Origin of the sequence: Curtobacterium sp. MCBA15_005 (assembly GCF_001864855.1) — a bacterium.
Taxonomy (GTDB): domain Bacteria; phylum Actinomycetota; class Actinomycetes; order Actinomycetales; family Microbacteriaceae; genus Curtobacterium; species Curtobacterium flaccumfaciens.
Genome location: NZ_MJGL01000034.1, coordinates 114882 through 160897, shown reverse-complemented (window position 1 = coordinate 160897; position 46016 = coordinate 114882). Strand labels below are relative to the sequence as shown.

At 72.7% G+C, this 46016-nt stretch carries 42 protein-coding genes and 1 pseudogene (1 of these 43 only partly in view); 17 read left to right on the top strand and 26 right to left on the bottom strand.

Going from position 1 to position 46016, the window contains the following annotated elements; all coding sequences use genetic code 11:
* Positions 1 to 51: 51 nt before the first annotated feature.
* The 3 genes from BIU89_RS12865 to BIU89_RS12855 all read right to left on the bottom strand — a co-directional run bounded on the left by BIU89_RS12865 (position 52) and on the right by BIU89_RS12855 (position 2045).
* Entirely contained in the window at positions 52 to 1026 is a 975-nt protein-coding gene (locus BIU89_RS12865; RefSeq protein ID WP_071247110.1) for a zinc-binding dehydrogenase, read from the bottom strand.
* Positions 1027 to 1053: 27 nt separating this feature from the next.
* The gene (locus BIU89_RS12860; protein ID WP_027466009.1) at positions 1054 to 1476 is read right to left on the bottom strand and encodes an organic hydroperoxide resistance protein; all 423 of its coding nucleotides are present in this window, start codon (positions 1474 to 1476) and stop codon (positions 1054 to 1056) included.
* Positions 1477 to 1577: 101 nt separating this feature from the next.
* Positions 1578 to 2045 carry a MarR family winged helix-turn-helix transcriptional regulator gene (locus tag BIU89_RS12855; RefSeq protein WP_175475028.1) on the bottom strand — a complete coding sequence of 156 codons (468 nt, stop codon included), beginning with the start codon at positions 2043 to 2045 and terminating at the stop codon, positions 1578 to 1580.
* Between the two features lie 104 nt (positions 2046 to 2149).
* Between BIU89_RS12855 and mvk the strand changes: the two genes are divergently transcribed.
* From mvk to BIU89_RS12830, 5 genes are read left to right on the top strand one after another with little or no spacing between them, the layout of a single operon-like run.
* The gene (gene mvk / locus BIU89_RS12850; protein WP_083404363.1) at positions 2150 to 3133 is read left to right on the top strand and encodes a mevalonate kinase; all 984 of its coding nucleotides are present in this window, start codon (positions 2150 to 2152) and stop codon (positions 3131 to 3133) included.
* Positions 3127 to 4128, top strand: a complete 1002-nt coding sequence (mvaD, locus tag BIU89_RS12845; protein ID WP_071247062.1) for a diphosphomevalonate decarboxylase — start codon at positions 3127 to 3129, stop codon at positions 4126 to 4128. The genes mvk and mvaD overlap by 7 nt, the downstream gene beginning before the upstream one ends.
* Positions 4125 to 5207 carry a phosphomevalonate kinase gene (locus BIU89_RS12840; RefSeq protein ID WP_071247060.1) on the top strand — a complete coding sequence of 361 codons (1083 nt, stop codon included), beginning with the start codon at positions 4125 to 4127 and terminating at the stop codon, positions 5205 to 5207. Before mvaD ends, BIU89_RS12840 begins: the two co-directional genes overlap by 4 nt.
* On the top strand, positions 5200 to 6264 hold the full coding sequence (locus BIU89_RS12835) for a hydroxymethylglutaryl-CoA reductase (RefSeq protein WP_071247058.1): 1065 nt from the start codon (positions 5200 to 5202) through the stop codon (positions 6262 to 6264). The genes BIU89_RS12840 and BIU89_RS12835 overlap by 8 nt, the downstream gene beginning before the upstream one ends.
* On the top strand, positions 6261 to 7412 hold the full coding sequence (locus BIU89_RS12830) for a hydroxymethylglutaryl-CoA synthase (RefSeq protein WP_071247056.1): 1152 nt from the start codon (positions 6261 to 6263) through the stop codon (positions 7410 to 7412). Before BIU89_RS12835 ends, BIU89_RS12830 begins: the two co-directional genes overlap by 4 nt.
* Positions 7413 to 7477: 65 nt before the next feature.
* On the opposite strand, the gene BIU89_RS12825 is transcribed toward BIU89_RS12830, so the two are convergent.
* Together BIU89_RS12825 and BIU89_RS12820 are read right to left on the bottom strand one after the other, a co-directional pair.
* The gene (locus BIU89_RS12825) at positions 7478 to 8461 is read right to left on the bottom strand and encodes an SRPBCC family protein (RefSeq protein WP_071247055.1); all 984 of its coding nucleotides are present in this window, start codon (positions 8459 to 8461) and stop codon (positions 7478 to 7480) included.
* A complete protein-coding gene (locus BIU89_RS12820; protein WP_071247053.1) occupies positions 8461 to 8844 on the bottom strand; it encodes an ArsR/SmtB family transcription factor in 384 nt (127 codons plus the stop codon). Before BIU89_RS12820 ends, BIU89_RS12825 begins: the two co-directional genes overlap by 1 nt.
* Positions 8845 to 8923: 79 nt before the next feature.
* Here BIU89_RS12820 and BIU89_RS12815 point away from each other — a divergent pair, with 79 nt between their 5' ends.
* The 4 genes from BIU89_RS12815 to BIU89_RS12800 are packed head-to-tail and all read left to right on the top strand — an operon-like array spanning position 8924 to position 11919.
* Positions 8924 to 9391, top strand: a complete 468-nt coding sequence (locus tag BIU89_RS12815; protein ID WP_027466017.1) for a hypothetical protein — start codon at positions 8924 to 8926, stop codon at positions 9389 to 9391.
* Complete coding sequence (locus BIU89_RS12810; protein WP_071247051.1) at positions 9391 to 10296, top strand: hypothetical protein; 906 nt, start codon at positions 9391 to 9393, stop codon at positions 10294 to 10296. The genes BIU89_RS12815 and BIU89_RS12810 overlap by 1 nt, the downstream gene beginning before the upstream one ends.
* 4 nt (positions 10297 to 10300) lie before the next feature.
* Positions 10301 to 11515 (top strand): alpha/beta hydrolase family protein, encoded by a 1215-nt coding sequence (locus BIU89_RS12805; protein WP_071247049.1) that lies wholly within the window; start codon positions 10301 to 10303, stop codon positions 11513 to 11515.
* Between the two features lie 8 nt (positions 11516 to 11523).
* Complete coding sequence (locus BIU89_RS12800; RefSeq protein WP_071247046.1) at positions 11524 to 11919, top strand: DUF7882 family protein; 396 nt, start codon at positions 11524 to 11526, stop codon at positions 11917 to 11919.
* A gap of 425 nt (positions 11920 to 12344) precedes the next feature.
* Here BIU89_RS12800 and BIU89_RS12795 read toward each other — a convergent pair whose 3' ends face one another.
* Positions 12345 to 14135 (bottom strand): sulfite reductase subunit alpha, encoded by a 1791-nt coding sequence (locus BIU89_RS12795; RefSeq protein ID WP_071247044.1) that lies wholly within the window; start codon positions 14133 to 14135, stop codon positions 12345 to 12347.
* Positions 14132 to 19702 carry a glutamate synthase-related protein gene (locus BIU89_RS12790; RefSeq protein WP_071247040.1) on the bottom strand — a complete coding sequence of 1857 codons (5571 nt, stop codon included), beginning with the start codon at positions 19700 to 19702 and terminating at the stop codon, positions 14132 to 14134. Before BIU89_RS12790 ends, BIU89_RS12795 begins: the two co-directional genes overlap by 4 nt.
* 518 nt (positions 19703 to 20220) lie before the next feature.
* On the opposite strand from BIU89_RS12790, the gene BIU89_RS12785 reads away from it, so the two are divergent.
* A complete protein-coding gene (locus BIU89_RS12785; RefSeq protein WP_071247038.1) occupies positions 20221 to 21045 on the top strand; it encodes a helix-turn-helix transcriptional regulator in 825 nt (274 codons plus the stop codon).
* 61 nt (positions 21046 to 21106) lie between these two features.
* On the opposite strand, the gene BIU89_RS12780 is transcribed toward BIU89_RS12785, so the two are convergent.
* The 7 genes and pseudogenes from BIU89_RS12780 to BIU89_RS12755 all read right to left on the bottom strand — a co-directional run bounded on the left by BIU89_RS12780 (position 21107) and on the right by BIU89_RS12755 (position 26131).
* The gene (locus BIU89_RS12780) at positions 21107 to 21613 is read right to left on the bottom strand and encodes a hypothetical protein (RefSeq protein ID WP_231495687.1); all 507 of its coding nucleotides are present in this window, start codon (positions 21611 to 21613) and stop codon (positions 21107 to 21109) included.
* A gap of 229 nt (positions 21614 to 21842) precedes the next feature.
* Positions 21843 to 22112: a hypothetical protein gene (locus BIU89_RS12775; RefSeq protein ID WP_139179109.1), complete on the bottom strand. Its 270-nt coding sequence runs from the start codon at positions 22110 to 22112 to the stop codon at positions 21843 to 21845.
* 154 nt (positions 22113 to 22266) lie between these two features.
* Positions 22267 to 22506: a fructosamine kinase family protein gene (locus BIU89_RS18950; protein ID WP_071247033.1), complete on the bottom strand. Its 240-nt coding sequence runs from the start codon at positions 22504 to 22506 to the stop codon at positions 22267 to 22269.
* Positions 22507 to 22609: 103 nt separating this feature from the next.
* A pseudogene (locus BIU89_RS18945) lies at positions 22610 to 23119 on the bottom strand (fructosamine kinase family protein); the annotation flags it as partial.
* Positions 23120 to 23260: 141 nt separating this feature from the next.
* The gene (locus BIU89_RS12765) at positions 23261 to 23995 is read right to left on the bottom strand and encodes a response regulator transcription factor (protein WP_071247031.1); all 735 of its coding nucleotides are present in this window, start codon (positions 23993 to 23995) and stop codon (positions 23261 to 23263) included.
* Positions 23983 to 25197 (bottom strand): sensor histidine kinase, encoded by a 1215-nt coding sequence (locus BIU89_RS12760; RefSeq protein WP_071247029.1) that lies wholly within the window; start codon positions 25195 to 25197, stop codon positions 23983 to 23985. Before BIU89_RS12760 ends, BIU89_RS12765 begins: the two co-directional genes overlap by 13 nt.
* 85 nt (positions 25198 to 25282) lie before the next feature.
* A complete protein-coding gene (locus tag BIU89_RS12755) occupies positions 25283 to 26131 on the bottom strand; it encodes a LysR family transcriptional regulator (RefSeq protein ID WP_071247027.1) in 849 nt (282 codons plus the stop codon).
* A gap of 71 nt (positions 26132 to 26202) precedes the next feature.
* Between BIU89_RS12755 and BIU89_RS12750 the strand changes: the two genes are divergently transcribed.
* From BIU89_RS12750 to BIU89_RS12740, 3 genes are all read left to right on the top strand, one after another.
* Positions 26203 to 27108, top strand: a complete 906-nt coding sequence (locus BIU89_RS12750; protein ID WP_083404362.1) for a DMT family transporter — start codon at positions 26203 to 26205, stop codon at positions 27106 to 27108.
* A 123-nt stretch (positions 27109 to 27231) separates the two neighbouring features.
* The gene (locus tag BIU89_RS12745; protein ID WP_071247022.1) at positions 27232 to 28818 is read left to right on the top strand and encodes a long-chain-fatty-acid--CoA ligase; all 1587 of its coding nucleotides are present in this window, start codon (positions 27232 to 27234) and stop codon (positions 28816 to 28818) included.
* Positions 28819 to 28860: 42 nt separating this feature from the next.
* The gene (locus BIU89_RS12740; protein WP_071247020.1) at positions 28861 to 29730 is read left to right on the top strand and encodes a UbiA family prenyltransferase; all 870 of its coding nucleotides are present in this window, start codon (positions 28861 to 28863) and stop codon (positions 29728 to 29730) included.
* Positions 29731 to 29797: 67 nt separating this feature from the next.
* Here the strand turns inward: BIU89_RS12740 and BIU89_RS12735 are convergent, their stop codons facing one another.
* The 5 genes from BIU89_RS12735 to BIU89_RS12715 all read right to left on the bottom strand — a co-directional run bounded on the left by BIU89_RS12735 (position 29798) and on the right by BIU89_RS12715 (position 35196).
* Positions 29798 to 30991 carry an FAD-dependent oxidoreductase gene (locus BIU89_RS12735; protein ID WP_254791626.1) on the bottom strand — a complete coding sequence of 398 codons (1194 nt, stop codon included), beginning with the start codon at positions 30989 to 30991 and terminating at the stop codon, positions 29798 to 29800.
* 85 nt (positions 30992 to 31076) lie between these two features.
* Positions 31077 to 32318 (bottom strand): acyltransferase family protein, encoded by a 1242-nt coding sequence (locus BIU89_RS12730; RefSeq protein WP_071247018.1) that lies wholly within the window; start codon positions 32316 to 32318, stop codon positions 31077 to 31079.
* A 424-nt stretch (positions 32319 to 32742) separates the two neighbouring features.
* Positions 32743 to 34041 carry an NAD(P)/FAD-dependent oxidoreductase gene (locus tag BIU89_RS12725; RefSeq protein WP_071247016.1) on the bottom strand — a complete coding sequence of 433 codons (1299 nt, stop codon included), beginning with the start codon at positions 34039 to 34041 and terminating at the stop codon, positions 32743 to 32745.
* Between the two features lie 102 nt (positions 34042 to 34143).
* Positions 34144 to 34692: a dihydrofolate reductase family protein gene (locus tag BIU89_RS12720; RefSeq protein WP_071247014.1), complete on the bottom strand. Its 549-nt coding sequence runs from the start codon at positions 34690 to 34692 to the stop codon at positions 34144 to 34146.
* Positions 34693 to 34713: 21 nt separating this feature from the next.
* On the bottom strand, positions 34714 to 35196 hold the full coding sequence (locus tag BIU89_RS12715; RefSeq protein WP_071247012.1) for a hypothetical protein: 483 nt from the start codon (positions 35194 to 35196) through the stop codon (positions 34714 to 34716).
* Between the two features lie 82 nt (positions 35197 to 35278).
* Between BIU89_RS12715 and BIU89_RS12710 the strand changes: the two genes are divergently transcribed.
* The gene (locus BIU89_RS12710; RefSeq protein ID WP_139179106.1) at positions 35279 to 36052 is read left to right on the top strand and encodes an alpha/beta fold hydrolase; all 774 of its coding nucleotides are present in this window, start codon (positions 35279 to 35281) and stop codon (positions 36050 to 36052) included.
* Between the two features lie 71 nt (positions 36053 to 36123).
* On the top strand, positions 36124 to 36819 hold the full coding sequence (locus BIU89_RS12705) for an esterase/lipase family protein (protein WP_083404361.1): 696 nt from the start codon (positions 36124 to 36126) through the stop codon (positions 36817 to 36819).
* Positions 36820 to 36897: 78 nt separating this feature from the next.
* Here BIU89_RS12705 and BIU89_RS12700 read toward each other — a convergent pair whose 3' ends face one another.
* Entirely contained in the window at positions 36898 to 37911 is a 1014-nt protein-coding gene (locus BIU89_RS12700) for a LacI family DNA-binding transcriptional regulator (protein ID WP_071247008.1), read from the bottom strand.
* 77 nt (positions 37912 to 37988) lie between these two features.
* Positions 37989 to 40184 carry an acyltransferase family protein gene (locus tag BIU89_RS12695; protein WP_071247006.1) on the bottom strand — a complete coding sequence of 732 codons (2196 nt, stop codon included), beginning with the start codon at positions 40182 to 40184 and terminating at the stop codon, positions 37989 to 37991.
* 103 nt (positions 40185 to 40287) lie between these two features.
* Between BIU89_RS12695 and BIU89_RS18600 the strand changes: the two genes are divergently transcribed.
* Entirely contained in the window at positions 40288 to 40440 is a 153-nt protein-coding gene (locus BIU89_RS18600; RefSeq protein WP_175475027.1) for a hypothetical protein, read from the top strand.
* Here BIU89_RS18600 and BIU89_RS12685 read toward each other — a convergent pair.
* The 3 genes from BIU89_RS12685 to BIU89_RS12675 are packed head-to-tail and all read right to left on the bottom strand — an operon-like array spanning position 40427 to position 43164.
* Complete coding sequence (locus tag BIU89_RS12685) at positions 40427 to 41452, bottom strand: Gfo/Idh/MocA family protein (protein ID WP_071246999.1); 1026 nt, start codon at positions 41450 to 41452, stop codon at positions 40427 to 40429. The two genes, BIU89_RS18600 and BIU89_RS12685, sit on opposite strands and share 14 nt — an antisense overlap.
* On the bottom strand, positions 41449 to 42471 hold the full coding sequence (locus tag BIU89_RS12680) for a Gfo/Idh/MocA family protein (RefSeq protein WP_071246997.1): 1023 nt from the start codon (positions 42469 to 42471) through the stop codon (positions 41449 to 41451). The genes BIU89_RS12685 and BIU89_RS12680 overlap by 4 nt, the downstream gene beginning before the upstream one ends.
* A gap of 39 nt (positions 42472 to 42510) precedes the next feature.
* Entirely contained in the window at positions 42511 to 43164 is a 654-nt protein-coding gene (locus BIU89_RS12675; RefSeq protein WP_071246995.1) for a CatA-like O-acetyltransferase, read from the bottom strand.
* A 41-nt stretch (positions 43165 to 43205) separates the two neighbouring features.
* Here BIU89_RS12675 and BIU89_RS12670 point away from each other — a divergent pair, with 41 nt between their 5' ends.
* Positions 43206 to 43763, top strand: coding sequence for a YbaK/EbsC family protein (locus tag BIU89_RS12670; protein WP_071246993.1), 558 nt, complete (start codon positions 43206 to 43208; stop codon positions 43761 to 43763).
* Here the strand turns inward: BIU89_RS12670 and BIU89_RS12665 are convergent.
* Both BIU89_RS12665 and hrpA read right to left on the bottom strand, forming a co-directional pair.
* Positions 43744 to 44112: a VOC family protein gene (locus tag BIU89_RS12665; protein ID WP_071246991.1), complete on the bottom strand. Its 369-nt coding sequence runs from the start codon at positions 44110 to 44112 to the stop codon at positions 43744 to 43746. The two genes, BIU89_RS12670 and BIU89_RS12665, sit on opposite strands and share 20 nt — an antisense overlap.
* A 19-nt stretch (positions 44113 to 44131) precedes the next feature.
* A protein-coding gene (gene hrpA, locus BIU89_RS12660; protein ID WP_071246989.1) for an ATP-dependent RNA helicase HrpA crosses the window boundary here: on the bottom strand, positions 44132 to 46016 show its end. 1967 nt of this gene lie beyond the right edge of the window; only the last 1885 of its 3852 coding nucleotides appear in the window; its start codon lies off the right edge, out of view — the gene reads right to left on this strand; its stop codon occupies positions 44132 to 44134.

Sequence of the window (46016 nt, the reverse complement as noted above, 5' to 3'; positions counted from 1 at the left end):
GGAGGCCCGGTGCCAGCTGGCACCGGGCCTCCCGTCCGTCCTGTGGGCGCGCTACGGGCGCAGGAGCACCTTGCCGACGCGGCCGGCGGTGTCGCTGGCGCGCACGGCGTCGCGGACCTGCTCGAAGGCGAAGGTCTCGGCGACGGGGAGCGTCAGCGAGCCGTCGAGCACGCGGGTGATGAGCTCACCGAAGAGCTGCCCCTTCGTCTCGCCCGGCATCGTCTTGCTGACGACGGAGCCCCAGAAGCCCTTCACGGTGAGCTGGCCGAAGATGACCTTGCCCGACGGGATCTCGAGCGTCGGCGACGCCATCGCGCCGAAGACGACGAGGGTGGCGTTCTCGCCCAGCACGGAGGCGATGTCGCCGGCGGCCTTGCCACCGACCGACTCGACGCCGGCGATGATCGGGGCGCCACCGGTGATCGCGGCGACCTGGTCCTGCCAGTCGTCGGCGTCGGTGGCGACGATGCGCTCGATGCCCTGCTCGCGGAGCTCGTCGACACCGGCGGCGCGACGGACGAGTCCGATCACGTTGATGCCGCGGGCGGCACCGAGCTGGGCGACCATGCGACCGACCGCACCGTTGGCGGCGTTCTGGATGATCCAGTCGCCCTCGTGCAGGTCGAGCGAGTGCAGCAGGCTGATGGCGCTGAACGGCATCGAGACGAGCTGGGCGGCGGCCTCGTCGGTCATCGCGTCCGGCACCGGGACGAGCCCGGCGGCGTTGGCAGTGTAGTACTCGGCCCAGACGCCGAAGGCACCGCCGGCGACGCGCTGGCCGACCTGCAGGTTCGTGACGCCCTCGCCGAGGGCTTCGACGACGCCGAGTGCCTCGGTGCCCGAGGCGGCGGGCAGCTCCGGCTTGAAGCCGTAGGTGCCGCGGACGGTCCACAGGTCGTGGTTGTGGATGGGGGAGAGGACCGTGCGGACGAGGACCTCGCCGGCGCCGGGCGTCGGGACAGGGCGCTCCTGCACCTCGAGGACGTCGGCGGGCTCGGCGAACGTCTCGTGGACGACGGCGCGCATGGTGGTGGGGGTGGTGGTGCTCATGGGTCAGTCCTCCGAGACGACGATGGTGACGTCGATGTTGCCGCGGGTCGCGTTCGAGTACGGGCAGACCTGGTGGGCTGCGTCGGCGAGGGCCTGGGCCTGGTCGTGCTCCAGGCCGGGGATGACGACCTCGAGCATGACGGCGAGCTGGTAGCCACCGTTGCCGTTCGGGCCGATCGACACGCGACCGCCGACGGACGAGTCGGTGATCTTCACCTTCTGGCTGCGGGCGACGCCCTGCAGTGCGGAGTGGAAGCAGGCGGCGTAACCGGCGGCGAAGAGCTGCTCGGGGTTGGCGCCGTTGCCGGAGCCACCCATCTCCTTGGGGATGGCGAGGTCGAACTCGACCGTGCCGTCGCTCGTGGCGACGTGGCCGTTGCGGCCTTCGCCGGTGGCCAGGGCCTCGGCGGTGTAGAGGGCTTCCATGGTGTTCCTTCCTTGTGGGGCGGATCGTGAAGTTCGGGGGTGTGCGGCGTGCTCTCGCGCTCAGCGACAGTTCACGGGCGCACGGGGGCGTGCGGTGTCGCTCAGCGCGAAACGGCGCCAGCGGCAGCGGCACCGGCGGGGTCGGCCGCCGCGTGCATCGTCTCGGTCAGCCGGTGCAGCGTCGCGATGAGCTCGGCGGCGGCGCGTTCGTCGGCCAGGCCCATGCCTGCGGCGATCCGCGCGGGGATGCCGCTCAGCTCGGACCGCAGTTCGCGGCCGCGGTCACCGACGGTCACCGTGACGACGCGCTCGTCGGTGCTGCGGCGCTCGCGGCGGACCAGGTCGCTCTGCTCCATGCGGCGGAGCAGTGGCGAGAGGGTGCCGGAGTCGAGCTGCAGGTGTTCGCCGAGGCCCGAGACGGTCTGGTCGCCCTCGACCCACAGGGTCACGAGCACCAGGTACTGCGGGTACGTCAGGCCCCAGGGTTCGAGCATCGTGCGGTACGCCTGCGTGGTGGCGCGGGACGCCGCGTAGAGGGAGAAGCACACCATCTCGTCGGTCACGGGCATGAGTCCACACTGTCACGCAACCCAGTTGTGCACAACTCGATGCAGCGGATGCCCAGCTGACGAACACGCCGACGGCCCGGACGGTTAGGCTGACGTGACCCACGATGACCAGCAGCGACCTCGACAACACCACGACCCCCGGCAACGGATCGGCGTCGTCCCACGGCAAGACGATCCTGATCGGTGAGCACGCCGTGGTCTACGGCGCACCCGCTCTCGTCCTGCCGGTGCTCGACGCGCGGGTCGTGGCGACGGTCACGCCGGTCGCCGCCGACGCCGAGCAGCCCGGTCACAGCCTGCAGTCGACCGTGCACACCGGCCCCCTCGACCTCGCACCCGCGGCCGTGATGCCGACCGTCACCGCCGTCACCGCGACCCTGCGCCACTTCGGGGTCACCGACCGCCACTTCCACGTCCGGGTCGACAGCGAGGTCCCGACCGCCCGCGGCATGGGCTCGAGCGCCGCGGTCGCCGCCGCCGTGACCGCCGCCGTCGCCGATGCCCTGGGCGAGACCCTCGACGTCGAGACCCACCACGAGCTCATCCAGGAGTGCGAGCGCGTCGCCCACGGCCGACCGTCTGGCCTCGACGCCCGGGGCGTCGTCGCGTCCGCGCCGGTCTGGTTCGAGGGCGGCCGGATCGAACCCGTCACGCTCGGCGCCCGGTTCACCTTCGTCGTCGCGGACACCGGCGTCCCCGGGCACACCCGCGAGGCCGTCTCGGCCGTCCGCGCCCGCCACGACCAGGACCCGGTCGGTGTCGGCGCCGTGATCGACCGGATCGGCGCGCTCGCCCGGCGGGCACGGGGGACACTCGAGGACGGCGATGCCCAGGGTCTGGGTGCCACCATGGACGCCGCGCACGACCTGCTCAGCACACTCGACGTGTCGAGTGAGGACCTGGACCGGCTCGTCGACGCCGCACGCGCTGCGGACGCCCTCGGCGCGAAGCTCACCGGCGGCGGGCGGGGCGGGTGCGTCCTCGCGCTCGCCACGGACGACGACCACGCGGACCGCATCGCGGCCGCACTCCGCGGCGCAGGGGCCGCAGCCACCTGGACCACCACGATCGGAGCCCGCGCTTGCTGACAGCCACCGCCGTCGCGCACCCCAACATCGCCCTCGTCAAGTACTGGGGGAAGGCGGACGCGCAGCTCGCGCTGCCCGCCACGGGCAGCGTCTCGATGGGGCTCGACGTGTTCCCGACGACGACCACCGTCACGGTGGACGGCGGACGGGAGGCGCGTGACGCGTTCACGCTGAACGGTCACGTCGTCGACGACGGTGCGCTGGTGCGCGTGCAGCAGTTCCTCGACCTGGTGCGCGAACTCGCGGGGTCGTCCGAGCGGGCGTCGGTGGTGTCCGAGAACACGGTCCCGACCGGTGCCGGGCTGGCGTCGAGCGCGTCCGGCTTCGCCGCCCTGGCGACCGCGGCCGCCGCGGCCTACGGCCTCGACCTGTCGCCGCGCGACCTGTCGCGTCTGGCCCGTCGCGGTTCCGGCTCGGCCACGCGTTCGATCCCCGGCGGCGTCGCCGTCTGGCACGCGGGCGACGACCAGGGCTCCTTCGCCGAGCCGATCCCGGCCCCGCCGATGGCGATGGTCGTGGTCACGATCGACGCCGGACCGAAGCCGATCGGGTCGCGCGAGGCCATGCGCCGCACCATCGCGACGTCGCCCTTCTACCCGGCCTGGGTGACCTCGACGACCGAGACCGTCGGCGACATGCTCACGGCCTGCGCGGCCGGCGACTTCACCCGCATCGGCGAGATCACCGAGAGCAACGCGCTCCGCATGCACGCGACGATCGAGGGCGCGTTCCCGCCGATCCGCTACCTCAACGCCCGCAGCGTCGCCGTGTTCGACGCCGTCGCCGAGCTGCGCGCCGGCGGCACCGAGGCCTACGCCACGGCCGACGCGGGCCCGAACGTCGTCGTGCTCACGAAGCCGCAGGACCGGGCGGCGGTCGCCGGGGCGCTCGCGTCGCTGGGGGACGTCATCGAGTCCGGCACCGGACCTGCCGCGCGGGTGCTCCGCTCCGAAGAGATCGGGAGCAATCCCGACCAGAAGGAGTCCGCGCAGTGATCGAGTTCCGTGCACACGGCAAGCTGTTCGTCGCCGGCGAGTACGCCGTCGTCGAGCCGGGCCAGCCGTCCGTCCTGATCGCCCTCGACCGCGCCATCACGGCGAAGGTGCGCGAGGGCCACGGCGCGGGCAGCGTGCACTCCGAGGAGTACGGACACCTGCCGCTCACGTGGACCCGTGCCGAGGACGGCCTGGCGCTCGACCGAGAGCACCACCCGTACGACTACGTGATGGCCACGATCGACCTGGTCGAGAAGCTCCGCGCCGAGCACGGCATCGCCCCGCGGTTCCACGACCTGCGCATCGAGAGCCAACTGGACGACGCCAGCGGCCGGAAGTTCGGGCTCGGGTCCTCGGCCGCGGTCACCGTCGCCACGGTCGGCGCCCTCGACCGCTTCTACGGCATCGGCCTGACGCAGCGTCAGCGCTTCCAGGTCGCCCTGCTCGCCACCATCCGGGTGAACCCCCGGGCCTCCGGTGGCGACCTCGCCGCGAGCACGTTCGGCGGCTGGCTGCGCTACAGCGCGCCCGACCGCGAGCGCCTCGCCGCGATGCTCGGCGACCACGCCGTGTCCGCGATCCTGACGGACGCCGACGCCTGGGACGGCTTCGACGTCCAGCGGCTGCCCGCTCCCGAGAACCTGCAGCTGCTCGTCGGCTGGACCGGCTCGCCCGCGTCCACCACGAAGCTCGTCGACGTGGTGCGTCGGCACCGCAACGGCGGGTACCAGGCGTTCCTCGACGAGAGCCGCAGCGCCGTCGACGACCTGACCACGGGCCTCCAGACCGGCGACGCCGAGCGCACGCTCGGTGCCCTCCGACGCGCCCGCGGGCTGTTGCAGCGCCTCGGTGCGTCCGTCGGGTCGCAGATCGAGACCGAGCGTCTCGCGACCCTGTGCGACGTCGTCGAGGCCGCGGGCGGGGCGGCGAAGCCGTCCGGGGCCGGCGGCGGCGACTGCGGCATCGCGCTCGTCCCGGCGGACACCGACCCCGCCGGCATCCACCGCGCCTGGGAGGCGCACGACATCAGACACCTCAGCGTCGCGGTGCGAGCACCAGAAGGAGCCCTCGATGAGTGACCTGCTCACACCGATCCCCACCAAGTGGGTCGGCCCGATCCGCGTCAGCGGCAACGCCGTGCAGGGGGAGCACGAGGTCCCCCTCGCCACCTACGAGTCGCCGCTCTGGCCGTCCGTCGGCCGCGGCGCCCGCATCTCGCGCATGGTCGAGGACGGCATCGTCGTGACCGTCGTCGACGAGCGCATGACCCGTTCCGTCGTGGTCCGTGCCGACAGCGCCGCCGCAGCCCACGTCGCCGCGGGCCAGATCCTCGCTCGCCAGGACGAGCTCGCCGCGATCGTGTCCGGACAGAGCCGGTTCGCCAAGCTCATCGAGGTCCACCCGGAGATCGTCGGGGACCTGCTGTTCCTGCGCTTCGCGTTCACCACCGGTGACGCCTCCGGCCACAACATGGTCACGCAGGCGGCGGACAAGCTGCTGCCGGCGATCCTGGACTGGCAGCCGGGCCTGCGGTACGTCTCGGTGTCGGGCAACTTCTGCACCGACAAGAAGGCCACCGCGGTGAACGGCATCCGTGGCCGCGGCCGCAACACCATCGCCGAGATCGTGATCCCGGGCGAGGTCGTCGAGAAGCGCCTGCGGTCGAGCACCGCGCGCATCGTCGAGCTCAACATCGCGAAGAACCTGATCGGGTCGACGATCGCCGGGGCCATCCGCTCGGCGAACGCGCACTACGCGAACATGCTGCTCGGCTTCTACCTGGCCACCGGGCAGGACGCCGCCAACATCGTCGAGGGTTCGCAGGGCATCACGAGCGCCGAGGACCGCGACGGCGACCTGTACTTCGCGACCTCGCTGCCGCACCTGATCGTCGGCACGGTCGGCAACGGCAAGGGCGGGGACCTGCCCGTCGTCGAGGACGCCCTGGTGCGCCTCGGCTGCCGCGAGGACCGCGAGCCGGGCGGGAACGCCCGCCGCCTCGCCGCGCTGTGCGCCGCGACCGTCCTGTGCGGGGAGCTCTCGCTCCTCGCCGCACAGACCAACCCGGGTGAGCTGATGGCCGCCCACGTCGCCATGGAACGCCGCGGCGCGAAGCCCGCAGGGGGTGCGGCATGACCGGCGTCGGCATCCACGACATCGCGATCGCGACCGGGCACCACGTGCTCGAGCTCGACGACCTGGCCGAGCGGCTCGGCGTCGACCCGGCGAAGTACCACGTCGGCATCGGGCAGGACGCCTTCAGCGTGCCCGCGCCCGACGAGGACATCGTCACGATGGGCGCCGCGGCGGCGAAGGAGCTCATCGACCGGCACGGCGTCGAGGGCATCCGCACGGTGCTGTTCGCCACCGAGTCCGGCGTCGACCAGTCGAAGGCCGCCGGCGTGTACGTGCACGGCCTGCTCGGGCTGCCGAAGGCCGTCCGCGTGGTCGAGCTGAAGCAGGCCTGCTACGGCGGGATGGCCGCGGTGCAGCTCGCACTCGGCATCGTCGCGCGCGCCACGCACGAGCGGGTGCTCGTCATCGCCGCCGACGTCGCCCGGTACGACGTCGACACCCCGGCCGAGCCGACCCAGGGTGCCGGTGCCGCCGCGATCCTGGTGTCCGCCGACCCCGACCTGATCGAGATCGAGCCGGCGGCGGGCGTCTACACGGCGGACGTCGACGACTTCTGGCGGCCGAACGACCGCTCCACCGCACTGGTCGACGGGCGGCTCTCGGTGAGCGCGTACGTCAACGCCTTCGTCGGCGCCTGGGACGACCTGGCGGAACAGGGCGGCCCGGCGTACGACGACATCGCCCGGTTCGTGCACCACCAGCCCTTCACCAAGATGGCGATCAAGGCGCACCGCAAGCTCACGCAGCACGTCGGCGCACCGTTCGACGAGGCCGACCTGGCGATCGGGTTCACCTACAACCGGCAGACCGGCAACACGTACACGGCGTCGCTCTGGATCGGGCTCGCAGCGCTGCTCGACCTGGACGACGACCTGGCGGGGGAGCGGCTCGGCCTGTTCAGCTACGGCTCGGGCAGCGTCGGTGAGCTCATCACCGGCATCGTCCGGCCCGACTACCGCGAGCACCGTCGTGCGGGTCGTGTGCGGTCGCTGCTCGAGGCACGGGTCCCGCTGACGGTCGACGCGTACCGCGCGCTGCACGCCGCGGGTGCCGCCACCAGCGAGGACGTCGAGCGTCCGCGCGTCACGACCGCGCCGTTCCGCTTCGCGGGCGTGCGCGGTGGCGCGCGGCACTACGAGGCTTCCTAGACCGGACACCGGACGGACGGGAGGCCCGTGGCGGCGCCGCCACGGGCCTCCCGTCCGTCTGCTGGTCACGCTGCGGACAGGACCTCGCGCTCCAGCCGCCGGTAGCTGGCCTCCATGCCCTCCGTCATGCCGGTCGCGAGGATCATGTCCCGCTGTTCCCGGTCCGGGTAGGTGACGAGCAGCGTCATGAGCGTGACGCCGTCGTCCTCGTCGAACTGCAGGTCGTTCGTGTTCGGTGGGAAGGGTGCCCCGGTCATGCGTTCGGTCGACACCATCCGGCGTTCGGGTTCGACGACGAGGTTCTCGCCCTCGAACCCGAAGGGCTCGCCCTCGGTTTCACCGGTCGGCGCCCAGGCCTGCCGGAACGCGCCGCCCGGGGTCAGGTCGTTCTCGTACACCGTCATCTCCCACCCGTCGGGGCCGAGCAGCCACCGGCGCACCAGGTCGGGCTCGGTGTGCGCCCGCCAGAGCAGGTGCCGCGGCGCCGCGAACGCCCGGGTGATCCGGACGTGGGTGTCGTCGAGGACCTCGGTCTCGGTGCCCGCACCGAGGGCCCACTCGCGCAGGTCGGCGAGCACCCGGTCGAGCTGGCCGAACGCCTGCTGGTAGCCCTCGAGCATGCCCATCTGGAGCATCGCGTCGAGGTCGGCGGCCGAGGCGAACGAGGACACCACGGTGACCCGCGAGCCGTCGTCGGCCGGGCCGAACGACAACACGGTCTCGCCCGCGGGGAGTGACTCGTCGACGGTGCCCTGGGGGTCGGTGAACAGGTCACGGAAGACGATGCGGCGGGGCTCCTCGACCTCGGTGACCTGCCAGACGGCGTGGAACCGCTCGCCCTGCGGGGACGTCATCCGGTAGTCGGCACGGCCGCCGGGGCGCAGGTCGAACGTCGTGAACGTCGCGGGGAACCCGGGCGGTCCCCAGAACCGCTCGAGCTGACGTGGGTCGGCGAAGGCGGCCCAGAGGCGTTCGACGGGGACGGGGAACTCGGCGACGAGGGTCATCGAGAGGGTGTCGGGATCGGTGTGGACGGACGTGGTGGGCATCATCGCTCCTGGTGTCGTCGGGTGTCGTCTGGTGCTGGGTGTCCGGACGCGTCGCCGTCGAGTAGGTCGCCCAGGCGGTCCATCCGGCTGTGCCAGAGGCGGCCGTAGGCGTCGAGGAGATCACGGACCCGGTCGAGCTGCTCCGGCTCGGCGCGCACGATGCGGGTGCGGCCGCGGGCTTCCTTGCTCACGAGTCCGGCTCCTTCGAGGACGGCGACGTGCTTCTGGACGGCGGCGAACGACATCGAGTAGGCGTCCGCGAGCTCGCTCACGGACGACGACCCGACGAGCGTGCGCCGGACGATGTCACGACGGGTCGCGTCGGCCAGTGCGTGGAACACCCGGTCGACCTCGGCGTCGGACAGTTCGATTCGTACAACCATTTGGTTGTAGGTTACGTCCGGGCGGTCTCGTCCACAAGGGGGACCTGCCGGTAGTCTTGCCGCGGAGATCGGAGGGGCGATGGCGGAGCAGCTGGGTGCGTCCGGTGCCGTCCGTGCCCTCGTCGCCACCCTGCCCCGTGCGCCGCAGCTGTCCGACGTGGTGACCGGCGTCGGTCGGATGGTCGGCAAGCCCACGCGCGTCGTCGACGTCGACGGCCCGAGCTGGGGTCCGCTCACCGCGCTCGTGTCGCAGTTCGAGCACGAGAACCTGGTGCTCGTCCCGGCCGACGCGCCACCGCTCTACCGCATGCACTGCGTGCTGCACGAGCTCGGGCACCTGGTGCACGGCGACGTCGGCACCCCCACCCCGTCGTCCGTGGCCGAGTTCGCCGCCGGGGGCCACGTCTGCCGTCGTGCCCTCGACGCCGACTCCGGGCTCGTGAGCATCTCCGACGACGACGAGCACTTCGCCGAACGGTTCGCCTACGAGCTCGCGACGGTCCTGCTCGCCGGGGCCACGGGCGCGGACGAGCGGGCCTACGGCTGATGGCCGTCCTGCACGCCGCGGCCTTCTGGTTCGCGGCGCTGATCTTCCTCGCCCGCACGCCGTACGTGCTGCGGAACCCCCGTGGTCGGGCTGCCTGGGGTGCCACCGGCGTCGGGGCGCTCGGGCTCCTGACCCTCGGCAGCGTCGTGCCGCAGCCGGTGCTCGACGGTGCCCTGGGCGGCTCGAACCTCATCAACCTGGTGCAGAACGTCTGCGCGACCGTCGCGTTCTGGCTGATGCTGCGCGCGAGCACGGACGACCTGCCGGAGCGCCCGGTGCTCGCCAGGCCGGTGGCGCTGCTCGTCGTGGTCGTGGCCTTCACGGTGCCGTTCCTGCTGGTCGAGGAGCGCGGCGGGACCGACTTCCACTTCATCGTGCGCGAGATCGAGCAGACCCCGATGTGGCTCTACGCGACCGTCTACATGGTGGGCGTGGGACTGATCGCCGCGACGACACTGCGCCGCGGCGTGCTGCAGAACCCGGTGGCGCTCGTGGTGTTCCGCGTCGGGCTCGCGCTGGTCGTCGTGGCGAGCGTCGACGAGGTCGCCTCGCTCACCGCCGACCACTTCGGGCTCTTCCCGGCCGGGGTGCGGGACGGCCTGCGCCTGGCCTTCGACCCGCCGTTCTACCTCGGCATCGTGCTCATCGTCGTGGCGATGGCCTCGCTGACGTTCCGGCGGTGGGGCCGTGACCTGCGCCACCGCGGGCACCACCGACGCCTGCGCCGCATCGCCCGTCGGCACGCTGTGCGGGCGGTCGAGCGGCCGGGGGACCCGCAGGCCCGGACTTACGACCTGGTCATCGCGATCCGCGACGCCGAGGTGCAGGGACGGACCCTCGACGACGCCGAAATCGCGCAGGTGCGGTCGGCGGAACGAACCCTGACCCGGAGCCTCGGAGGATGACGGCGTGACGATCGTGTGGTGGGTGCTCGGAGCGCTCGTGGTGCTGGCGGCGGTGTCCCTGGCGGTCCTGGTCGTCCTGCGGAAGGTCGTCGGCAGGATCGTGCTGCCCGGAGGCGATCGGTGGACGCCCGTGCTCGAGTCCGACGCCGACTCCGTCCGGCTGCCGATCACCGACGACACCGTGCGGCCGGGGGAGTACGGGCTGTGGCACGACGGCCCGGGGCACACCACCGTCGGGCCGGTGCTCGAGGTCGACGAAGCCGCCGGGTTCGTGCGCCGGGCCGTGGTGCGGACGACCGGCGTGGTGTCCTCGCGGGTGCGGTGGAGCGGACACGTGCACCCGGACCCGGCGGCGATGGACGTCGACTGGTCCGAGGTGTCGCTGCCGACGCCGGTGGGGCCGGCACCCGCGTGGGTGGTGCGGCCCGGGCCGGACGGTGCTGCACGCCCGGACCGCGGTGCTGCGCAGGGTGCGGACTCCGTGGCTGCCCGGGGTGCCGATCCCGCGGCCGCCCGGACCTGGGCAGTCCACGTGCACGGGATCCGGACGACCCGGGTCACCGCGCTCCGGACCGTTCCCGCCGCGCTCGAGCTCGGCTGGACCTCGATCGTCCCGTCGTTCCGCGGGGACGGCGAAGCACCGTGGGAAGGCCGGGCCTCGCACCTCGGCGCGCGCGAGTGGGCCGACGTCGAAGTGGCGCTCGACCACGCCGTCGCGAACGGCGCCGAACGGCTCGTCATCGTGGGGTGGTCGATGGGCGCGACGATCACGCACGAACTCCTCGCCCGCTCGGCGCACCGTGACCGCCTGGCCGGGATCGTGCTCGTCGCCCCGGCACTGGACTGGGCCGTCACCGTCCGGTCCCAGGCCCGTCGCGCGGGGCTGCCCGGCCCTGTGGTGGGCGCTGCCCTCGGGGCGATGGCGACCCCGCACCTCTGCCGGACGGTGGGGCTGCGCTCGCCGGTCGACGTGCGCGCGCTGTCCTGGTTGCGCGCACCCCGACAGCTGCCACCGACCCTGCTCATCCACTCCACCGGCGACACCACGGTGCCGTTCTCGGCCAGTCAGGAGTTCGCCGACGCCCACCCCGGCACGGTGACCCTGGCGGTCAGCGAGCCGGCCGAGCACGCCTGGGAGCGCAACGTCGACGCCGCCTGGTTCGACCGCACCATCACCACCTGGGCGTCTGGTCTCGCGCACACCGGAGCGCAGGAGTAGAAGGAGCCATGGGGCAGCTCATCTACGACGGAAGACCGCTCGACCTGCGGATCGACGATCGCGCGCTCACGCACCTGCAGATCGTCATCGTCAACATGCTCCGGCGTGACCACCGCTTCGCGTTCTCGTGGAAGGACGACGTCGTCCACGGCAACGGTCGCAGCACGATCTGGCTGCACCCCAACGTGAGCCTGCACTTCAAGTTCACCGGCAGCCGGGTGCCGTCGATCAACCGCAGCTGGCTCGAGGACCTCTACGCCTCGGCCACCTCGGGGTCGGGGCTCGTGCTGACGCCGGAGCCGGCGGACACCAGCACGGCGGCCGACTCGGCGTGGTCGCGGGCGGTGGCACCGGGCGACGCGGACGACGCCTCGGGGACACCGAGCGGGAGTACCGCGCGCTGATCCCGTCAGCAATAGCACAGCGGGTTGATCCGGGTCAACGGGTTCCGCTCGAACTCCGCACCTCGTACGGTTTCCGTACCGCGGTTCGCTGTCGTCCCCCCGCACCGGCCTGCTAGGGCGCCGGTGCTGGCAGTGTCCGCGGCAGGAGGGGAACCCGAACAGCCCGTGACGCACAGCGAGTCCGGTGCCGACCAACCACCGGTGACCGAGACGAGCGAGGGACGTGAGTCCCGGATCAGGGGACTCCCTGCTCGGGTCGCCGACGCCACGCGTCGGTGACGCGTGCGTCACGCTGCGGGGCTCGCCGGTCCGCCCCCATCGACCGGCGCTCCTCCGGGACCGCCCCGGCCATCGGATTCGGGTTCCGTGGCCGGGGCGGACTCATCACCTCTGCACGCGGATCCGCCGTCAGGTCCGTGTGCGGCTCAGTAGACGTCGCGCACGTACCGCTTCGCGCGACGCATGTCGGCCAGGTACGCCTGCGCGTCGTCCTCGCCGCGCCCGCGTCCGGTCCGGATGACCTGGAGCAGCGCTGCTTCGACGTCCTTCGCCATGCGTGAGGCGTCGCCGCAGACGTACACGTGGCCGCCGTCCTCGAGCCAGGCGAACAGCTCCGCCGAGCGCTCGAGCATCCGCGTCTGCACGTAGACCTTCTCGGCCTGGTCGCGCGAGAACGCCAGGTCGAGGCGGTCGAGCACGCCCTGTTCCTGCAGCTCGGTGAGCTCGTCCCGGTACACGAAGTCGGTGTCCCGGTGCTGGTCACCGAAGAACAGCCAGTTGCGCCCGGTCGACCCGGACACCGCGCGCTCGTGCAGGAACCCGCGGAACGGGGCGACACCGGTGCCCGGGCCGATCATGATCATCGGGGCCGACTCGTCCGCCGGCACCCCGAACGACGCGTTCGGCTGCAGGTAGACGTCGACGGTGCCGTCCGGGTCGACCCGGTCGGCCAGGAACGTCGACGCCACACCGGCGTACATCCGGTGCGGGTCGCCGTAGCGCACCGAGGCGATGGTCAGGTGGATGCGGTCCGGGTGGGCCAGCGGGCTCGACGAGATCGAGTACTGCCGCGCCTGCAGCGGCCGCAGGTTCGGCAGCAGCTCGTCGAGTCCCGGGGCGGCCGGGCCGGCGTCGCGGAGCAGGTCGAGGACGTCGCGTCCCCAGAGCCAACGGTCCAGCTCGTGCTTGTCGCCGTGCGCCACGACGGCCGCGAGCTCGCTCGACGGCGCGCGCTGCACCAGGTCGGCGATGAGGTCCTTCGAGGGTGTCCGGATCTCACGGTCGGTCCGCAGGACCTCGGTGATCGGCCGGCCGTCGAACGCCTCGCCGCCGTTCGCGCCGACCTGCTCGAGCAGGTCCGCCACGAAGACCTCGTCGTTGACCGGCACGACCGCCAGGGCGTCGCCGGCCGCGTACTCGATGCCCGAGTCGCCGAGGTCGAACTCGTAGTGGCGGATCTCCTTCGCGCTGCGCGGCGAGGAGAGCAGCCGGTTCTCGACCAGGCGCGACGGGTACGGGTTGCGCTTGTTCCACTGCGACCCCGGCCGGGAGGCACGGCTCGCGCCCGCCCCGCCGGTCGCGCCGGCACCGTCGCCGGCGCCACCGACCGTGGTCGCGCCGGGTGCGGCCGTCGCGCCGGCCTCGGCGGCGAGGCGGTCGAGGACCGCCGCGGTCCACAGTGCGGCCGGGTCCTCGAAGTCGACGTCACAGTCGACGCGGTCGTGGATCCTGGTCGCGCCGAGCTGCTCGAACCGGGTGTCGACGAGCTTGCCGGCCTGGCAGAACTCGTCGTAGCTCGTGTCGCCGAGACCCAGGACGGCGTACTGCAGCCCCTCGAGCCGCGGCACGGTGCTCGCCTGGATCGCGTCCCAGAACAGCCCGGCGTTGTCGGGCATCTCGCCCTCGCCGTAGGTCGAGGTGACGACGAGCACGTGCGACATCTCGGCGAGCTGCTCGGGGGTGACGGCGTCGAGCGCACTGGCACGACCGCCGAGTCCGCGGGCCTTCGCGCCGGCGACGAGCTCGTCGGCCAGGAACTCGGCGTTGCCGGTCTGGGTGCCGAAGAGCACGTCGATCGTCGTCGTGGGCGCGCTGGCCGCGACCTTCTTGCCGGCGGCGGCGATGCCCGCGATGAACCCGGCGAGCCAGGACTCCTGGGCGGCCGAGAACGGTGCGTCGACGGGGATCAGCGACCCGGTCGGGGGGAGCAGGCTCACGCGGTCACCGCCTCGGTCGGCGCCTGCGGTGCCCGGCGGGCGATGTCCTCGAGCGCCGCGGTGGCGAGCAGCTCGTCGAAGCGGGCCTCGCGGACGCGGCCGTCGTTCTTGGCGTTCTGGTGCATGATCCACCCCGTGGTGCCCGGCGCGTCCATGCTGCGGTTGTTCCGCTGCGTGAGCGCGCGCTTGTAGTCGTCGAGCCGCTTGATCGCGATGAGCGTGGCGAGCTGGTCGTCGGCGAACCGGTCGAGCGTGCCGCGCAGGTACTTCACGACGCGCTGCTTGACGGAGAAGTCCTCGGTGAGCACGAGGTTCTTGACGGCCTCGGCGACCCGCGGGTCGGCGGCGCCGAGCGCACCCGGGACGCGCTCGAGGGCGACGTCCTGGGCGACCCCGAGCACCGTGTACGACGACAGCAGCGAGAACATGTCCTCGCCCTGGTCGCCGAGCGCCGGGGCACGGCCGTCGAGCACCGTGCGCTGGTCGCGGTAGTCGAGCTTGAACGCGCGGAGCTTGTCGGTGGCGATCGAGGTCGCGAGCTCGTCGAGGAGCTCGGGCCGGGTCGCCGCCGCGAGGATCTCGCCGGCGTCCTGCGTGAGCAGCAGGGCACGCGGCATGCCGACGTACACGTGCGCACGGGCGGTGTCCCACTCGGCGAGCAGCCGCTCGGCCAGGGCCGAACCCGTCGCCTCGAGGTGCCACTCGAGCAGCAGGCGGGCGGCGGCCTCGTGGAACGCACCGCGCTCGGTGTCGGTGACCGGGAACACCAGGAGCGAGTCCGTGCTGGCACGCTCGGCGACCTGGCCGGAGGGGTCGTACTGGTACAGGAACCCGCCGGACATGCCGTTGCCGAGGCCCTTGCCGAACGCGCCGAGGTTGAACACGGCACCGCCGGTCATGTACTCGCAGCCGAAGTCGCCGAGGCCCTCGACCACGGCGGTCGCGCCGGAGTTGCGGACGGCGAACCGGTCGCCGGCCTCGCCCTCGACGAAGGTGCGGCCACCGGTGGCCCCGAACAGCGCGAAGTTGCCGACCAGCACGTTGCCGCCCTGTGCGGCGCTGCCGCCACCGGGGGCGCGGACGATGATCCGTCCGCCGCTCTGGCTCTTGCCGACGCCGTCGTTCGCGGTGCCGGTGTGCTCGAGCACGACGCCGTCGTTGTTGAAGACGCCGTAGGACTGCCCGGCCGAGCCCTGCGTGCGGATCGTGACCGCGCCGTCCACCAGCCGGCGGCGTCCGCGGTCGTCCGTCGTCACGGCGGGCAGGCCCCGCACGTCCTCGGCGCCGAGCTCGTGGTTGAGCAGACGCTCGAGGTCGATGCCGAGCTGGCCACCGACCGACTTGTCGGCGTTGCCGAGCAGCACGCCGTGCACGAGCACGTGCTCCTGCGCGTGGTCGACGAGGGCGGTGCGGACGCGCTCGAGCAGGGCGTCGTCGGTGTGGAAGTCCTTCTCCAGGTACTCCGGGTCCGCGACGACCTTCTCGGGCACCTGGGCGAGCAGGGCACGGGCGTCGAGCCGGCCGACGCTCGCCGGGTGGTCCAGGAGCTGCAGCAGGTCGGTCCGGCCGCGGGCCTCGCGCAGGGAGCGCAGGCCGAGACGGGCCAGGATCTGCCGCACGTCGTGGGCGATGTTGAGCAGGTACTGGGCGAGCGCGCGGGGGTCGCCCTCGAACGCCTCGGCGTTCGTGGTCAGGCCCGCCGGGCACTTCACGTTGCAGTTCTTCGCCATCACGCAGCCGAGCATCATGAGCGCGGTCGTGCCGAACTCGAAGCTGTCGCCGCCGAGCAGGGCGCTCGTGACGACGTCGCTGCCGGTCTGGTGCGCACCCGAGCAGCGGAGCGTGACCTTCTGGCGCAGGCCGTTCGCGACCAGGGCCTGGTGCACCTCGGCGACGCCGATCTCCGCGGAGCGGCCGGCGTACTTCAGGCTGGTGACGGCCGCGGCGCCGGTGCCGCCGGTGTTGCCGGCGACGTTGATCACGTCGGCGCCGGCCTTCGCGACGCCGACCGCGATGGTGCCGATGCCCTCGGACGAGACGAGCTTCACGATCACCCGGACACGGGCGGCCTTGCAGTCGTGGATGAGCTGCGCGAGGTCCTCGATCGAGTACGTGTCGTGGTGCGGCGGCGGCGAGATCAGCTCGACGCCGGGCGTGCCACCCCGGGCCGCAGCGATGTCCACCGTGACCTTGGGTGCGGGCAGCTGGCCACCCTCGCCGGGCTTCGCGCCCTGGCCGATCTTGATCTCGAGCTCCTCGAGCATGGGGTCGGCGAGGTAGCCGGCCCAGATGCCGAACCGGCCCGAGGCGAACTGCTTGATGCGCGAGCCGCGGATGGTGCCGTAGCGGGAGTGGTGCTCGCCGCCCTCACCGCTGTTCGACATGCCGCCGACCATGTTCGTGCCGTGCGCGACGGCCTCGTGTGCGGTGGCGACGAGCGCGCCGTGGCTCATCGCGCCGGACGCCAGGGTCCGGGTGATCTCGTGGGCCGGCTGCACCTCGTCGAGCTCGACGCTCGCCGGGGCGCTCTGCAGCAGTGCGAGCAGGGCGACGGCCGCACCGGTGGCGCGGAGCGTCACCCCGGTGTCGTCGACGGCGTCGACGTCGATCTGTCCGGGGTGGAGCAGCGCGAGGCCGTCCGCCAGGGCCGCGTGGCGCAGTGCACCCGTGGTCCCCGTCGACGTGAGCTCCAGGCGGAACCGCTCCGTGCCTCCCGGCAGGTCCTGGTCGTCCGACGGACGCGAGCCGGAGAGCCCGCGCACGGTGACGCTGGCGTTGCCGCTCGTCGAGAAGCGGCCGAGCTCGCGCGCGAAGTCCTCGGCCGTGTCGATCCCGGTGACGTCCGCGGGCAGCGCGAGCACGTCGCGGAGCGCGGCGGGGCGGCGGGACCGCTCGTCGTGGGTCGTCTGCAGGAACGTGACGTAGCCCGGCGTGATGCGGTGCGCGTCGATCTCGGCGTCGCTCAGCCGGTCGTACCCGGTGTTCCGGTACGCGGCGTCGGTGATGCCGAACGAGTCGTCGAGCTGGCCGAGCGTGAGCAGGCGCAGCGCGTCGGAGTCGCCGGAGCGTTCGAAGGCCGGGCGCTCCTCGGTCATGCCGCCGAACCCGCGGACGCTCGCGACGCCGAACGAGTGGCCGGCGCCGTCGGAGCGTTCCTTGAACAGCCCGAGCAGCGGGACCTGGCCCTCGGACGCCACCGAGCGGGCACGCTCGTGCCAGTCCGTCGCCGCCTGGGCGATGCGCGCGAAGCCGACGCCGCCGACCGGTGCCTGCATGTGCGGGAAGATCCGCGCGAGCACGTCGTCGCCGGTGTCGAGGTAGTTCGGCTCGAAGAACTCGCCACCGATGTAGCTCTCGGCGGTGCACAGGCCGACGCGGCCCATGGTCTTCGCCAGGGCCTTCTCGGCGGCCTTGCGGAACTGCTTGAGCGCCAGGTCGGTCGCGGTCAGCTCGCCGGCGGGCGCGGGGGCGGCGGGGTACTTCTCCTCCGCACGCAGCCGAGCGCTCAAGCTGTACACAGCGGCGGCACCGAAGCCCAGCGCGGTCGCGACGTGGTGTGACGATGGCAGCTGGCCGCTCTCCGCGACGACGGACACCCGCAGGCGCAGACCGGTCTCGATGAGCCGCTGGTTGACGGCGGCCACGGCCAGGATCACGGGGAGGGGCGCATGGGTCGACGACACCTCGCGGTCGGTCACGACCGCGATCCCGCCACCGCGCGCCGCGAACGCCTCGATCGCGTCGCACAGCGCGTCCAGCGCGCCGCGCATCGCGTCGGCGTTGGCCTGCTCGTCGGCGGGCACCGGCACGTAGAGCATGTCGAAGCGCTCGAGCGGCACGATGTCCTGCTCGCGCAGCCGCACCATGTCGAGGTGCCCGAGGATCGGCGACTGCACGACCAGCTGACGCCCCGTGGTGCCCGTGCCGTCCGGCTTCGCGCCGAGTGCCACGCGCATCGACATCCCGTCGGCCTCGCGGATCGAGTCGAGCGGCGGGTTCGTCACCTGGGCGAAGCGCTGCGAGAAGTACTTCGCCATGCCGCCCTCGGTGTCGCTCAGGGCGTTGATCGCGTTGCCGTAGCCCATCGCCGAGATGCGCTCCGACCCGTTCTGCAGCATCGGGTCGAGCATGAACCGGAAGCTCTCCTGGTTCAGCGAGTACGCCACGTACCGGCCCGCGAGCGACAGGTCGCCGTCGTAGCCCAGGGTGGACGTCGTGCGCTCGTAGTCCGGAGCGGGCACGTCGTCCAGGTTCACGCGGGCGGCGTCGAGCAGGGTGCCGTAGTCACGGCGGGCCGCGAGCATGTGCAGCACCTCGCCCGTGCGCATGCGGGTGCCGGTGCGGTGGTCGACGACGAGCATGCCGCCGGCCTCGATGCGGCCGCGGTGCACGACCTCGTCGGCGTCGAACTCGACCTGGCCGGCCTCGGACGACACCATCAGGTACTCGGCCGTCTCGACGGTGCGCAGCGGGCGCAGGCCCAGGCGGTCCAGGCGGGCGCCGACGACGTCGCCGTCGCTGAAGATCACGGCGGCGGGACCGTCGTTCTTCTCCTCGTACAGCGAGAAGTACTCGAGCATGTCCCGGACGTCCGGGGTCAGGGTGCGGTCGTTCTCCCACGCCGGCGGCATGAGCGAGACCACGGCCTCGATGATCTCGAGCCCGTCGTCGAACACGCGGCTCTGCAGGGTCTGGTCGAGTCGGCTCGAGTCCGACTGCCCGGGCGGACGTACGATGCTCCGGGTGCGGGCCCGCGCGAGCGCCTCGTCCGACAGCCGGTTCTTGCGGTCGGTGTTCAGCTCGCCGTTGTGCGCCATCAGGCGGAACGGCTGCGCCATCGTCGGGTGCGGCTCGGTGTTCGTCGAGAACCGGGTGTGGAAGTACAGCGTCCGCACCGAGTGCCGGGGGTCGCGCAGGTCGGTGAAGTACCCGATCACCTCGCCGGAGTTCAGCCGGCCCTTCAGGATCTGGGTCCGGGCGCTGAGCGACAGCGGGTACAGGGCGGCGTGCTCGGCGCGCTCGGCGGCGGCCTGGGCGTAGGAGACCGCCTCGATGGCGAGCAGGGCGCGGTTCGCGGCGGCGTCGACCTCGGTGCGGTCCCAGTCGGACGGAGCACGGAAGACCCACTGCACGATCGGCAGCTGGTACTGCTCGGCCTCGGGGCGCGCGACGGAGTGGTCCACCGGGACGTCACGGACCAGCAGCAGTTCGAAGCCCTCGGCCGTGATGGCGTCCGTGACGGTCTGCTCGGCGCGGGCGCGCTCGTCGGTGCCGTCGGCTCCGTCGCTGCTCGGCACGAAGCAGTTCGCGACGCCGAAGTGCCCGGCGCGCAGCTGCTCGCCGGTGATGGCGCTGAAGAACTCCACCGACAGGTCGATGCTGACGCCCGCGCCGTCACCGACACCCTCGGCGGACTTGCCGCCGCGGTGCGGGATGGAGCACAGCGCTTCGTCGCCCTTGCGGATGACGTCGTGGCTCGGCGTCCCGTCGAGACGGGTGATGAAACCGACGCCGCAATCGCTCGATTCGCGGGCAGGGTCGTAGAGACCGAAAGAGGTGGGGTTCACGTGCGGGTCCAGTGGGGCGTTGCCGGCAGCGGACGGCGCGGGCTGCATCGATGGAGCGCTCGCCGCGGGCAGACCGATGGTGGCAGTCGGGCCCTGTGGGGTGGTGGTGCGGTAGGGCGATGCTACGGCTTGGTATACCGACCGTGCAACACGGGTGGTGCGGGGCGCGGCGCGGGGGTCTCCGGCTGGTGCGGGGGCGATCACTCGGTGCGAGGTCGCAGCGCCGCAGGGAGTGGACGACCTCGCACCGGATGGGCGACGCGGCGGGCAGCTGCCGTGCTGCTCGCACCCGGTAGGCCCGCCGAGGTGGTGGTACCGGGGCGGATGGCTCCGGTCGTCTGCGCCCGCGGAACACCCACGCCTCAGACGACACGAACCGCACGCCCGTCGCCACCGGGTTGGCTGCCGCCAGCACCGAGATCTCCACACCGAGGCGGAGCGCTGTGGCCCGGGTGAGAACGAACACCACGTGAACGCAGCGGACACGACACCTGTTGTCCGGATACGGTCGACGCACGATGACGACCGAGCGCGACGACGCACGACGGACGGCCGTGCTGCTCCCCGGGGAGCGGCTGGGGCTGGCGCTCGACGAGCGGTGCCCGGAGTTCACGGAGCTGCTGCTCGCGCCACCGTTGCACGGGATCCGACCCGACGGGCACGACTGGCTCCGGCGTCGGTACGAGCAGATCGTCCCGCTCGTGCTCCCCGCGGCACTGCGCGCGGTCGAACGTGGGGAACCACTCGACCCGGAGTGCCTCGTCCGGCTCCGCGAGGTCGCAGCCGCCAGCGCCGACGATCCGCAGGTCGACGTCTCGGTCGTGCTCCGCGGCGCCCTGCCCGCGATCCGTGTCTTCGCCCTCGTCATGCACACGGCCACCCGCGAGCACGCGACGACGATCGACCATGCCGGCCGGACGATGCTCGCGATGAGCCGGGCATCACTCGTGGCGCACGAACTCGGCTCGTGCTGGGCGGAGGCCTGGGCGCAGCACCGCGGAGGGGCGTCGGCGGACGCGACGACAGCACTCGGCACCGACGACATCGACCTGGTGGCGTCGGCGCCCGGCCTGGACGAGACCGAGGAGCGGATGCTGGCGCTCGCCGCCCGCGGGCTCTCGAACGACGCCATCGCCAAGGAGACCGCCTACAGCCGACAGGCCGTCGCCTGGCACCTCGGCCGGCTGATGAAGTCCTGGAACGCACCGAACCGGACGGCGCTGGTGTCGGTCGCCTTCGTCCGGGGTTGGATCCGGTCTCGGAGGGACTTCAGGCTGGCTGCACGCAACCGGCCGTCGGCGATCGAAGCGGCGCGGGCGGACGACGACGCTCCCGGACGCTGACAGCACCGGCGACGCCCCCTGGGACCGAGGTCCCAGGGGGCGTCGCCGACGAACGGAGGGGTCAGCCGCCGTTGACGTGGATGACGTTGTCGATGCGCTCGATGTTGCCGAACACACCCCAGTTCAGCCAGCCGCCGTCACCGTTGTTGGTGACCTTGCCGGGGCCCTTGAACCAGTAGATGACGTAGTTGCCACCCTTGATGTCGATCGACTGGGCGTCCGCGACGTCGCCCTCGACGGTGATGTCCTGGTTCTTGTTGACCACCGCGACGGTGAGGCGGTCGGGGTTGCCGGCGTTCCAGTAGCCGACGTCGAGCGCCGCCTGCACGGCACCGCCACGATCGCTCTGGTCGTTGACGGCGTCCTTGATCGCATTGACGATCGCGACCGGGTCGAGGTTGACGTTGACGTTGCCGCCGACGGACGACGAGGTGCTGGGCGGCGCGGGCTCGGCGGCCTGCGCGGGGGCTGCGACGAACGCCCCGGCGATGACGGCGCCACCGAGGGCGGTACCGGCGAGGAGCTTCACGGACTTGCGCTTGAACGAGTTCATGATCGTGTTTCCCATCTCTGCAGTGGTGACCCGTTCGGGTCGTCTTGCTCGGACAGGACCCAGCCTGCGTGCGCTCCGACGCGGATGCACGGGATGGGGCTCGACGTTGGTCGATCGTCTGACGATCCGGACCACGCCCGGATTTCGTGCTCAGCGACACCTCACGCCGTCGGCTGTGCGTGAGGTGTCGCTGAGCGCGTGAGAAGGCGTCCGAGCGCCCCGCTCCGCTCCGTCGCGCTCTCGGTCAGCGGGGCAGCAGGATCTGCACGATCGCGACGACCACGAGCGCCGCGATCGGGACGCCCGCGATCCACGCGCCCGCCCGCATCTGCGTCCGACGGATCGTGGGCGGTGCGTGCGAGGACCGCGCGAACTCGGTCGCGGCCACGAGCTCCGGCGCCGCTGCAGGCGGAGCGGGTTCCGGCTGGGGGCGGTTGTCCTCGAACGCCGGGACCTCGACCACCAGGTCGGCGGGGTCCGGGCGGCCCGGGAGCTTGTCGTACGAGTTCGTCACGGGGCCTCCTCGTCCGGCGTTCTCCGACCAGTATGCGACCCGGGCGGCACTCGGTGAGCAGGAGATGTCGAGTGCGGTCGCGGCACCCGACGTCTTCTGCTCACGAAGCGGCCGCAGCACCGCGGCCGACCGCCCCCTCGCACGGTGCGAGGGGTCAGGCGTACCGCTGCGCTGCTCGGAGTGCGGCGCCGGTGTACGAGCCGCCGAACAGGAACACGTGCAGCAGCAGCGGCGCGAGCTGGTGGAGCTCGACGCGCTCCTGCCAGCCGTCGGCCAGCCGTGACTCCCGGTCGTAGGCGGCGAGCACCGTCTCGAGCCGGGGCAGCCCGAACAGCCCGAGCAGTGCCAGGTCGGTCTCCGCGTGCCCGCCGTGGGCGATCGGGTCGATGAGCACGGCGGGCGTGCCCGCCGTGGGCGATCGGGTCGATGAGCACGGCGCCGGTCGGTTCGGACGAGTCCGTCGGCCAGAGGACGTTGCCGACCCACAGGTCGCCGTGCAGGCGCGCAGGTGCGTCCCCGACGAGCGCGGGCTGGGGCGACCCGAGCGTGCCGTCCTGCACGCGCGAGGCGACACGCTCGAACACGGCGGCCTGGGCGTGGTCGAACCCGCCGGCGTCGACGATGCGGCGGACGAAGTCGCGGATGCGGTACTCGGCGAAGAACTCGCCCCAGGTCGCCGGTGCCCGATCGGCCGCGACGAACGGCGTGCGCGAGCGGCCCATCCGCAGCGCCGCACCGCGGGTCCACCCGGTGGGCGGCGCACCCCAGTGGTCGGCACCGGCGGCGTGCGTGTGCGCGAGGGAGCGGCCGAACCGCTCCGCCTGGGCGGCGGTGGGGGAGCCGTCGGAGATCAGCTCGAGGTCGAGCACGGCCGGGGTCGGGCGCCCCAGCACACGGGCGATGCGGGTGCCTCCGGTGTCCTCGGCCTCGGCGAGCCAGGCGAGCCCGGCGGCTTCGGCTGCCGCTTCGTCCGCGGTGGTGAACGTCTTCACGTGCGTCTCGGCCATCGGCCCATCCTGCCGAGGGGGCACCGTCGACCGTTCAGCCGACGGTCACCCGGCGCCTCGGCGATCCGGCGACCCGGCGACCCGGCGATCCGGCGCCCCGGTCACCCGGCGATCCGGCGCCCCGGTCACCCGGCGACCCGGTCACGCGCTCGGCTCTCCCCGCCGGGCCGCGTGCACGACGAGTGCCAGCTGCACCCGGTTCTCGACGCCGAACTTCTCGTACACGTGCCCGACGTGCGTCTTCACGGTGGCCAGGCCCACGTACAGGTCGGCGGCGATCTGCGCGTTGGACGCCCCGTTCGCCACGGCGAGCGCGACCTCCCGCTCCCGCTCGGTCAGCAGGGCGAGGAGCCGGCGCTCCTCGGCTCCGTCCGGAGCGGTGCCGGCCCGAGGCCCGGCCGGTCCGCCGCCCCGGCCAGCGGCCGTCTGGCCCGAGCGGGGCCCGGCCGCGAACGCGATGACCCGGTCGAGCACGGACGGGGACAGGATCGAGCGCCCGGCCGCGACGGTCCGCACGGCCTGCACGAGTTCGTGCGGCGGGGTGTCCTTCAGCAGGAACCCACGGGCGCCGGCCTGCAGCGCTCCGAGCACGAGGTCGTCGCCCTCGAAGGTGGTCAGCACCAGGACGGCCAGGTCGGGTCGTCGGCGCAGTTCGCGTTCGGTGGCGACGAGTCCGTCGCACCGGGGCATCCGGATGTCCATGAGCACGACGTCGGGCGCGGTCGACGCGATGACGCCCTCGGCCTCGAGCCCGTCGCCCGCTTCGCCCACCACCACCAGCCCGTCGTCGCCGCTGAGCAGCATGCGGAGCCCGACGCGCACGAGCTGGTCGTCGTCGACCAGGACGACGCGGACGGGAGCGGTCACGGGGTCCACGGCAGCACCGCCTCGACCACGTGCACGCGTCCGTCGTCGCTGCCGGCGCGGAAGCTCCCGCCGACGAGGCGGGCGCGCTCGGCGAGCCCGCGCAGGCCGTGCCCGGCGGAGTGCCCGGAGGCGTCCGCGGGCGCAGGTCCGGCGGCCAGCGTGTTCGACACCACCACCCGGATCGCCGGGCCGGGGACGGTCTCGACGACGACGTCGACGAGCTCTCCGGGGGCGTGCCTGCGGGCGTTCGTCAGCGACTCCTGCACGATCCGGTAGGCGTGTCGCCCCACGGCCGTCGGTACCGCCGTGCCGTCGGTGTCGACGCGTGCCCGGACGGTCGCACCGCCGGAACGCGCCTGGTCGAGCAGGCCGGGCAGGTCGACGAGCGTCGGCTGCGGAGGCGCGGTGCCGGTCACCTCGTCGCCGCCGTTCGCCGCGGGGTCGCGCAACACCCCGAGGACGTCGCGCAGGTCGGTGAGCGCGGAGTGCGCCTCGGCCCGCACGACCCCGGCCGCCGCGGCGGTCTCGTCGGGGGTGAGCCCCGGGCCGCGGTACTCGAGCGCACCGGCGTGCAGCGCGACCAGGGACAGCCGGTGGCCTAGGACGTCGTGCATCTCGCGGGCGATGTGGGCGCGCTCCTGCTCGCGGGCACGGTCCTCACGCAGCTGCTGGTCGCGTTCGAGCAGGGCCGCGCGCTCGCGCAGGGACAGCAGGAGCGCCCGGCGCTGTCCGATCCCGATGCCGATCGCGACGAGCAGGGCGATGCCGACGAGGCCCACGAGCATGATCTGCCAGAGCGGCATGTCATCGGCGGGGGGTGCCAGGACGACGTCGTAGAGCAGTGTGGCGCCGAGCAGCACCGCGCCGGCGACGGCGAGTTCCACGGCTCGACGCCGGGTGGCGAGTGACACGAGGGAGAGTCCGGCTGCACCGACGGCCAGTGTCGACACCGAGCTGAGGGCACCGATGACGACGGTGATCACCAGCGGTGCCCGGTGCCGGAACGGCAGGAGGACGAGGGCGACCAGACCGGCTCCCACGTCGCCGAGGATCAGTGCGCCGACGTGCAGGTCGCTCCAGCCGCGGGTGTCCATCGACGGCCACACCAGGGCGGCGGTGAGCAGCCCGGTCAGGGCCGCGACGGCGACCCGCCAGGTCTGGGACCACACACGCTGCCCGAGCGGCACGGCGGGGAGCGCGGTCGAGGTCATGCCCCGAGCCTAGGGAGCCGTCGGGACGAGCGGATCCGCCGAAGGTCGGAGCTGCCCGAGCCGCCTGACCAGGGGACCGTCCGTCTCAGACCGCGTCGACCAGTGCCCGCGCCAACGGGTGCCACGCACGGGACGACGGACCGCTCAGCACCAGGGTCCGTTCGAGCCGCCGGGCCATCGGGATCATCACGAGGTCGGGCGGCAGCATCCCGCGGCCCAGGGTCGGCACGATCGACACACCCTCGCCCCGCTGGATCATCCCGAACATCGTGCTCATCTCCCGCACCCGGTGGGCGTACCGGAACGGGCGGCCGTCGAGCTCGTGCAGCTTCTGGACCTGGTACTCGCAGCCGCCGCCGCCCGCCACCAGGCCGTCCTCGTGCAGGTCGTCGAGGGTGAGCGCGGGCAGTTCGGCGAGGGGGTGGTCGCGGCGGATCACGGCGGCCATCTCGTCCCGCGCCACGACCACGCCACCCGCGGGTGCCGGCGACGGGTCGACGAGCACGGCGGCGTCGACGGTGCCGGCCTCGAGCCACTCCGGCATCTCGTCGTCGTCGCCCTCGTAGACCTGCACGTCGACGTCCGGCAGGGTCACGGCCCACAGCTCGCGGAGCCGCGGCAGCAGACCCTGGCAGACGGTGGGGACGGCGGCGAGGCGCACGGTGCCGCGCGCCGTGGCGGGCCGGACCACCGCCTCCAGGGCTTCGACCGAGGCGAGCACGCTGCGGGCGTGGGCCAGCAGGCGGTCGCCCAGCGGTGTGGCGGCGGCGACCGTGCCGCGGCGCACCACGGGGCCGCCGACCTCGCGTTCGAGCCCGGCGACGGCGTGGGACACCGCGGACTGCCCGACGCCCAGCGCGGCGGCCGCCGCGGTGAAGGACCCGGCGTCGAGCGTGGCGACGAACGCGCGCAGTTGCTGGACCGAGACGGTCATGCGTCCTCCTCATGGTGGCATGAGCCCCATGCGTTTGCCGCATGTCGCTCGCTGGTCCGACACTAGGCCACGTGAACGCCCTCCTCTACGCCCTCGTCGCACTGACCTGGGGCTCGAGCTTCCTCTTCGCGAAGATCGGACTCGACGGACTCGCCCCGCAGCAGGTCGCCACCGTGCGGACCGTGCTCGGTGGGGTGACGCTCGTCGTGGTGCTCCTGGCGACCCGTCGCCGGTGGCCCCGGGAGCCGCGGACCTGGGCGCACCTGGCGGTCGTCGCGGTGTTCCTCAACGCGGTGCCGTCGTCACTGATGGCGTGGGCCGAGCAGACGGTGCCGTCCGGGCTCGCGAGCATCTACAACGCGACGACGCCGATCATGACGCTGGCCGCGCTCGCGGTGCTCGTGCCGTCCGAACGGCTGCGCGGACGGCAGGTGCTCGGGATCGTGCTCGGCATCGTCGGGGTGCTCGTGCTGGTCGGCCCGTGGGACGTCCTGACCGACCCGGAGGTCCTGGCGAGCGTGCCGGGCCAGGTCGCGCTGCTCGGCATGACGGCGTCCTACGGCATCGGGCTCGCCTACCTGCGCCGGGTGGCCGTGGCGAGCGCGTACGACCCGGTCACGCTCGCGACGGTCCAGCTGACGCTGGCCTCCGGGATGCTCCTGCTGGTCGCGCCCGTCATCGCGACCGGTCCGGTGCAGCTGGACGGGAGGATCGTGGCCGCGATGATCGCGCTCGGTTGCGTCGGCACGGGGCTGGCCTACGCCTGGAACACCCGGCTCGTGCAGGCGTGGGGGGCCGGCCGCGCCTCCACGGTCACGTACCTGACGCCGGTGGTCGGGGTGGCGCTCGGAGTGCTCGTGCTGGGGGAGCGGGTGCGGTGGAACGAGCCCGTCGGCGGACTCGTCGTCCTGCTCGGGATCGCCCTGGCGTCCGGGGTGCTCCTCCGTCGGCGGGAGCCCGCGGCGTCCGCTGCCTGACCGGTCCCCGGGTCGAGCCTGCCTGACCGGACCGCCGGGTCGAGCCTGCCTGACCGGTCCGCCGGGTCGAGCCGTAAGATCGGCGGTGACGACGACGAGGTCGTCGCGAAGACGGAGACCGGCATGCACGACACCCACACCACCCGCGCGACCGCCTCGGTCGCAGCCATCCTCGCCGAGTCGGCGGCACGCTACCCGGACGACGTCGCCGTCATCGTGGGCGACGTCCGCACGACCTACGCCGAGCTCTGGGCGCAGACCCTCGCCTACGCCGGGGCGCTCCGTGCGCGGGGCGTGACCGAGGGGTCGAAGGTGGCGATGCTCGTGCCGAACGTCGCGGACTTCCCCCGCGTCTACTACGCCACGCTGGCCCTCGGCGCGGTGGCCGTGCCCGTGCACGCGCTGCTGAAGCGCCGCGAGATCGAGTACGTCCTGCGCGACAGCGGCGCGACGCTGCTCGTCTGTGCTGCCCCGCTGCTCGGCGAGGGCGCCGCCGGAGCCGAGCTCGCCGGGGTCGACGTCGTGACCGTGCTCGCACCGGCGACGACCGACGACGGGTCCGCGGCCGGCCCCGACCGGCTCGAAGCCCTGGCCGCGCAGAGCGAACCGCTCGACACCTACGTGCCGCGGCACCCGTTCGACACCGCCACGATCCTGTACACGAGCGGCACCACCGGCCAGCCCAAGGGTGCCGAAGGGTCGCACTTCTCGCTGCTCGAACAGGTCAACACCAACCTGATGACCACGTTCGACATGCACCGCGGGGACGTCCTGCTCGGCGCCCTGCCGCTGTTCCACACGTTCGGGCAGACCTGCACGATGAACACCGGGTTCCGGACCGGCGCGACGCTCGTCATGCTGCCGAAGTTCGACGGTGACACGGCGCTCGCCGCGATGGTCGAGCACGGCTGTGGCATCTTCATGGGTGTCCCGACGATGTACATGGCTCTGCTCGACGCCGCGACACGGTCCGAGGCCCGTCCGACGCTCCGGTACGCGATCTCCGGCGGGGCCTCGCTGCCGCTCGCGGTGCTCGAGCGGTTCCAGCAGGTCTTCGACGCGCCGATCCACGAGGGGTACGGGCTGACCGAGACCTCGCCGGTCGCCACCTTCAACCACGTCGGGCAACCGCCGCGGCCCGGCACCATCGGCACAGCGGTGTGGGGCATCGACGTCGAGATCGCCGACCCCGAGGTGCGCGACGCGATCGTCATGCTGCCGCACGGCGAGATCGGCGAGCTCGTGATCCGCGGCCACAACCTGATGAACGGGTACCTCGACCGGCCCGAGGACACCGCCGAGGCCATCGTCGACGGGTGGTTCCGCACCGGTGACCTCGGTACGAAGGACGACGACGGGTACCTGACGATCGTCGACCGCACCAAGGACATGATCATCCGCAACGGCTACAACGTGTACCCGCGGCAGGTCGAGGAAGTGCTCGCCACCCACCCCGACGTCGCGATGGCCGCGGTCTTCGGCGTGCCGCACGCCGTGCACGGGCAGGAGGTCGAGGCCGCGGTGGTCCTGCACGCCGGCGCGTCCGTCGAGCCGCAGGTCCTGGTCGACTTCGTCGCCGCCGAGATCGCCGCGTACAAGTACCCGCGGGTGGTGCACGTCCTCGAGGCGCTGCCGCTCGGTCCGAGCGGCAAGGTGCTCAAGCGCGAGCTCGTCGACCGGTTCGGCGTCGAGGTGACGGCCGTCCAGTGACCCCTGCCGCGACCGTGCAGGCGCGATCCGTACGCTGACCGGGTGACCGCCAGCCGCACCCCGTCGACCGCGCGCCTGCTGTTCGCGTCGTCGCACCCCGGCCCCACGGTCACCGTGACCGTCCTCGCTGCGGTGATCGCCGCAGCCGTGGGACACCCCGTGTGGCTCGTGGTCCTGGTGGCGCTGACGGTCGTCGCCGGGCAGCTGTCCATCGGGCTCGCGAACGACTGGATCGACGCGGACCGCGACCGAGCCGTCGGACGGAGCGACAAGCCCGTGGCCCGCGGACTCATCGCCGTCGGCACCGTCCGTGCCGCCGCGTACGCCACCGCCGGGATCGCCGTGGTGCTCTCGCTGTTCCTCGGGCCGGTCGCCGCCCTCGCGCACCTCGTGCTGGTCGCCGCCGGGTGGGCCTACGACGCCGGGCTGAAGCGTTCGGTGTGCTCGGTGGTGCCGTTCGTCGTCGCCTTCGGGCTGCTGCCCGTCGTGTCCGTCGCGGCCGGTCCCGAGGGGCAGTGGCCGGCGTGGTGGGCGATCGCCACGGGGGCCGTCTTCGGCATCGCGATCCACTGCACCAACGTGCTGCCCGACCTGGTCGACGACGCCGCGACCGGGGTCCGGGGCTTCCCGCACCGGCTCGGGCTCCGTGGCGCGGGGATCGTCGCGTTCGCCTCGCTCGTCGTCGCGGCCGCGCTGGTGCTCGGCGGACAGGTGCTCGGCGACGACCCCGTCCGGGGTTTCGGCGTCGTGCTCGCGGTCCTCGGTGCCGTCGTGGTGGCCGTGCTCGCCGTCGTCGGCGTCCGGCTGGTGCTCGCGGGGCGGGCATCACGCACCCTGTTCCGGCTGGTCATCGCGTCGTCCCTCGTGCTCGTCGTCGAGCTCGGCTTCGCGGGCGCGCGACTCGTCGCCTGACGACGCGGAACACGCTGCGCCTCCGCGCAGACACGCGTCTGCGCGTCTGCGCGCCGGACGCGAGCCGTCAGGCCCAGCGCATCGCGTAGAGCCGGGCCAGGCCGTGCGCGGTCGGCAGGGACAGGGCGGTCCGGAGCAGCGCCTCCCGGCCGGTCGCCGTGACGGGGCCGAGCGGACGGCCCAGTGCCATGTTCACCTCGGCCTGCCGGGCCGCGCGTCGGGCGGCTGCCTGGCGGCGGGCGGCGTAGCCCGGCCACGGACCGGGGACGCCGGTGCGGACGGCACCCACCAGCAGGGGCGCCAGTTCGGCGACGTCGAGCCACCCGAGGTTCATGCCCTGCCCGCCGATCGGACTGATCTCGTGGGCGGCATCGCCGACGAGCACGACCCGGCCGACGCCCACCCGGTCGGCGGCGCGGCGGCGCACCCGGAAGCCGCTGGTCATCGAGCAGGTCGCGGGGTCCGGCACGACGCCGGTGCGCTCCGCGACGAGTGCGGCCAGGCGGTGGACGACCGCGGGGTCCGGCGTGCCCGTCCAGCTGCCCTCGGCTGAGGCGAAGGCGTCGTCGTCCGGCACCAGGGCGACGTACCGGCGCCGCGCACCCGGCAGCGGGAAGGACTCCACGACGCCGTCCGGGCCGACGTCGACCAGCGCGGAGGACCGTGCCGACGGGGCCTCGGGGTCGGCGAAGTCACCCATCACGTAGCGGTCCGGGTACTCGCGCCCGGTCGTGCCGATGCCGAGCAGGTCGCGGACGGCGCTCCGGGCACCGTCGGCTCCGACGACGAAGGCCGCACGGACCGTCACGGTGTCGCCGTCCGGTCCGGTCCCGGTGGCGTCGACGTGGTCGGTGTGCCGGGACAGGGCGGTCAGGGTGGTGCCGGTCCGCAGGGCGCTCGGTGCGCTGGCCCGGAGCCGGTCCCGGAGCAGGGACTCGGTGCGGTGCTGGTCGAGGGTGGCCACGTACGGGTGGGTCGGCGACGCGCGGTCGAAGCGCAGGGTGCCGAGGGTCCGGCCGCGGCTGCGGGCCACGCCGGCGTGCACCAGCGACGCCTCGGCGAGCACCGCGGTGTCCAGGCCGATCGCGGCGAACGCGTCGAGGGACGGTGGGTGGATGCCGATGGCCCGCGAACCGGTCGGCGGCTCGGCCCGGCGTTCCCACACTCGGACCTCGACGCCCTGCGCCGCGAGGAGTGCCGCCAGGAACAGTCCGACGGGGCCGCCGCCGACGACGAGGACGTCGACGCGTTCGATGGGCACGTCCGCGAGCCTACGGTGACCGTTCGCCGCGGCGTTCAGTGAGCAGAAGGCGTCGGGTCAGTGGGCCGTACTCGACGTCTTGTGCTCACTCGATGCGCTGCGCGGGCGCGGGCGCGGGCGCGGGCGTCGTCGCCGGTGCGGCGTGGGCTGCCGCACGGCGACCCGCTCGGACCCGTGCGCGGAAGCGCTCGACGGGGACCTCGACGGCGTAGGCGGCGCCGATCGACACGATCACCACAGCGCCGACCAGGCCGACCGTACCCCAGGGGCCGATCGCGAAGGTGCCGAGCAGCGCGATCACCAGCGGGTGCCAGAGGTACGCCGAGTACGAGACGCGGCGGCCGAACCACGACACCGGCGTCCAGGCCAGGCCGGCGGACACGGGGGAGCGGACCGAGACCAGCCCGCCGATCGTCACCGCCGCGATCAGCCCGGTCAGCGGCAGCACGATGCCGAACGTCGACGCGTGCTGCGTCCAGTCGTCGTCGATCCGGAGCAGCACCCCGACCAGCAGCACGAGACCGAGCCAGGTCGCCATGTGCCCGAGGACCCCGGCGGCCCGCACGCGCACCCGTTCGTCGTCGAGCAGCAGGGCGAGTGCGCAGCCGATCGCGAGCGGCACGACCCCGAGCACGGGCGAGAAGTAGACGTCGGGCGTGGCACCGCCGCTCGGGCTGCGGTAGCTCGCCCACGACGCCACCGACGCTCCGACGACCAGGACCCCGAGCCCCGCCAGGAGCCAGCGACGGCGGACCCGGAGCGCGGCGAGCAGGACCAGCACCGGCGGCCAGACCAGGTAGAACTGCTCCTCCATCGACAGGCTCCACGTGTGCGCGAAGACGCCCTGCGAGGTGTCCCAGAAGGCGCGGAACAGGTTGCCCGTGTAGGTCAGCGCGATGAACGCCGCTTCGCCGGACGACAGCGAGGCGCCCTTGTAGTCACCGACCCAGTTCCAGAGCAGCAGCCCGACGACGACGAGCGCGAGCAGTGCCGGGTAGAGGCGGAGCAGCCGCTTCACCCAGAACGAGCCGAGGCGCACCCGCCCGGTGCGACGCCGTTCGCCGAGCAGCAGCGTCGTGATGAGGAAGCCGGACAGCACGAAGAACACCGTCACGCCGATGAAGCCGCCCTCGAACTGCGGCACGTGCAGGTGGTACAGGACGACGACCAGGATGGCGAGGGTCCGGAGTCCGTCGAGCGCAGGTGCGCGGTGCGTCAGCGGAGGTGGTGGAGCCTGCGGCGACCCGGCCTCGGAGTGCGCCGGGGTGGCCGTGCGGTGCTGTGGCTGCGCCTGCGTCGGCGCGTGGGTCAGCGTGGTCGTCGCCATGGTCCCTCCCCGCGCTGCTCGGTTGCGTGTCGCCGACCAGGGTCCTCCCCGCGGGTAAGAGGAGTCTCAACGAGCGGGGTGCACCAGGCTCGTCAGGGCCGATGCCGAACGACAGCGTCGACGTCGCACGACAGCGACATCGTCGTTCGTTGCACGCGCGTAATGTTGCGAAGCGCGCGCAGCGACCATGTCGACGTCGAACGACAGCGACATCGTCGTTCCGCGTCGGCCGGTTCCACGGTCCCGGCCACGCGTCGGCGCCAGCCCCGCGCACCACGCGCCGGCCGGGAGGCCCGTGGCCGGCCCGCACCGCGCCTCCAGGCCGTCGCGCCCCGCGTCCACCGCACGCACATCGTGAGCAGGAACGGTCGGGTCCGACGTGCGGACCCGACCGTTCCTGCTCACCAAGTGGAAACGCGCGCGGCTACTCGGCCTTCTGCAGCTGCCAGGGGTCCGGCTCGCGGTCGCCGTTCGGGCGCACCGGACGCACGTCGCCGACGATCGGGATCGAGCGCTTCCGCATGAACCACACGTAGCGGACGAAGAAGTGCGTCAGGGTCGACATCCGGTTGCCGGCGCCGAGCAGGCTCGTGATGTGCACGAACACCCAGGCCAGCCAGGCGATCGGGCCGACCATCGTGATCCCGCCGCGCAGCTGGGCGACCGCGGCGTTCGTGCCGATCGTCGCCATGGTGCCCTTGTCGAAGTACTTGAAGCGCTCGGTGGCCTTGCCCTCGATCAGGCGCACGATCTGCCGCGCCGAGTGCCGTCCGCCCTGCAGCGCGGGCTGGGCGAGCTGGGCGAGGGCGTCGTCCTGCGCCGCGATGTCGCCGGCGGAGAAGATCCGCTCGGCGCCCTTCACGCTCAGGTCGTCGTTCACCTGGATGCGGCCACCGTGGGTCTGCGGCAGGCCCCAGCCGGAGACCTCCTTGTGGGCGGCCACGCCGGTCGCCCAGATCACCTGCGACGCGGGGATGAACTCGCCGTCCGCGGTCATCACGCCGTCGCGCTTGACCTCGGAGACGCCGGTGTTCAGCCGCAGCACGACACCTCGCTTGCGCAGCACCTTGGCGGCGTACCGGCGCAGGCGCGGGGCGAACGGCTTGAGCAGCTCGCCGCTGCGGTGCACGAGGGTGATCGAGATGTTGCCGCGTTCGATCTCCGGGTACGCGCCGACGAGCGCCTGGTCGCGGAGCTCGGCGAGCGCGCCGGCCATCTCGACGCCGGTCGCACCGCCACCGACGATCACGATGCGGATCTCGTCGGGGCCCTGGTTGGCCGCCGCTTCTTCGAGCCGGGTGAACAGCTCGTCGCGGATGCGGAGTGCCTGCGAGCGGGAGTACATCGAGTACGCGTACTCGTACGCACCGGGGGTGCCGAAGTAGCTCGTGTTCACGCCGTTGGCGAGGATCAGGTAGTCGTAGTGCAGGTGCTCGCCGTCGGACATCTCGGCGATGCGCTCGTCGGTGCGGATGCCGGTGAGCAGGCCGTGTCGGAACTCGGCGTTCGACTGGCGGGCCCGGAGCGAGCGCAGGAAGTACGTCACGTCGCCGGCGTTCAGGCCGCCCGTCGCCACCTGGTACATCAGGGGCTGGAACATGTTGTAGACGTGGCGGTCGACCAGGGTCACCCGGACCGGCGCATCGGCGAGCTCGCGCATGGCGGCCACACCGGCGAATCCACCGCCGACGATGACGACGTGCGGGCGGGTGTCCTGGGTCATGCTTGCTCCGGTGTTCCTCGGGTGCGGATGGTCACCATCGAGGGTACGCGCGGTTTGCCGGGGCGCATGACGGGTGGGGCCGGGAGGCCCGTGGTGCGTCCGTCAGGCGTCGAACCGACCGTAGGTGTTCAGCACGTTCCCCTTGCTCGTCACGGTGCTGTCGACCAGACGCAGGCGCGTGGGCGGATCGGTCGGTTCGAACAGTCGCCGGCCACGGCCGGCGATCGCCGGGTGGATCATGAGTTGCAGTTCGTCGAGGACCCCGGCGAACAGCAGGCTGCGGACGAGCGTGACACTGCCGCAAATGGCGATGTCCGCCCCCTCGCGCTGCTGCAGGTCGCGCACGAACGCGGGGACGTCGCCGGGGATCCGCGTGCTGTTCTGCCAGGTCAGGTCGTCGCCGAGCGTGGTGGAGGCCACGTGCTTCTCGATCGGGTTGATCCACTGCCCGAAGGGGTCCTCCGGGTGGGCTGGCCACCACTCGGACCACTCCAGGTAGCTGTTCCGGCCGAGCAGCACGGTGTCGGTCCGGGCCATGAAGGCACCCATTGCTGCACCGAGCTCGTCGTCGAAGCTGTCGTACTGGAACTCGTAGGGGTCCTGCACGACGCCGTCGACCGACGTGAACAGACCGGCAGTGGTCTTCCGCATGGGACGGATCGTACCCGCCGTTCAGCTCCCGGTGCCGTACCCGGGGGCCTGGCCGGTGCCGTTGCCCGGGAACCGGTTCGTGCCGGGCACCTGCGTCGTCGACTGCGTCCGGTCCGCGCCGATCGCGTGGCCGATGGCGAACCCGACGCCTCCGCCGACGAGCAGCGCGGCGAGCCCGACGATCGCGGCGAGGAGCGGCCAGAACCACGGGGGCTTCGGGCCTGCGCTGCGGCGGTCGGTCGGGCTCGCGGCGCCGGCTGCAGCTCCGTACCAGGGGGTGGTGCCGTTCGGGGCGGTGGAGTCCCAGGCGCCCGGGGTCGTGGCGCCGGCGTCCGCGCGGTACGGCTGCTGCTGCTGCTGCTGCTGCTGTTGCGGCGCGGGGGCGTCGAGCGTGGAGGTCGACGCCGGGGTCGGGGCGGCGCCCCAGCCGGTCGGCGTCGTCGCCCGGTTCGCCGGGTCGGAGCCGTCCGGTTCGTGGCCGTTGGTGGGAGTGGTGTCGCTCATGTCAGGAGTGCACACGGCGCGGCTGTGTGCAGCCGATGACGAGGCTGACCCGCTGCTGCGAACCGCCGCGTAGCCTCGGCTCGTGCGCGCTGCTGTGGAGACCGTCCGGATCGACGGGTTGCCCGTGCGCCTGCACGCGATGGCGTCGCGGCAACCGGTCCGCGACGACACCGACCCCACCGTCGTGTTCGTCCACGGCATCGGGATGTCGCACCGGTCCTTCGCCCGGTCGCAGCGCGCCGTCGCCGCCGAGCACCGCACGATCAGCGTCGACCTGCCGGGGTTCGGCTGGCTGCCCGCGGCCGGTCGGCGGCTGCCGATCGAGGAGCTCGGCGACGTCGTCGTTCGGGCGGTCCGCCACCTGGTCGACGGCGACCTGGTGCTCGTCGGGCAGTCGATGGGTGCCCAGGTCGTGGTCGAGGCCGCCCGGCGCCACCCGGAGACCGTCGCGGCGATCGTGCTCGTCGGTCCGGTGATCGACTCCGAGCGGCGATCGCTCCCGCTGCAGGCGCTCGACCTGGGCCGCGACGGGTTCGTCGAGGGGGTCCGGATGAACGGCGTCCTGGTCACCGACTACCTGCGGAGCATGCGGCAGTACACGCGAGAGCTCGGACCGATGCTCCGCTACCCGACCGAGCAGACGATCACCGAGGTGACGCAGCCCGTCCTCGTCGTCCGCGGCACCCAGGACCCGATCGCGCGGCACGACTGGTCGGCTCGGGTCGCGGCCGCTGCGCCGAACGGCACCTTCGTGGAACTGGCCGGCCCGCACCACGTGCAGGAACGGCAGCCGGACGCCTTCGCGCGCCTCCTCGAGACGTTCCGCAACGCCGAGCGCCTGGAGGGGCAGCGATGACCCGGCCGGCCACGTCGGGGACGGAGGCGGCGCGGACGGCGCGATCCGGGCCTCCAGGCCGTGTCCCGCTGGTGCGACGCGCGTGGTGGGCCGCACTCGACTGGGGGTACGCCGCCAGGTGGCAGGTCCGGAGCCTCGGCCCGACCACCGCGGACGACTACCGGACCGGCGCCGGGCAGCCCGTCGTCGTGGTGCCCGGCGTCTACGAGACCTGGCACTTCATGCGGCCGCTGATGGACGCGCTCCACGACCGGGGGCACCCGGTGCACGTGCTGCCCGTCCTGCGGCACAACCTGCGGCCCGTGCCCGACTCCGCGCGCGAGGTGATCGCGACCCTGGAGGAACAGGACCTGCGGAACGTGCTCGTGCTCGCACACAGCAAGGGCGGGCTGATCGGCAAGTACGCGATGACGCAGCTCGACCAGCACGAGCGGATCGACCGGATGGTCGCGGTGTCGACGCCCTTCGCGGGCTCGGTCTACGCGCGGCTCGCGCCGGTGCCGCACCTGCGGGCGTTCCGGGCGGCCGACCCGGTGCTGGCGGGGCTGGCACGGGAACTCGACGCGAACGCGCGGATCACCTCGGTGTACGGGGTGTTCGACACGCTCATCCCCGAGGGCAGCGAGCTCCAGGGCGCGACGAACGTGCGGCTGCCGGTGGGTGGGCACTTCCGGATCCTCGGCGATGCGCGGACGCGGTCGGCGGTGCTGGCGGCGGCGGACCCGGGTGGGGGCGGCGGCGGCGGCTCCGGCGGTCTTTCGCGCTGAGCGACACGTCACGGGCGCGCGACGGCGTGAGGTGTCGGTCAGCGCGAAACGGCGACGGCGACGGCGGCCGTGGCGGCGTCAGCGCGGGCGGTCGGCGACGCTCGCGCGCTCGACGATCCGGTGCGGCACGACGACGGTCTCCGGCGCTGCCCCGCGGTCCGCGATCCGACGGGTCAGCAGGTCGAGCGCAGCCGTTGCGAACGCCCGACGGTCGAACGACACCGTGCTGAGCGACGGGATCGCGTACGCGGCGCCGTCGACGTCGTCGAACCCGATGACGCTGACCTGGTCCGGCACCCGGACACCGCGGGCGGCGAGCACGTGCAGCACCCCGAACGCGATCGAGTCGGTGAAGGCGAAGACGGCGTCGGGCAGGGGGTGCTCGTCGAGCCACGCCGCGAAGGTCGTCGCCGCGGAACTCGTGGTCCACGCCGGCAGCGGGACACGGAGCGACGGGTCGAGCGTGATGCCGGCGGCGGCGATCGCGGCGGCGTACCCGCGTTCGCGGAGCTCGCTGGTCGCCGTCGCCGCACCCTCGGGTGACGCCCCGACGATCGCGATGCGCCGGTGCCCGTGGGCGATGAGGTGTTCGGTGACCTGCTCGGCCGCCGCACGGCTGTCGACGTGCACCTGGTCGACGTGCTCGGGCTCGACCTCGCCGATGACGACGGTCGGCGGCAGTCCCTCGGTCGAGGCCAGGACGCTCGCGCTGAGCGACACCGGGTTGAGGATCAGCCCGTCCACCAGGTGTGCGCGGGCACGGGAGACCAGTTCGCGTTCGCGGGCTGGGTCGTTGCCCGTCTGCTCGAGCTGCACGACCCAGCCGCGTTCGCGGGCGAGTTCCACGAAGGACTGCGCGAGTTCGGCGGAGTAGGCGCTGCCCATCTCCGGCAGTGTCAGCGCGATCGCTCCGGAGCGGCCGTTCCGCAGGCCACGCGCGGACAGGTTCGGTACGTAGTCGAGCTCGGCGACCGCACGCTCGACGCGTTCCCGGGTTTCCGGGCGCACGACCACGCCGCCGTTGACGACGTTGGAGACGGTCTTCGGGGACACCCCGGCGAGGGCGGCCACGTCCCGCACGGTTGCGCGCATCGGGACGAGCGTAGCGCGGGCGTTGCCGGGCGGTACCCGGCGGTACCCGGCTGGCCGCTGAGGCCGTTGCAGCTACCTCAGCCGGCGACGGCGGCCTCGACCGCAGCGGTCACCTTCGGCTCCAGGAACGGCGCCATGGATCGTGCGTAGGTCTGCGTGACGTGCTGCACCTGTCGGTAGACGACGACGCCGCCGATGACCGAGGGGCAGGTGCCGTCGGCGCAGAACATCGCCGTGGAGTCGATCAGCGTGACGCCCGGCGTGGTCCGCGCGGCCTGCGCAACCGGGTCGTCGATCAGCGCGTCGGCCTCGGAGACGTCGCAGGCGGCGCCGTCACCGTGCTGTTCGACGCAGCTCGGCACGTCGGACACGCCGCCGATGCCCGGGTCGGGGTTGTCGCGCAGGGCCACGATGCTCGACCCGGCCTGCTGCAGGCGCACCCAGGTCTTCGCGTACTGGCCTGCCGCGTCGTCGCGGACCTGGGGCGTCATCTCGTCGGCGTGCCGGATGATGCCGTGCGGCCACGGCGTGCGGGACATCGCGGCGACGAACACGACGTCGTACCGCTCCTGCTGCAGCCGCTCGAGGGTGTCGGCCTTCCAGGTGTTGCACGACGGGGTCACGAGTGCCCGGGTCATCGGGCAGCCGGAGTGCAGGTAGGTGGTGAGGCTCCAGTGCTTCGCCTTCGCGATGAGCTCGAGGGACGGCACGAAGTTGGCGGCGTGGGAGTCGCCGACGATCGCCAGCCGCACGGTGCCGTCGGGGTCGCCGACCTCGCAGCCCCGGACCGTGGTGTCCTCGCCCGCGACCTGGCACCCGGCGCCGGACTGGTCGGCGAACGCGTCGGACGCCGCCTGCACCGGGCTGGGCGTGATGTCGGCCGCGTCCACCTGCGGGCAGTCCGCCCCGGGCTGCATCGCTGCGGCACCGTGACAGGCTCGGCTGGTCAGCGTGCCGTCCGCGGTGACGGTGACCCCGGTGGCGGCGCCCGCGGTCTCCTCCCGCACCACCGACCAGTACATGCTGGCGGCGGGCACGGCGACGACGAGCATGCCGGCGATCGCGAGCACCAGGACGCCGCGGTGCCGCGGGTGCCGCGCACGCATGCGCTCGCTGGAGAACGCGATCACGGGCTGCTCGATCAACCGGCGCGAGAAGTGGGCGAGGACGAGCGCGACGACGAGCACGATGCCCTTCGCCCAGAGTGGGGTCGCTTCGCCCGTCGGGGTCCCGATCACGAAGGGCATCACGATCAGCAGCGGCCAGTGCCAGAGGTAGAGCGAGTACGACACGTCCCCGAGCCACTGCACGGGTCGCAGCCGGTACAGGAACGCCGGGCTCCACGCGGGCTCGGGCATCCCGCCCGCGATGACGAGCGAGACCCCGATGATGGGGATGAGCGCCGTCCAGCTCGGGAACGGCGTCGACGCGTCGAACCGGAGTGCGGTCGTCGCGACCAGGACGAGGCCGGTCCAGCTCATCGCTGCCGCCAGCGCCGCGGGGATCCGGACGCGCTGCAGGCCGAGCCAGAGCAGGCCGCCCGCGGCGAACTCCCACGCCCTGGTCGTGGTGAGGAAGTAGGACGCCGGGGTGTGCGCCGTCGCCCAGATCGAGTACGCCAACGACAGCACGAACACGATGCCCAGCGCGACGGCGATCGCCGGAGCGAGGGACACACCGTTCCGGCGTCGGCGCCGGTACCGCACGAAGGCGCAGAACCAGAGGACGAGCGGCCAGACGGCGTAGAACTGCTCCTCGGTCGACAGCGACCAGAAGTGCTGCACGATGCTCGCGTCGGACGCCAGGGCGGAGTAGTCGACGGCGTTGCCCGCGAGCGCCCAGTTCTCGACGTAGAGCGCGCTGGCGATGATCTGCTCGGTGAAGTCCTTCCAGAGCGTCCGGGGGACGAACACCGCGGTCAGGATCACGGTCACGAAGAGCGTCGCCATCGACGCGGGCAGGAGTCGCCAGGCACGTCGAGCGTAGAAGGCCCGGAAGCTGAACCGGCCGGCGGCCAGCGGTTTCGCGATGTGCGCCGTGATGAGGAAGCCCGAGATCACGAAGAAGACGTCGACGCCGACGTAGCCACCGGGCAGCACCTCGGGAAACAGGTGGTAGAGCACCACCGCCCCGATGGCGATGGCACGGACGGCCTGGATCTCGAGTCGCAGCGTCCTGGTGTCCGCTGCACCGCCCGGGCGGCGAGCGTTGTGACGGGCACGGTGGCGCGCGACAGGAGCGTGTCGCGCTGCGCGCGCCGGCGCGACCGTCACGAGCTACCCCTTGCCTCACGATGCGCGGTCCCTACCGCGCGCCCCGAACATACCGCCGGGGACGGCACGACGCGAATCCGCCTCGCCTCCGAAGACGTAGTCGATGACGACGAAGACGAAGACGAAGACGACGACGAAGACGCGGACGAGCACGAGGACGAAGCCGCGGCTGCGGCCGCGGCCGCGGCTGCGCGACGTCGACCTGGACGGCCACAGCGCACTCGCGCTGCGGCGCTCCCGCATCACGCCGGGGTGACCGCCACCGTCCTGCCCGTCCGCACCGACTCCTGCGCCGCGAGCACGATCGACAGCGTCCGCAGCCCGACTCCGACGTCCGGCTGCGGCTGCTCGCCCGACGCCACGGCCGCCAGGAACGTCCGGAGCATCGGCAGATCGTGGTCGGGTCCGTACCGGAGTTCGATCGGCCGGCCCCCGACCGCGTCGAGCCCGCGAGCAGCCGCCCCGAAGAAGTCCACCGACACCGTGCCGCCGGTCCCGGCGACGTCGAGCGTCAGTCCACCCCACACCGGTGACGTGTCCGGTCGGCTCCACGAGCAGTCGATCGCCGCGATCGTGCCGTCGTCGTACGTGATGGTCACCAGGCCCGCGGTCTCGGCGTTCGCTCGGTCCGCGTGCAGCACCCGGTTGGCGACGGCGGTGACGGACACCGGCGCCGCGCCGGTCAGCCCGTCGATCAGGTCGGCGACGTGCACGACGTGGTCGACGAGGGCGCCGCCTCCGCTCGACCGGACGTCGGTGAACCAGTCCCGGGCGAGGGGCAGCATGCCGTTGTTCGCGCCGCGCACCGAGAACACCGTGCCGAGTGCGCCCGAGTCCCGCGTCGCGCGCAGCCGGTCGAACGCCGCGGCGAAGCGCACCGGGAACGCCATCATGAGCAGCACCCCGGCGCGGTCCGCTGCATCGCGGATGGCGAGGCCGTCCTGCCACGAGGTCGCGAGCGGCTTCTCGCAGAGCACGTGTGCCCCCGCTGCCGCCACGAGCTCGACGTGCTCGCGGTGCCGGGCGTTCTCGCTCGTGACGATCACCGCGTCCGGACCCCAGGCGAGCAGCTCGTCGACGGAGTCCGCGTACCCGACGCCGAGCGCGCGTGCCAGTTCGGCTCCGCGCAGGTCGCCGAGTTCCGTCCCCGTCGAGGTGCCGTCCGGATCCGTGCCGCGGACCTCGACGTCCGGCATCGCCGCCAGGGCACCGAGGTAGCTGATGGCGTGCGTGTGGGCGAAGGAGAGCACCCCGACCCGGAGCGTCACCGCGACACCTGCACCGGCTGGCCGGACTCGATCGAGGCGATCGCCGCGTTCGCGATCCGCACCGCAGCGACGCCGTCGTCCACGGTCACCCGGGGCGGTGCACCACCGTCGAACGCGGCGAGGAAGTCGGCGAGCTCCAGCGCGTACGGGTCGTCCGCCGGGTCGACCGTCGGCAGGAAACCGTCCACGGAGGCCGGTGCCGCGAGGTCACTGCGGGTGTCCTCCTCGGCCCGGGACGAGTGCGACAGGCTGCCGAGCGTCCCGGTCACCGAGTACTCGGTCGTGAAGGCGAGGTGCTGCGGCCCCCACAGCCCGGCGACGTGGCTGATCGCGCCCGATTCGTGCGTGAGCAGGACGTGCGCCGCCTCGACCGGCTCCGCCTCGGAACCCGCGCGGACGCTCACCGCCGACACCCGGGTCACCTCGCCCGCCACCCAGCGCGCGATGTCGAGGTCGTGGATCATCTGGTCCATCACGATCCCGCCCGACAGCGCGCGGTCGCCGAACCAGGGGACGTGGGTGGGGAAGGCACCGGACCGCGAGAACCGCAACACCGCCAGGTCGCCCAGGAGGCCCGTGGTCGCGGCTTCGTGCAGGCGCGCGTACGCGGGGAACCAGCGCACCACCTGGGCCGGGTAGAGCTGCACGCCTGCGTCCGCAGCGCGCGCCGCCAGGTCCGCCGCGTCCGCGTCGGTCCGGGCCAGCGGCTTCTCGGAGACGACGTCCTTGCCGGCCGCGATCGCCACACGGACGACCTCGGCGTGGGCGTGCGTCGGGACCACCACGTCGACGACGTCGACCCCGGCGAGGAGTTCGTCGAGGCTGTCGGCGACGGTGATCGTGCTGCCCTCGGCCCGGGCGGTGTCGGTGAACGCGGCGACGAGTTCATGGGCGCCCTCGCGAGCGTGCACCACCACGTCGCCCAGGCGGAGCAGCCCGGGCAGGTGGGCGACGGAGATGCCGCCCGCGCCGACGAGCCCGATGCGTTTGCGGGCGGGGGTCTCCGACTGCGACGTCATGGGGTCAGCGTAGGAGATGCGGTGGGACGAGGGGCACGGTCAGCCGAGCCAGCCAGGGGCGGCGAAGAGCTCCTCGAGCTCACGCAGCAGTCGGGTCGTGTGGAAGCCGTCGGCAGCGGCGTGGTCGACGTGCAACGCCAGCGGCAGCAGCGTCCGGTCACCAGCGGTCCGGTACCCGCCGAGCGTGATGATCGGCAGCAGGTGGTCCCAGCCGTCGCGCACCTGCAACGAGAAGCCGGTGAACGATGCTCCCGGCAGCGTCGAGACGTCGAAGACGTTGCCGGGCCGGTCGTCCTGCGGGAACATCCGGGTGTCGTCCCGGTACTGCGCCATCGTCGACACCGCGGCGTCGTGGAAGGTGCCGAAGTCCTCGTCGTACGGCACGACGAGGGCGGAGAACGTCTCGGTGTCCGGGTGGAACACGGTGAACATCGGGTGGACACGGTCCCACACGGCGGGGGAGCCGTCCTCCAGCAGCTGCATCCGGAACTCGTCGTGCCGGTTCACCACGGTCGCGATCGCCCAGAGCTGCGACGCGTAGGTCCGACGGCCGGTTGCTCGGATGCGCTCGACGAAGGCGGTGACGTCGAGTTCGACGGTCACCTCGTACGCGCAGGGCACGCGGTGCCGGTAGTGCTCGAAGTGCTCCCGGCGGGGCCACTGGTCGACGTCGATCGCCCGGAGTTCGGTCATGGCTCCACCCTCGTGCGGGATCGCTTCCCTACGGTGGAGCCATGCCGACGCTCGAACGTGTTCCCGCCCTGGTCGCCACCGGATTCCTCGCGATCCCCGTCGCCGAAGCCCTGGTCGCGTTGCCGACCGAGGTCGTCATGAAGATCGAGGGAGCCCCGATCGACGCCGACCTGGCCGACACCGCCGCGTTCTCGGAGGCGTACGGCTACCCGCTGGCCGGCGGCGCCAACTGCATCGTCGTCGCGGGGAAGCGCGGCGACGAGGTCCGCTACGCCGCCTGCGTCGTCCTCGCATCGACCAAACTCGACGTCAACCGCGTCGTGAAGCAGCTGCTCGACGTCCGCAAGGCGAGCTTCGCCCCGATGGACGAAGCGGTCGAGCTGACCGGCATGGAGTACGGCGGCATCACCCCGATCGGGCTGCCGTCCTCGTGGCCGCTCTACATCGACGCGCGCGTCCTCGACGCCCCCGAGGTGGTCATCGGTGCCGGTCGTCGCGCCGCCAAGCTGTTCCTGCCCGGCGCCGCACTCACCGCGCTGCCGAACGTGACCGTGGTCGAGGGTCTGGCGACCGAACCGGTCAGTCCGACGGCCGGATGAGGCAGAACGGGTGCCCCGCGGGGTCGAGGTAGACGCGGAACGTCTCCGTGCCCGACCCCGTCGCCGTCGCACCGATCGCGAGCACCGCGGCCTCGCCGTCGTCCAGGTCGTCGACCTTCACGTCGAGGTGGCTCTGCTGCGGGACCGTCTGCCCCGGCCAGTCCGGCGCCCGGTAGTCGTCGACCTGCTGGAACGCCAGGATCGGACGGTGGTCGGTGAACGGGAGGGCGAGCTCCGCCCAGTCCTCGTCGAAGCCGACGATCTCCCCGCCGAGCAGCTCGGCGTAGAAGCGGGCGAGGGCGCGGGTGTCCGGGCAGTCCAGGACGACGACGTCGAGTGTGCCGATCATGGCCGACACGGTAGACCCATCAGCGTGCGGCGGTCAGGGCCTTCGTGATCCGCTGCAACGAGACGGTCTCGGCGGTCCCGAGTTCCTGCGCGAACAGGCTGAGCCGGAACTCCTCGAGCATCCACCGAGCGTGCACGAGTTCCGGGTGCGCCCCGACCGCGGGCGGGAAGGTGCCGCCGGCATCGGTGTAGCGGTCGGTCGCCACGGTCACCTCGCGCATCCAGGTCGCGTCGCGTCCGGGGTTCTGCAGCAGCTTCTGCACGCGCGCCTCGATGCCCTGCAGGTACACGCGGATGCGGCGCAGTCGGTCGAGCCCCGCGACGGCGACGAACCCCGGGAACACCAGGCGCTCCATCTGCTGTCGCATGTCGCTGAGGGCGGCGAGCAGCGACATCGAGTTCGCCTGCTTGAGTGCTCGTTCGGCGGAGCGCTGTGCGGCCAGGACGGCCGCGACCTCGGACACCGCGGTGAACATCGTGTCGACGACGGAGGCTGACACGGCATCGCGGACCGTCTCGAACTCGGCCTTCGTGAAGACGAGGCCGTCCGGGTGGGCCCGACGGATGCCGGCGTCGACCACGGCGGCCAGCACGTCGTCGAACAGCGCGGCGGTCGACGGGTAGGGGCTGGCGGCGAGCGCGAGTTTCTCCTGCGCGGTCAGGTGCGACTGGATGTACGACACGGGCGACGGCACCGCGTGCATCACCAGACGGCGGACCCCGGCGGGCATCCGGACGACGCGGTCGGACGGGGTGGCGAGCAGCTGCACGCCGACGGTCGCCTTCGGACCGGTGCCTTCCTCGACCAGGGACGGGTACGCGCGGATGACGCCGCCGGCCTGCTTGGTGTCGAGGGTCTGCGGCAGGTCCTGGTCGGGCCAGGCGGTGAGTCCGGACTGTTCCAGCGGGCGACCGGCGCCGGCGGAGGCGACGCGAGCCGCGCCTCCGGTCCGTCCCGCGCCCTTCGCCGTGGCGGAGGCGACGCTCTGCTGGGTCCGGTCCTTGAGCTTGGTCTGCAGGGCCGACAGGTCCTTGCCGGTCTCGACCCGGCGACCACGCTCGTCGACCACGGCCCACGTCGGCAGCAGGTGCGCGGGGACACGGGACAGGTCGAAGTCGGACTCGGAGACCGGCACGTAGGTCATGCGCTGGATCGCCTTGGCGAGGGTGGCGCGGAACGACTCCGTCGGCTCGGTCGGGGCGTCGTCGGGCAGCTCGGCGACGATCTTCTCGGCCCAGTCGGCAGCGGGCACGACGTTCTTGCGGATCTGCTTCGGCAGCGACTTGATGAGCGCGGTGACGAGTTCCTTGCGGAGGCCGCGCACCTGCCAGTCGAAGCCCTCTTCACGCATCCGCGGCAGGAGCGCGAGGGGGACCTGCACGCTGACCCCGTCGTCCTGTGCGCCGGGCTCGAAGCGGTACTGGATGGCGAGACGCTGGTCGCCGCTCCGCCACTGGGTCGGGTACTCGACGTCGTCCTCGGCGGCCTCGGCCGCTGATTCGTCCAGCAGGTCCGACCGGCGCATCGTGAGCAGGTCCGGCTGCTCGCGGCGAGTGGTCCGCCACCACCCCTCGAAGTCGCGGGTCGTGGCGACGTCGGCCGGGATCCGGGCGTCGTAGAACTCGTAGACGTTCTCGTCGTCGAGCAGGATGTCCCGGCGGCGGGTGCGTTCCTCGAGCTGCTCGAGTTCCTTGCGGAGCTTCCGGTTGGCGCGGTCGAAGGCCTGCTGCGATTCCCACTCGCCCTCGACCAGGGCGTGCCGGATGAAGAGTTCACGGGAGTGTTCCGGGTCGATCCGCGAGTACTGCACGCGTCGGCGCTGCACGATGGGGACCCCGAACAGGGTCACCCGCTCGTGGGCGACGACCGCCCCCTGCTTCTTCTCCCAGTGCGGTTCGCCGTAG

Bases quoted from the DNA above. Each gene is read 5' to 3' on its own strand.
- BIU89_RS12865 (WP_071247110.1), bottom strand. From the start codon at position 1,026: ATGCGCGCCGTCGTCCACGAGACGTTCGCCGAGCCCGCCGACGTCCTC.
- BIU89_RS12860 (WP_027466009.1), bottom strand. From the start codon at position 1,476: ATGGAAGCCCTCTACACCGCCGAGGCCCTGGCCACCGGCGAAGGCCGC.
- BIU89_RS12855 (WP_175475028.1), bottom strand. From the start codon at position 2,045: ATGCCCGTGACCGACGAGATGGTGTGCTTCTCCCTCTACGCGGCGTCC.
- mvk (WP_083404363.1), top strand. From the start codon at position 2,150: ATGACCAGCAGCGACCTCGACAACACCACGACCCCCGGCAACGGATCG.
- BIU89_RS12835 (WP_071247058.1), top strand. From the start codon at position 5,200: ATGAGTGACCTGCTCACACCGATCCCCACCAAGTGGGTCGGCCCGATC.
- BIU89_RS12830 (WP_071247056.1), top strand. From the start codon at position 6,261: ATGACCGGCGTCGGCATCCACGACATCGCGATCGCGACCGGGCACCAC.
- BIU89_RS12825 (WP_071247055.1), bottom strand. From the start codon at position 8,461: ATGCCCACCACGTCCGTCCACACCGATCCCGACACCCTCTCGATGACC.
- BIU89_RS12820 (WP_071247053.1), bottom strand. From the start codon at position 8,844: ATGGTTGTACGAATCGAACTGTCCGACGCCGAGGTCGACCGGGTGTTC.
- BIU89_RS12815 (WP_027466017.1), top strand. From the start codon at position 8,924: ATGGCGGAGCAGCTGGGTGCGTCCGGTGCCGTCCGTGCCCTCGTCGCC.
- BIU89_RS12810 (WP_071247051.1), top strand. From the start codon at position 9,391: ATGGCCGTCCTGCACGCCGCGGCCTTCTGGTTCGCGGCGCTGATCTTC.
- BIU89_RS12800 (WP_071247046.1), top strand. From the start codon at position 11,524: ATGGGGCAGCTCATCTACGACGGAAGACCGCTCGACCTGCGGATCGAC.
- BIU89_RS12785 (WP_071247038.1), top strand. From the start codon at position 20,221: ATGACGACCGAGCGCGACGACGCACGACGGACGGCCGTGCTGCTCCCC.
- BIU89_RS12780 (WP_231495687.1), bottom strand. From the start codon at position 21,613: ATGGGAAACACGATCATGAACTCGTTCAAGCGCAAGTCCGTGAAGCTC.
- BIU89_RS12760 (WP_071247029.1), bottom strand. From the start codon at position 25,197: ATGACCTCGACCGCGCTCCCCGCCGTGCCGCTCGGGCAGCGTGTGTGG.
- BIU89_RS12755 (WP_071247027.1), bottom strand. From the start codon at position 26,131: ATGACCGTCTCGGTCCAGCAACTGCGCGCGTTCGTCGCCACGCTCGAC.
- BIU89_RS12745 (WP_071247022.1), top strand. From the start codon at position 27,232: ATGCACGACACCCACACCACCCGCGCGACCGCCTCGGTCGCAGCCATC.
- BIU89_RS12730 (WP_071247018.1), bottom strand. From the start codon at position 32,318: ATGGCGACGACCACGCTGACCCACGCGCCGACGCAGGCGCAGCCACAG.
- BIU89_RS12725 (WP_071247016.1), bottom strand. From the start codon at position 34,041: ATGACCCAGGACACCCGCCCGCACGTCGTCATCGTCGGCGGTGGATTC.
- BIU89_RS12720 (WP_071247014.1), bottom strand. From the start codon at position 34,692: ATGCGGAAGACCACTGCCGGTCTGTTCACGTCGGTCGACGGCGTCGTG.
- BIU89_RS12715 (WP_071247012.1), bottom strand. From the start codon at position 35,196: ATGAGCGACACCACTCCCACCAACGGCCACGAACCGGACGGCTCCGAC.
- BIU89_RS12700 (WP_071247008.1), bottom strand. From the start codon at position 37,911: ATGCGCGCAACCGTGCGGGACGTGGCCGCCCTCGCCGGGGTGTCCCCG.
- BIU89_RS18600 (WP_175475027.1), top strand. From the start codon at position 40,288: ATGACGACGAAGACGAAGACGAAGACGACGACGAAGACGCGGACGAGC.
- BIU89_RS12680 (WP_071246997.1), bottom strand. From the start codon at position 42,471: ATGACGTCGCAGTCGGAGACCCCCGCCCGCAAACGCATCGGGCTCGTC.
- BIU89_RS12675 (WP_071246995.1), bottom strand. From the start codon at position 43,164: ATGACCGAACTCCGGGCGATCGACGTCGACCAGTGGCCCCGCCGGGAG.
- BIU89_RS12670 (WP_071246993.1), top strand. From the start codon at position 43,206: ATGCCGACGCTCGAACGTGTTCCCGCCCTGGTCGCCACCGGATTCCTC.
- BIU89_RS12665 (WP_071246991.1), bottom strand. From the start codon at position 44,112: ATGATCGGCACACTCGACGTCGTCGTCCTGGACTGCCCGGACACCCGC.